Source organism: Pseudoalteromonas sp. (assembly GCF_018402495.1).
GTDB lineage: Bacteria > Pseudomonadota > Gammaproteobacteria > Enterobacterales > Alteromonadaceae > Pseudoalteromonas.
On the sequence record NZ_JAGYIU010000005.1, the window covers coordinates 1 to 57,671 of the forward strand.

Consider the following 57,671-nt stretch of genomic DNA (forward strand, 5'->3'; position numbering starts at 1 on the left):
TTACTTGCTCAATAAAGAACGAAGTAGCTTGGCTGTTAGAACTCAATCTATACGAGTGCCCACACAGATGATTGCTTTATATTGTTAAAGAACGTTGCGACGTTGTCGCTAGGGATGCGTATAATACATCCTTTATTTTTCGAGTCAACACTTAATTTTAAACTTTCTTGCGATGATTTATACTTAAGTTTTACTTAGCTCTCTGAGTAGCTTATGCCTCGCTATGCGTTGGCGTTCCCCGTCTCAGTGGGGTCGCATTATAGGGAGATCCGAAAACAGATCAACCTTTTTTTTAGATCTTTTTACCACTTGCTCAAGTTTCAAACAAACAAGACTAAAATAGTAAAGAAACGCCTTACTATCGGTTGTTTTTTACACTCTTATTAACTATTTGCTATAAATTTCATTGCTATGTTCAATTAAGACGTTAAGATAGCAAGTTCACAATGTTAAATTAATGTTTATTTCCTGTTTATTGGTAGATCAAAAATGAAATTACCCGATCAAAAATCTTTTATCTTCGCAGTTATTCTTGCTGTTGTTGGTTTTGTTATCGTTAAGTTTGCACTTGCAAGCCTAGCATTAGACCCTGCACTTCTATTCGGTGCAGGTTTATTAATTGGTGGACTTGTTATTGCTGCAATGTCATCAGTAAGTACAGAAGAAGCCGAAGTAAAAACAAAAACACTTTATGTTGGCAATCTTCCTTATCGTGCAAATGAAGGTGTAGTTCGTACTTTATTTGAAGAGCAAGGCAAAGTATTTAACGTTCGTTTGTTAAAAGATAAGAATACTGGCAAGCGTCGCGGTTTTGGCTTTGTTGAAATGGCACAAGCAGATGCTGATAATGCAATTGCTAAGCTAAACGATAGTGAGTTCCAACAACGTACTTTGAAAGTACGTGAAGCAAAACAAAAACAAGAAGATGATTCTAACTCTTATCGCTCAGAGTCGGATCAAACAGTGTAACTTGCTTAACCGCTAGTTTATCACTACATACATCAGCCGTTGCATAATAGTGCAGCGGCTTTTTTATGCCTGCTTGATTATCACTTAATTTGAGTAAAGAACTAACTCGCTTAGCAATGGCCGCACCAGAGTCTAATAACTGTACTTGCGTATTAAAGTAATCACTGATTGGTTTAGCTAAAATAGGAAAGTGGGTACAGCCTAATACCAGTACATCGATATCTTTATTAATATTTAATCGGTTTAACTCAGTGTGCAACTTATCGAGATCTAAGTGCTGGGTAAAAAAGAGAGTCTCTGCCAAAGTGACCAGCTCAACACTACTATATAAGCTTGTGGTTATAGACGAGGCATGTTCTTTTATAAGTGCATCAGTATAGGGGCTTGATACCGTTGCGGGAGTTGCCAATAAACCTATATACTTTGATTGCGTTAATTGCGCTGCGGGTTTAATTGCAGGTACAACCCCAACAATAGGAATATCGGTAATTTGACGTACCGCACTTAACGCTGATGTTGAGGCGGTATTGCAGGCTATAACAATTAAGTCGACATTAAGTGACTCATCTTTAATAAATTGGATCAATCCACATAGGCGATTAATGATGGTTTGTTGCGACTGTGCACCATATGGCAATAATGCGTTATCCATAAAGTAGCTGTATTGAGCATGAGGAATACTTTGCTGAATATGCTCAAGCACTGTGGTTCCACCTATACCTGAATCAAATACCATGATGTGCGCTGACAAACTACCATTCCTACTCTTTACTAAGAACGGCAGTTTGCCATGTGGCTTTTATAAAAGAAAGTAGTTTTACTCAGTGCCTAGCTTTGCAGTAGCGGCGTTTAATTTATCTAAGTTTTCAAACATGGTGTTAGTATAATCAACCAGTTTATCTATTTCTTGTTGATCTTGATTTAGCCATTGAATGATACCTGATAGCTGACTTTCTAATCCTAGGGTTTGCGCTTTAGAGTAAGCCGATTTTAGATCATCATTAAAAGGGGCAACAGTTTCGGCAATGGCTTTTTCTGATGTTGGCTTAATTTGTTCATACTCTTTAATGGCAGCAACGGTTTTGCTTTGACGCAGATCCATTGAAAAGGCCACCAGCTGTTCATTTCCTAAGCTGAGTTCTTGGGCTTGCTCAAATGCTTTGTCTAAATCGCCACTAAAAAAGGTTTTACTGACATCTTGTAACTCTGCCATTAAATCATTTATGGCTTGCTGCTCGTCTTCATTAAGCTCCCCGTTTACTGACATCGAGAAAGAGAGCTCACGGGATTCAGAAAATTGCGCACTAAATAGTTGTGAATCATCTGTTTGTTGATAACGACTAGATGATTGCGATTGATAGGCATCTGCAAAGCTAATACTCACCTCATCACCCTCTGCGGTAGTAAAAGTATAATCAGCACTATTGCTTAAACTTACATATTGCGCCTGGCTTACAGTAACGCTTGCAGGTTGTGGGTTAAATAAGTTCTGCTCAAATTTATCGAGACCACTAAAGATACCCTCTTTAGATTTATCAATACCCTCTTCAAGTTCTTGATTAAATACGCCCATGCCTTTTAGTTCATCCACAGCCCCATCAACACCTGTTTGCACGCCTTTGCGTGCCTGGTTAAGTATATCTTGTAGCTTGTCATCATCGGCACCATTGGCTTTGGCTTTTTTTACCGAGCTTGTTACAAAGTCTAAAACATTTTTTACGACTTCATTAAAATCAAACAGTGGTTTGTCTTTTTTGGTTTCAGCGACCGGCAAACCTAATTCTTTTGCCATTTTGTCACCTAACACGGCAGCGGCCAGTTCTTTTCCTCGTTGCTGATAACTATTTGGTGGCGAGTCTATTTTAGGCTGTGGCATTGCCTGTTTAGCATTGTATTTATTAGCATTGCTGTTTGGAACAAAACTAAAGTTACCTATTTTCATGAGAAGACTCCTATTTAGACTTACTCTTATATCGGCCGAGTAAGCCTATACTGTAGTAAAATGCTCAAAAAAAGCTCACTATATTTGATCAAAACTAGACAAATACGCTTCGCTCCCTACAATAGCGCCGATAAACAGATCTCAACGATAAGGTTATACCGTTAATGGCAGTTATAAATATAGATACCACGCAATACGATGCACAATTAAATGAAAAAGAGCAGCGTATTACAGAGCAATTTCAACGTTTCGGTGTAAAACAGTTAGAAGTATTTAGCTCTGAGCCCATTAACTACCGTCAACGTGCAGAATTTAGAGTATGGCACGATGGCGACGATCTGTTTCATATTATGTTTGATCAACAAACGAAAGATAAAATACGTGTCGATACCTTTGACCCTGCAGCACCCTTAGTCGGTGAAGTTATGCGGGTGATGATTGATAATTTAAAAGGCTGCGAAGTACTACGTCGTAAATTATTTCAAATAGATTATTTATCAACCCTCAGTGGTGAAATTTTAGTGAGCTTGCTGTATCACAAGCCACTTGATGAACACTGGTTAGCTGAGATCAACGCCTTAAAAGAAAAGCTAAGCAGCCAATATAAAATTGACTTTATTGGCCGCGCTCGTAAGCAAAAAGAAAAATTGGGCGATGATTTTGTCACTGAGCGTTTAATGGTTAACGGCCAAGAGTTAATCTATCAACAAGTAGAAAATAGCTTTACTCAGCCTAACGCGAAGGTCAATATTAAAATGTTAGAGTGGGCACAAGAGTTATGTAAACCCCTTAACAATGATCTATTAGAACTGTATTGTGGTAACGGAAACTTTTCGATTGCACTTGCTGGTTCATTTAATAAAGTGCTGGCAACGGAAATATCAAAATCATCTGTGCATTCAGCGCAATATAATATTGCTCAAAACAAAGTAACTAACTTAGATATTATTCGTATGTCGAGTGAAGAGTTTACGCAGGCAATGAGAGGCGAGCGTACTTTCTCTCGCTTAGATGGGATTAATCTGAATAGTTACAACTGCCAAACCATTTTAGTTGACCCGCCTCGAGCAGGCATGGACACGCTTACGTGTGACTTAGTGGCTAATTATGAAAATATTATTTATATCTCATGTAACCCAGACACATTAGAGCGTGACCTTGAACACTTAACGCAAACCCACGAGGTTAAGCGCTTTGCAATATTTGATCAGTTCCCTTATACACATCACATTGAATCGGGTGTGTTTTTACAACGTAAATAAAAAAAGCATTAAACAGCGCACGTTGTAAGAATAAAAAAAGCTCCATAAGGAGCTTTTTATTTAACCAAACTACTTATTTATTTGCTAAGTAATTAATGAGTGCGCTTACATCTTCTGGCGATGAAATGCCTGACTCACCACCTAAGTTAAGCTTGTATTTACCATTAACGATAAACGTAGGAACGCCACGAAGTGCCCCTTTGCCTTTAAAGTAATCTTGGTCACGTTTCATTTTAGAGCTAAGTGTACGTACCGAGAAGCTTTCAAATAATTTATCAAACTTGTCGCCATCTACGCCTTGCGCTAAAAATACATCTTTTACATCTGCAAGCTCATTAAAACGAGCGCGCTTTGCATGGATATGATCAAACATCGCTGAAATAATTTTATCTTTTTGAGGTAGTACTTCAGCTGTAGCTAATGCTTGGCTGATCATGGTTTGATGTTCTGGGTCACGTACACCCACAAAATCTACATGGCTTTTCTTAAACTTTACGTTTTTATCTAGCTTAGGTTTGATTTCGGCCAGCAGTGGTTCCATGTTATTACATGCAGGACAGTAAAAAGAGAAAAACTCTTTTACCTCTGGTTTTCTGGTTGCACGATCAGAGACGACATCGTAATGCACGCCCTCTTCGTAAGTGGCAGCAAAACTGGTTGCAGCTAAAGGGAGTAATACAGCAAGTAACCCTGCTTTAACTAATTTGATCATTATTGTGGTGCTCCAAAAATTATAGTTTTAGTAAAAAGCTAATTAACTCATCAAGTTCTTGTTGGCTCTTGATTGTATTAATATTGATTTTGTATTTGTCATTTACGATAAATGTAGGCACGCCCGTTAATGCACCAAGTTCAGAATATTTATTTTGTTTATCTTGCATCTCACGTTCAGCTGATATGATAGGCAAACTGGCGATGTCGTTATCAAATGTCGTGTTATCAATTGCATTAAGCTCTAATAACTTTTTAACGTCTTTAATTTCAGTTAATGGCGCACGTTGAACATGAATGCTTTTAAAAATTTGCGCTGTTACAGCCTCGCCTTGACCGTGTTTTTTTGCGATTAGATAGGCAAGACTTAAGTTACTTTGTGCCTGCGCTGAAACACCACTTAAAAAATTAACATGATTTTTTACAAACTCAGCCCCTTCGGGTAGGTTTTCTTCAATCCCTTTTGCTACCGGCTCAAATTTAAAACAGTGCGGGCAATAAAAAGAGAAGAACTCGGTTACATTCGGCGTTTTACTTTTTTCAACGTCAATAACAGTGTATTGATTACCCGCTTCAAAATTGGCAGCTAATGCTGCAAAAGGTAAACATAGGATCAATAAACTTAGTTTTAATTTTTTAAGCATGAATATCTCGTTATACTTCTTTTTTAAATAAAATATTATGGCAACAATTTTAACGGGGCTTCTTGCAACGCTGCAAGCTGCTCTTTAAGCGCTAAAATTTGTTGCTCCCAGTATTTGTCATCTGCAAACCATGAAAAGTTCCGCACAAAAGCCGGATCACTCCAACGTTTTGCAACCCACCCCATGTAATGAATCATACGCATAGCGCGAAGCGGTTCGATCAGCTTGAGCTGTGAATGATCAAAATCGCTAAACTCTTCATATGCATTCACTAAAGTGTCTAACTGTAACAGCTGTGTTTGTCGATCGCCACTGAGCATCATCCATAAATCTTGAATTGCAGGGCCTTGACGACTATCGTCTAAATCAACAAACATTAATGCATCTCCTGCCCATAGGATATTACCAGCATGGCAGTCACCATGTAAGCGAATGTCTTCTACATTTTTATATTGCTGTTTAGTTTGAGCAATAACTAAATCTAAAATAGTGTAAAATGAAGTCTCTAACCCCATAGGGACTAAGTTACTTTTTTGTAAATGAACTTTAGCTGTATCTAAATATTCGTCACAGGTAACGGTCGGTCTTTGAGTAAAGTGCTTTGTTTTAGCTACTTGATGCATGCGACCAATTAAACGCCCGAGTACATCGAGCTGATCTAAATTATCCACCTCAAATAAACGCCCACCAACACTTGGAAACAAAGTAAATAAATACCCTTGATGCTCAAACAAGCTTTGACCATTGTGCATTATTGGCGCAACCACGGGTACTTCAGCGGCTGCGAGTTCAAATGCAAAATTATGTTCTTCTTGAATTTGCGCTTTACTCCAGCGCTCAGGGCGATAAAACTTAACGACGTAACGTTTTCCTCCCTCAGCTACAAATTGATAGACTCTATTTTCGTAGCTGTTTAACGCTAATAGTCCTGACTCAGCATAAATGTTTACGCTTTCTATGGCATCCAAAATAAGATCTGGGGTTAAGTCAATAAAGCTGAATTTACTCATATGCTTCTTATATAAAACAAAAGCGGGAATATCCCGCTTTTTTGTTAATAACAGTGCTAATTTACCTTTAAAAAAAACGACTTATCGTGCTTTAAAAAAGTTGCTTGGCCGCGATATTTTATTATCGGGCTCGTTTGTTGGCGACAATACAAAGTTAAACTCGGTCATTGGCGCTTTTAAATCATAAGGGTCCATTACCAATGATAACGGTACATTATGCGATTCACCTGCGTTTACTGTAAAAGTGGTATCACCTATGTATTTATAGTTATCTAATCCCGTTACATCAATAGCGAATGTTTGCTCATGTTGCGCTTTATTAATTACTTTTAAAGTGTAAGTATTTTCAACTAAGCCATCAAAGTCGACACGATACAACTGATTGCGATCACGAATAATATCAAAATCCATACTTTTACGCATGGCGATATTAGCAACCAGCGCACCGGTAAGTAAGATTAAAATAACACTGTAACCAATCAGCTTTGGGCGCAGCGGATGGGTTTTATTCTCCGGTGTTTCTAAATTACGCTCGGTGGTATAAGAAATTAACCCTCGCGGATAATTCATTTTATCCATTACGCCGTCACAGGCATCAATACAAGCGCCACAATTTATACACTCATATTGTAGACCATTACGAATATCGATCCCGGTTGGGCAAACCTGCACACACAAGTTACAGTCAATACAGTCACCTAAACCCAACTCTTTAGGGTCTTGTTTACGAGAACGTGGCCCTCGGTTTTCACCACGAGTTTCATCATAGCTTACAGTAAAAGTGTCTTTATCAAACATTGCTGACTGAAAACGTGAATACGGGCATATATGTAAACACATAATTTCTCGCATCCACCCAGCGTTACCATAAGTACAAATAGTAAATACAATGATACTAACTAAGGCATAACCGCCCACATTAAAGGTAACAAATTCAGGCAGTAGTTCGCGAATAGGCGTGAAGTAACCAACAAACGTTAACGCAGTATATAAAGAAAATAATACCCAACTAGTGTGCTTAGCCGTTTTACGCCAAAACTTATCAAAATCCATCGGCCGTTGATCTAACTTTTTACGTTGGTTAGCGCTGCCCTCAAATTTTTCTTCAAACCAAATAAAAATGAAGGTCCATACTGTTTGCGGACATGTATAGCCACACCACACTCGACCATAAAAAGTAGTCACTAAAAATAAGGCAAATGCTGCTAGCATAAATATAAATGCAAGAATGGTGAAATCTTGTGGCCACAGGGTTAAGCCAAAAATATTAAATTTTTGCTCCATTAGCTCAAATAAAACAGCTTGTTGACCGTTAAAGTTGATCCATGGCAATAACATAAACGCCAGCATGCCTAAAAAGCCAATACGTTGTCTTAGTAATTGATGGAGCCCTGAAACTGCACGCACATAAATACGGTTGCGTGGGTTAAATCTATCTTCTTGACGGCTCAGATCCGGTTTTTCGATCTTAACCTCTGTGGGTATATTTTTTACTTTAATTTGCTTATCCATTGAAGTTCCTCAACGCCGCTAGGAAATAAAAATTCAGCAATCTTTTTTTACTTATCGCTCAAGTGTAGCAACTTAAATACTAAACATAATACGCTTTAGGTCGCACTTGTGTACTTTCAGATATTTCAGAAATATCTAACTACTATCCCTTATTATACGCATATTGGTTAAAATTACTGACTAGATTGCTAATAATTTATTCAACTTGCTACTTGCTTTTAAAGTGTATTTTATTACACTTGCCGGCTACTAAAGTATTGTTTGGATCAAGGTTTGTATATTTATGAAGAAGTTTTTTATACTGGTGATTGTGATCCTAGCATTTTTTACCGTCGATCACCCTTTGGTAAAAGAGCCTCGTAAGCGTTTGCTAGGCGAAGGCGTTGGTTTTTTAAGCAGTAAAACTAAAGTCGATCGCTTCCCTGTAGCAACAAAAACAAGAAACAACATCAATAAACAATTAGCGCTTTCCAAATCAGAGCAAGACTATGTTGCTAAAACATTTACAACTGATGAGTCAGTTAAGGTATTTGAACTGCGTTATTGTCGCCAAGGAGATCTAAACCTTTATTTTTACGAAGAACAATTAACAACCGTTTGCCATATTATCAAAGAGTCATTAGCGCAAGTGAGAGTGAAATAATGGATTTTTCTGGATTAAATAAAAAAGCAAGTAACTCATTTCACAAACATCGCACTATGCTTAAGCAGTTGGCACATGGAAAAACACTTAAATGTGAGCATTGCCAGGGTGTATTAACCTTAAATTTAGCCACCAGCGAACCTGGTAAGGGAGTAATACAGTGCAAACAAGGTTGCACTGACATTGAATTAGAAATTGGCGGTTAAGGCTGTACTTACCTATTCATCCCACCCTTCATCGGTATACAAACCACTATTAAGCGCGACAACTTCTATAAGTTCAGCAAAACCTAACGCAAAGTCGCCCATTAATTCATACTGCTGCTCACAAAAATGTAATTCATCGATATTATTTTGCTGTGCAATCTGTGCAATAGTTGGTGCATCTAATGCAAAAAAGCTAAGAGTCGCCTGTGCGCTTTCAAGCGCTTGCTTGTATTGAATATCTAGTTGCTCACTTGCTAGTAACTTATGAGCATACGTTTGGCTTGCGGTTAAAAAACCCGCAGACCATTGCTGACAAAACTCACGGTCAAACTCAGCGGGTAACTTATAACCAAGTTCAAATACTTGTTCACTCACTTGATGATGTAATGCCATAAACAAAAACAACATGTCTTCATCAAGGTCATTCGCGGTATTAGGTAGAATTTGCTCTAACCATTGATGTACTTCTAATGGCTCAGGTGAACAAATAGTGCCAAATAAATAACCTTGGCTTTGAATAAGGCTCATAGCGCCAGGCTGGGTATTTAAAAACTCGCTGAGCAGCTTAGCATGCTGCTCAGTAAACTGAGGTATTTGCATTAAAACTCTTTATATAAAATATTAAAATTTAAGTGGGTAACGACCTTGGCTATCTGGTCTGCCTAAAAACTTCACCGCGTCATGGACTTCTTTCGGTAAAGTGAGATCAGGTTTAACGTATCCCGCAACCTTGAAATCAAAATTAGCCTTTAGTGTAGCATCTGCCTCTAGGCCCAATCTATTATTTGGCTCGATGAGTATGGCTACATCGCCCGACTTACAACTTAACGTACCGCTTAAATCGCCTATATTAAACCAGCCAGTTAACCCTTGCACATCAATATCAGGGCTGGCTATTTCACCTTGTAATGATTGGCAATATGGAACGCCTGAAACATACTCATCAAGCTCTAAGATTACACGTCCTTTGGCGGTAACCGGCAGTGGTAAATCAATGCGCTGCATCGCACGCTCAACCGTTGAGCGTACGACGGTATCGGTTATTTTAAGCTCATTATTAGTGAGTGAATAGCTAATATCTGCATACCCAGAAATGTCATTTCGCTCGCGAGGATTACCAAAACGTAAGTTAGTATTTACTTGAGCTTTAAATATTGACCAGCCTGATATATCCCAACGTACATTGTTTAACTGTTCGCCTTGAAAGCGAAGCTGCATTATTTGACCTTGCCATAGCGTACCAAAAGTTTGGCCTACCTCTAACTGCGCAGGTAAGTATGGTTTAGCAAAATTTAAAGCAACCGCAGCGGGTAATTTAATAACGCTAAAAATAAGAAAGCTAATTACAAAAACGATGGATAAAATTATTATTTTTTTCATTAACTACTTCTCTAAAACTAAACGGCTTACACGTACATAACCGGGTTTATCATCTTGGCTTAAATCTAAATTTTCTACGCTTAAACCATGCTGATTAACGAGCTCGTCAATCCATTGGATTAATTGATTAAACTCCACTGAGTCGAGTGTTAAACGAAGTGAATTATCATTTGGCTGCATTTTACTAATATTAATGCTGTAACGACCGCGCGTATTATTCACTATTTGGCTGAGGTTTTGATTGCTCACCGTTTGCGTTTTACCTGCGGCTTTAAGTTTAACGATACTGTCGTCTACCCATGCTAGCAATTCTTGTTGTTTTATTTGTGATTGTTGCGCATTTTCTATTGCCGTATTTAAAGGTCTAAATATACCCATAACCAAAACAAAAATAATAAATACACCACCCGCAACCATTATTAACTGCTGCTCTTGTTCTTTTAATGAACCCCAATATTTCATGAACTGCTGTTTCATTGTGCACCTCGCAGTCTAATTTCGCCGACGATAAAATCACCATCATTATTTAACGATCCTTGCTCAACAGTGACTCCTTGCTGCTCAAGAATAGCTTTAACTTTGCCAAATGTTTGAAAGTCTTTACCGCGAGCACGAATACGTAATTCATTGCGACGTTTGTCAAAACGCAATGTTTGCGGCGTAAATTCATTTACCTGTGAAAATACGCTGACCAACTTACTCGTTAAATTTAAAAAGTCAGCGTCACTAACCCCTTGAACTTTATCCAATGCGCCTTGTATTTGATTTTTAATTAAATGAGGGCGCACCCGCGTGTCTGGAAAGGCTTTTTGAAATCGTTCTACTACTTGCGACTTTGCAACCTCAAGCTGAGAATTAAGCTGATGTAATTCAAGCGCTTTAACAGCCACACTCGCTACCAAGGCAATAACACTAACAATGGCAGCACTTTTCCAGTAACCCCACCATAAGGCCGTTTTCTTTTTAAGCGTATAAGGTCCTTGGCGCAAATTAAACTTAAGTTGATCTAACTGCTTAGCAAATAATGCTAACGGCAGCTCATAATCACTGGTTTGTGGATGCAAGTTAATCGTTTCAGGAAACTGCTCGCCAGGGCTGTAATTTTTTATATCTGGATTACCTAAAGCCGATAAATACTCTTTTAACCAACTGGGTTCAACTGCACCTATGTGCCAATCACCTTTTTTAAATAACCATTGCTTATTAAGCTCAATAGCAGCTACATAAGGTTCTTCTACATGAGGTAATAACAAGCCATCAGGCACTATTTTATAAGCGGTGAGCTGGTGTTGTTCAAATACCTCTAGCCAGTGCTCAAACCAATTACGGTTCATTAGTGCAACTTTTATTACATGCTGCTCCTCAACTATGGTTGGTTCCCCAAACGCAATATAAATATCGTCTATATCACAGGCAATATCCTCTTCGAGCATATAAGGCAGCGCTTGCTCTAGCTTACGATTCCATTTAGTTGGCAGTGCAATCGTTTTTAATTGCACTTGGTCACAAGGTAAAAGTACCACGAGCTCTCGGGTTAATGCTTTTTCAGTTAGCTCACTCAACTGACTGGCATTTTGTAGCTCGCCACTGGCTATTATTTCTTGTTCTTGTGGTGAGTATATCAACCAGTTAAGTAAGTCTTGTTCGGTTTGACCCGTGCGGATCAACAGTATCTCTGTCACTGTACGCCTCCAAATTTTCGCGCCAGTATCGTTACCTCGCCATTGCTGGCATGCAGTAATGTGGTCATCGAAAAACGCAAATCAACAAATTTTGCCTGCGTTTGTAATTTAAAATATTCACTTTTTATACTAAAGAGCTTTTCTACCGCTTTGATATTTTTACCGCCTTGTTGTAATACCGCTTCAAAAAACTCTTCAATATTATCAAAACCATTTTCAGGACGCGCAGCAATTACCGCTTGAGCACCTGAAACACTCAGTTCGTCTATAAAGCCACTAAGCAATAATGCCTGCTCCTCAGTGACCGTATTAACATTAATTGAAAGCAACGTACTGCCTGGTATTACACAAACAAAAGGCAGTACCTTTTCCATAACCAATGGGTTAAAGCCTTTGACTAAACGCAGTTCAGATACCGATGCAAATAAGCTGTTGGCTGTCATATACGGAAACTGACGAGATAAATACTCCCCCTCTTCGGCACCAGAGCGATAAGTAATACTGTTTTCATCAAGCCAATCAAAAACACTATCGGCCATGGCCTCTTCTGATTCATCACTGGGTAAATCATCTATATTTTCTAGTATTGTAAACAACGCTTTGTGCGCCGGGTTGGTTTTATTACCACTATTTGGATCCGGCTCAACCCCGAGTGCATTTAAATTTAAACACGCCTGTAAATCTATTAATTGGCCACTTAAAGTACCGTTATCCACAGGGTATTTGACATCACCTTGCTTTGCCCAAGGCTGCGCCAAGGTGGTTTTTTCAGGATCGTCTTTTTTGCTTTGAATTAAACCTTTTATAGCTAACTGTTCAGCGCCATAAGCATACCACTTGGCTTGTTGTTGACTTTGTAAGCTGGTACTTTTTTGCACTTGCACCATTAAATTAGCACTCATTTCTACAGCTAAAATAGCAGCAAGCGCGACAATAAATAATACAATAACTAAAGCGGCACCGCGCGAAGCTTGCTTATCCATCAAGGCGCCCCTCGTTCATCTGGTTGCGATGGGTTAGTACTGCCTTGCGCTGACTTAGGTAACTCTTTACCTAGTCCTGGCACTAAAAAAACACGCCTGATAGGCTCCGCATCCATTTGCTTTATAGTTACCGCCACGGCTTTAGGTAATGCCTTAATTTGCCAGTCTTCTTGCCACTTACCGCTACCATCTAAAAACTCAAATTTAAGCTCTTCGACTGCGGCTAAAATAACTTGGCTACGAGGCTCCATATTATCGAGCTGATCGACATAAATACGATAAACACGTTCTAGATTGTCATCAATGACGCGATAACCAACAGCTTGTAACTCTGAACGAGGAAGTAAGTTAATGGGATTCATCCAACCATCACGTACAAAAGCAATACCATCAAGCTGGCTTTCTAAAATGTAGCGCCCTGCAAGCAAGTATCCCTCTTGAAAATCTCCAGCTTCATTGCGTACTTGGCGTTTAGTCATTTGGCTAAAGTCTTGGTCCATTAGTCTAAAGGCTGTTTGCAGCCCATTCAGCTCGGCAATTTTTTCATCTGATGCTTCTTTAGCCCGCGTTGTAGTATCAAGTATTTGGTGAGTGGCCATAATGACAAACGCTAACACACCCAGTGCCACCATCACTTCTAATAATGTAAAACCGCGCTGCTTCACTTAAGGCTTACCTTTATTTAAGTAAGTACTTAACTCATAAATTGAATTTTCGTACTTATCATCGCTAAACACATTAATAGTGACCTTTACAAAGCTCTTATCAGCAGTGGGCACAACATCTTGGCGCCAAAACCATTCAATACCCGCCATCATTTCACTGCCGCGGGCACCATTTTTACCTTGCCATTTATCACCTTGCGTTCGTTGCTCTACTAATACATTTTCGGCTACCCATGAACCATACGTTTGCTCTTCAATACTCGATAGATGATAAATATGCTCACTGGTTGCTTGCATTGCAGCAATGCCCGCCATAGCACAAATACTTAGCGCAACTAAAACCTCTAGTAACGTAAAACCTTGGTATTTTTTCATTATTGGGGCTCTCGACGAAAATCAACTGGCGCTGCAAATTTACCTTCAATAAAATACACCGGCTCCGCTTGATCTTTTAATTCAAGCATAAGCTGAAACGCACTCACATCAGCAGAGGATAAAATAAGCACTTGGGGTACTTTTAATTTTTTAAGCTCTAGCAAACTGTCTTCATCATTACCACTCATTAACTCACGCCAATTTGACTGTTCTAATAAATTATCTTGTGCCCAAGGTAAGTCTTCAAGATTAAGTGTTAATTTAAATTGCTGGTCAAACTCAATTGGTTTAAATAACTCTTCCCGCTTAAAGCTGGTCCACTTTTCGCCATCGAACACTAAAAATTCAAGCGTATTTTGATCAACTAATAAACCTAACTCTACCTGATTAAGTACGGCAAATTCCGATGCGGCATTAATGGTGGTATGCAGCCTATTTGCTTGCTTGTCTAACGCTTCTTCAGCGCCGCCATCTAAGCTGTATACCACCATTTTGGTGGCAAAGGCGATGATCACCAATACCACTAAAATTTCTATTAAACTAAAACCATACTGCTTTGCACTCAGATGCTTAGGGCTTACCTGCATGGCAAGCCCCAATGTATTATGTTTAAGTGCATGGTAAAGTTATTGAGCATTACTTTTTATCTTCATCCCAGTTACCAATATCATCCTCAGTAGCAGGCTCACCATCTGGACCCATAGAAAAGATATCAAATTTACCTATTTCGCCTGGGCTAATAAGTTGATAAGGGTTACCCCACGGATCTTCTGGTAACTTGCTAATAAAGCCACCATCAGGAAAGCGCTTTGGGATAGGCTCAATGCTGGTTTTTGTTACTAAAGCTTCTAAACCTTGCTCTGTGCTCGGGTAACTTTTATTTTTAAGCTTATACAAACTCATAGCATCTTCTAACTGCTGAATGTCTAAATGCGCTTTATCAATAGCCGCTTCTTCTTGCTGACCCATAATGTTAGGTGCCACAATCGACATGATCATACCTATGATAACCAGTACCACCATCACTTCTAATAAAGAAAAACCTGATTGTTTATTCACGTTATTACCTCGTTATTCTAAAAACACTAAATAAAAATAATTTTAATAAAATTATTAATATAAAAAATAATTAAAGACCAACAGCCTTATTCATTGCCATAATTGGCTGCAAAATTGCCATTACTATAAACAACACAATCACTGCCATAGACGCAATCATTGCCGGTTCTAATAGTTTTAATGACACATTAACCATACTTTCAAACTCGCGATCTTGATTGTTAGCGGCTCGTTCTAACATTTGCTCAAGTTCGCCGGACTTTTCACCACTGGCTATCATATGCAGCATCATTGGTGGAAACAACTTAGTTTGCTGCAGCGAAGCGCGCAGACTCGCCCCTTCACTGACTCTTTCTGCGGCATCAGCCACAGCTTGTTTAATTTTTTCGTTAACTAACACCCCACCCGAAATACGCATCCCTTCTAGTAACGGCACTGAACTTGATGATAAAATACTTAAAGTACGCGCAAAACGCGCCGTGTTAATACCTCTGGCAACCTTACCTATGCCAGGCATATGTAATACTTTTGCATCCCACCAAAAGCGTACTTTAGGCTTTTTAAGTGCATATTTAATTCCAATAGCAATCGCTGTGATCGCTAATAAACTAACAAACCAATAATTTTGTACAAAATGACTACCCGCCATGACCCATTCGGTAGTCCAAGGTAATACTTGTTTAGTTTTTTCAAACGTTTTTAGTATTTTAGGCACCACAGTACCTAATAATACTGAAACAATACCAATGGCAAACACTACCAAAATAATGGGATACACCATAGCCTGCGTAATTTGGCTACGCATGTGTTGGCGTTGCTCGGTGTAATCAGCCAATCGGTTAAGTACTTGATCTAAGTGACCTGACTTTTCACCTGCGGCCACCATAGCGCGGTATAAATCGTCAAATACATGCGGAAATTCACTCATACCATCAGCAAGCGTATAACCTTCCACTACTTTCGATCGCACAGACATTAACATACGTTTTAGCCGTGGCTTTTCACACTGCTCAGCAACCGCCATCACCGCCCCCTCTACAGGTAAGGCAGACTGAATTAGGGTTGCAAGCTGACGGGTGATCAAAGCGAGATCGGCAGTTGATATTGTCGGCTTAAATAAAGAACCTAATAATGGCGCTTTTTGACCTCTGACTTGTTTATCATCTTGCGCAGCGGGCACCACCTCGAGGGGTGTTAGCTTTTGATCGCGTAAAAGCTGGCGAACTTGCTTAGCTGTATCGGCTTCTAAAATACCTTTTTTTTCTTTTCCCCGGCCATCTAATGCGCGGTATTCAAACGCCGCCATAGCTAGCCTTCCTCACGGGTTACACGTAATACTTCTTCAAGCGTTGTTTTACCTGCAAGAACACGACTGCAACCATCTTGACGAATGCTTGGGCTGTGCTTACGAATGTATTTCTCTACGCTTTGCTCACCTTTACCGCTGTGGATCATTTCACGAATGGTTTCGTCGACAACTAATAACTCGTGAATACCAGTACGACCTCGGTAGCCATTAAAGTTACACTCTTCACATCCTACCGCACGGTAAATCGTCGGTGCATTATCAAACGGTACGCCAAGTAGCTCACATTCACGTTCATCTGCAACGTGACCTTCTTTACAGCTATTACATAAAGTACGTACTAAGCGCTGAGATAAAACCCCCAGTAATGAAGACGATAATAAAAACGGCTCAACGCCCATATCTTCCATGCGGGTGATTGCCCCTGAAGCGGTATTGGTATGTAAAGTAGACATAACTAAGTGGCCAGTAAGTGATGCTTGCACACCAATTTGGGCTGTTTCTAAATCTCGTATTTCACCGACCATAACTACATCCGGATCTTGACGTAAAATGGCGCGCAGGCCTCGGGCAAAAGTCATATCAACCTTGGTATTAACCTGTGTTTGGCCAATACCAGGAATTTCGTACTCGATTGGATCTTCAACCGTTAAAATATTGCGATCTCGCGAGTTAATTTGGCTCATACCTGCATATAGCGTGGTACTTTTACCAGAGCCTGTAGGGCCTGTTACTAAGATTATACCGTGAGGCTTACTGATTAAATCGGCAAACAGCTCTCGGTTTTTCGCGGTCATACCTAAGTCTTCAAGGTTTAAACGCGCATTGTTTTTATCAAGCAAACGTAGTACAACTCGCTCACCAAAGCTTGATGGCATGGTCGATACACGCACATCTACTGCGCGTCCCGCAATACGTAAACTGATCCGTCCATCTTGCGGTATGCGTTTTTCTGCAATATCGAGCTTTGCCATTACCTTGATACGGGAAACTAAAAGCGATGCTAATTTACGGTTTGGTTTTAAAACTTCTTTAAGCACGCCATCCACCCGAAAACGAATAACCAGCTCTTGTTCAAACGTTTCAATGTGAATATCAGAGGCGCCTTCTTTAATCGCCTCACTGAGCATGGCATTAATGAGTTTGATAATAGGCGCGTCGTCATCACCGGCGAGCAAATCTTCTGTTTGAGGAAGCTCGTCAGCTAGCGAGAATAAATCAACCTCGTTACCAATGTCTTCCATCATTTGCTGAGTCTCTGAGCTATCACGCTGATACGATGCTTCAAGTAATAGCTCAAATTTATCGTCATCTAGCTGCTCAAGTGTGAAGCCATGCCCCGCAATACGACGTATTTCTAATAACACTTCAACATCAAGTTCACCCCGATAATACACAATCTGATTATCTTTGTGTTTACTCAGTAATGCACCCACTCGTCTTGCATATGAAAATGGCAAACGTTTAGCAGGCAGCTCAATTAAGTCCTGTTGTTCAAGCTGTTCACTCTTGTTATGTGTAGCTGGATGAACAACATCTTGATTAATATCTTCTATCGCATTAGTCATTGTTACGCTCTTGTGCATTTTGTTTGCGTAAATGCTCTTCGTACGTAGGTGGTAACACTAATTCGTCATTCCACTCGGGTAGAATAGGCGCATCAGTCATGGGCATTAAATTAATGCCATCCTCACGCTTTTTAAATTGCTCACCGCGAATAAAGTTATACTTACTAAAGCTGAGCTTATTCATACTCACGCCATCGCGAATAATAGTCGGTCGAATAAACACGATTAGATTACGTTTACGCTTTGTTGTATTAGTTGACTTAAATAAGTGGCCTAAAATAGGAATGTCGCCTAGTAATGGCACTTTTGACACGCTCTCTTGCACATCTTCATCAATCAAGCCGCCCAATACTACCATGCCGCCATCATCGGCCATCACGGTGGTTTTAATTGCGCGCTTATTCACTGAAATATCAACGGCTGTTGCGCCACTAACACTTGAAACTTCTTGCTCTATGGTTAATTGCACAGCTGAACCATCGTTAATTTGCGGAGTTACTTTAAGTTTAATACCCACCTCTTGACGCTCAACCGTTTGAAATGGGTTTTCGTTATTACTACCCGTTTGCGAACCGGTAATAATAGGCACTTCTTGACCTACCAAAATAGACGCTTCTTCGTTATCCATAGTGGTGATAGATGGAGTCGCTAAAATGTTCGAATTAGTATCGGTTGAAACTGCTTGTACAATTGCACCCCAGTCGTTTTTTATCACCCCCATGGCTAAACCATTAATACCACCGAGTAGTGAGGCAAGCGGACCGTAGTCACCTTCAGTTGTTTCATCATATTCGGTTACGTTCCCTGACTCAGTGCCAATAATATTTTTAGTCACCGTTTTATCACGGGATAGCTCAGCAGCCACGGCTAAAGAGCCAACAGGCACAGTGGTACCATTATTAAATTGCAGCATGCCGCCTTGCTCTGAAATCCATTGCAAGCCAAAGTTAACGCCGTCACCTTCCATAACTTCAATTATAATGGCTTCCACTAATACTTGTGCGCGGCGAATATCTAAGCGCTCAATAACTGATTCAAGTGAACGCATGGTATCGGGCTGAGCGGTAATAACTAATGAGTTTGAATCTGGGTGTGCTTCAATACTTGTTTCATTTCGATTACTACTACGTGATTTAGTAGCCCCGCCTTGTGTGTCCTCGGCTAGTGATTTACTCACACCCTGCAGTACTTTTACTAAATCTTCGGCCTTTGCGTAGTTTAGATAAAATACCTTAGTATTACCTTGGCTTTCAAGTTCGCCGTCTAAACGTTTAATGAGTTCAATAGCGCGGGTGCGTGCTTGACCTTCACCACTGACAATCACGCTATTAGTTCGGCCATCAGCCACTACCTTTGGAATTAAAAACTCAGGAACACTGCCTTTACCGCTGTCTTTATAAATATTATCAACAACTGACACTACATCATCCGCAGTGGCATATTTAAGCTTTACAATATCAACACGCTTATCACCCGCTTGATCAACTGAGCGAATAATTTCTACTAAGCGGTTAACCGAAGCTGCGTGCCCTGTTAGCATCATCACGTTAGCGGCATTAAAGTTAGCAACATGGCCACCGTCTTTTTGGTCGCTAAACTGACGAACCAAAGGGCCTAACTCTTGAACACTGACATTTTTAACGCGTACGACCCGAGTGATCATCATATCACCGGAGGCCTCATTATCAGCTGTAATTAACGGAACATTAGATTTTTTAGCATCTGAACTTTTTTCTATTTTTATAATGTTATTATCCATTTCAACGGCCGAATAACCATAAACTTCTAATACATTTAAAAAGAATTGATAATAGAGTGCCTCATCCATTAATTCATAGCTGCGCACATTAACTTTGCCACGCACGTTAGGATCAATAATGATGGTTTTATTAAGGTTTTTTCCCACAATATTAATGAATTCATTAATATCTGTGCCCTTAAAGTTAGCCGCGTATTCAACGGCAGCAACCGACATAGAAAGACTTGCTGCTAAAAAAAGTGCCGCATACTTAGCTAACCCTTTTTTAATTTTTTTGAGGTGTAGCACCTGAACCATTATGTTAAAACTCCAAAGCTAAGTTATTGCAGACTAAAAAGTACATCGATTTGCTCGCCATCACGTTCAATAGTAATAGTTGCATCAGTACTATTTCGCAGCTCATTCATAGCTGCCATTGCCTGTTTTAAATCTGTTAATTGATAGCCGTTAATTGCCACGGCCAAATCGTTATTTTGTAATCCCATTTGTTTAAACAGCTCAGGCTCTTTGCCCGGACTCAAACGGTAACCAATAAGTTCCCCATCATTCATAGCTTGGGCCACTCTTATATAATCAAATAGTTTGCCCGGCTCTTCTAAAAGCTCTTCACGGGTTTCTATTAATGCTTCTTTTACTTCAAGGTTGGCGGTTGCATCTATTTGATCTTCACTTTTTGTTGAAGGTGCTAAAGGGCCCATCTCAGGCTCATCACGGGCAGCAAGCACAGGCATAGACACCGTTTTGGTAAAATCGAGTCCATCGAGCATTAAAGTTTCAAAACGGCCACTTACATCTAAAATGACACGATCAGGGAGTATTTGCGATACCTTTGCGCGCGTACCTTGAATAACATCTTCAACCAAATAACTTACTTGCCGCCCTTGCGATTCAATAATCGCCATTCCCGCTTTATCATCGTTACTAACAGCAACAATACCGGTTAAATTTATGCTTAAGCGTGTTTCTGGGGCATTATTAATTACTTTAGTTTGCGATACAGTATTGGTATTTTTTGTTACATTTACTTTACCAAATAAAAAATGCTTAATAATCGAATCTACAGACTGGTTATTACCACTTGTGGCTTGGCCAGAGTAGTGAATGGGGGCAAGAGGAGATGTTACAGGCTGTGGCCACACAAGCCAAACCAGCTTTGATAATAAAAATGCAATATAAACAATAACTACAACCATAACCAACGCACTTAATTTAGCATGCGGCAAACGGTTTAATAATAGCTTAAATTGTTGAACGTGCTGTTCCATAGTGATGTTCTTATTTTAATTTATAGCGAAATAACCTAGCCATAGTACCTTTTCATTTTTCATTCAACAAGCACGCTAATATTAAACTTTGTAAACAAATTGAATTATTTCTCTCTTTTGTCATGAAATCTTGCAATAACTTCATAGCTTAACCATTTCATGGTAATTTAGTTAAGAAGCGAATTTACTAGAGATGTTTCATGCCAAAGAAAACTCAACTCAACGACAACTCAAAAAATACGAACGAACTTAAAGTTAGATTAGATAAATGGTTATGGGCTGCTCGATTTTATAAAACGCGAGCAATAGCCCGTGAAATGGTACAAGGCGGCAAAGTACATTATAATGGTCAACGTAGTAAGGCCAGCAAAATTGTAGAAGTTGGCGCAGTTATAAAGCTAGCCCAGGGCGTTGATGAAAAAACTATCACAGTATTAAATGTACTTGAAAAGCGCCAAAGCGCCCCCATTGCACAGACCTTGTATCAAGAATCTGATGCTAGTATTGCTAAGCGTGAAGAAAACACTATCGCACGCAAAAATAACAGTTTCTTTGCCCCTCATCCGGATAAAAAACCAGATAAAAAGCAAAGACGCGAACTTTTAAAAATGAAATCAAGTTAGGTATAGCCGCTCATGCAACAAGATTTACTTCACCGCTATTTATTTGACAACCTCGATGTTCGAGGCGAACTCGTACAAATAGACAACGCTTACAACGAAATGATTGCTAAACACAATTACCCAGAACCTGTTAAAGCCTTACTAGGTGAGCTGCTTGTTGCAACCTGTTTATTAACAGCAACATTAAAATTTGAAGGCGAAATTGCGGTTCAGCTGCAAGGTGATGGGCCGGTAAAATATGCAGTGATAAATGGTGACGATCAACAAAATATGCGCGGTATTGCTCGATTACAAAGTGAAGTGACAGGCTCAACAGTTAGAGAGCTTATAGGCCAAGGCTATATGGTTATTACGATTACTCCCACTCAAGGTGAGCGTTACCAAGGCATAGTGCCTTTAGAGCATGATACATTGAGTAAATGCATAGAAGGTTACTTTGAGCAATCTGAGCAATTAAAAACACGTCTTTGGTTTGCAACCGATACCACCGAGGGTAGCGCTAAAGCATGCGGGCTATTTTTACAAGTTTTACCTGTAGATAAGCAGAAGTCGATTGAAGACTTTGCTCACTTAGAAGCCCTTAGCAATACCATTAAAGATGAAGAACTATTAGAGCTCGATGCCAATACCATATTAACGCGTCTTTATCATGAAGATAATCCGCGAGTATTTGATCCTCAACCAATTCAATTTAAATGTGGCTGTAACCACGAAAAAACGATGACGGCTTTAGTTAATGTTGGTCAACAAGCGCTTTTGGACGATGTTGAAAAAAATGGTGAGATTAAAATTAGCTGCCATTATTGTTTAAAAGATTATGTGTTTAACGAGCAAGATATAAAAAGTATATTTAACTAATCTACTTTTATAAAACACAGCATAAAAAAGCCATAATTTTTTATGGCTTTTTTGTGCCTAAAAAATGACACCGGTATCACAAGCTGAGCATTTTTCATGACACCGGTATCATTGAAATTATTCATGTTTTTTCCTTAATTTATATGTTTTTACGGCGTTTATAAGCTCGAATATCCTTAATCCATCTGTTACTATATTTGCAGCTTAAAGGTTACTAAGACCCAGAGCTATCCCGTTCAATCTCACACAATTTAGGTATAAACATGACTTCAAGCGCTACCCGTTTTGTCGATCTAACTGCAGCTGAACTTGTCGAACACGCTATCAGACGTGGCGAAGGGACTTTAGCCGCCAATGGTGCTTTTGTAGCTAACACTGGTCGTCGTACCGGTCGTTCTCCAAAAGATCGTTTTATTGTTCAAGAATCAAGTACTGAAAATGAAATCCAATGGGGTAATGTAAATCGCCCATTCGATGCAGATAAGTTTGACGCGTTATGGGCACGTGTAGAAGCACATGTGCAAAGCAATGACCACTTTATCTCTCACCTAGAAGTTGGCGCTGACCCAGAGCACTATCTTCCAGTAGTTGTAACAACAGAAACTGCTTGGCACCATATCTTCGCTAAAAACATGTTCATCGAACCACAATCATACAACAAGTCAGACTTCCCTCAGTGGCAAGTAATGAACGTACCTTCGTTTGTATGCGATCCAGAGCGCGATGGTACAAATAGCGATGGCACGGTTATCATCAACTTTGTACAACGTAAAGTGTTACTTGCAGGTATGCGTTACGCAGGTGAAATGAAAAAATCGATGTTCTCTGTACAAAACTTCCTACTACCGGCAAAAGGTGTATTACCAATGCACTGTTCTGCTAACGTAGGTGAAGCAGGCGATACCGCATTATTCTTTGGTTTATCTGGTACAGGTAAAACAACGTTATCAGCCGATCCAACTCGCTTCTTAATCGGTGATGACGAGCATGGTTGGGCACCTGGTAGTGTATTTAATATCGAAGGTGGTTGTTACGCTAAATGTATCGATCTTTCACAAAAGAACGAACCCGTTATTTGGGATGCTATCCGTTTTGGAACAATCTTAGAAAATGTCGTACTTGATGAAAATCGCGTTCCTGATTTTAATGATACCAGCTTAACTCAAAATAGCCGTGCAGCTTATCCACTGGAGCATGTTGAAAAACGTAAAGTTGAAAATCGTGCAGGCGAGCCTAAGGCGGTTGTATTCTTAACATGTGATGTAAGTGGTGTACTTCCTCCAGTATCTGTACTAACCGAAGAAGCCGCAGCATTCCACTTTCTAAGTGGCTACACAGCAAAAGTAGGCTCTACAGAGATTGGCTCTACCAGTGACATCGAATCTACATTCTCAACCTGTTTTGGCGCACCTTTCTTCCCACGTCCTGCAGGTGTCTACGCAGAACTTCTAATGAAGCGTGTACGCGAGTTCGGCGCTAAAGTTTACCTAGTTAATACAGGCTGGACAGGGGGTCCTTACGGTATTGGTAAGCGTTTCGATATTCCAACAACACGTGCTGTTGTTGACGCAATCGTATCTGGAAAATTAGCTGGTGTTGAAACTCAACACATTGACGTGCTAAATCTAGACGTACCAGTTGCAGTACCAGGCGTAGATAGTAAGCTACTTAACCCAATCAATACATGGGAAGACAAAGCTAAGTATGCTGAATATGCAGCTAAACTAGCCGCTGATTTCACAGAAAACTTCGCAAAATACGACGTATCTGAAGAAATTAAAAATGCAGGCCCTAAGGTTTAATAATCACCTTTAGCCTCATAATTGAAACGCCAACCTTGAGTTGGCGTTTTGCTCCTACTTGTTTTATTCCACAAATATCATTTCTTTAATATATTCTGCAAAATCATCTAATAGCTAAAAATTCAGGCCATGGTGACTTTTCAGCCTAGCTTAAATGAATTTTTCTATATACATACAGCGAGCATATAAAGCCTTAAAAGAGCCGTAGCTAATTCGTTTAAACATTATATATTTAGGCTAGCAATGTAAACGTATAGCTAACGACACCTAGCTTTGCTTAATATTCCAAGGTAGCAGTGGCTCAAGGTTACCTGGCTGCTCAGCAAGGCGCTGTAAGCAAGTAGAGATATAGTCATGCACTACAAGGTCATTTGCCTTTGCAGTTTCAACAAGACTATAGAGTATGGCGCTGTGTAGTGGTCAACTAATTTTGGCCACAATTTTAGAATCTTGGTATCTAACCTCAGATTCATTTGGCGCTAAACCAGCATTATAATGATGCGGCCTAACATTATTGTAATATCCATTTATGTAATCGCTTACACTATATTTAGCTTCTTTAAAGTTTTCATATCCAACCTTTGGCATCCATTCCGTTTTAAAGCTTCTAAAAAATCGCTCCATAGGCGCATTATCCCAACAATTTCCGCGTCGACTCATACTTTGTGTAATTTTATAGCGCCATAAACGTTGGCTGTACTTCAAGCTCGTATAATGGCTCCCTTGATCTGAGTGAAACATCAACCCACTTGGCTTACCTCTACTTTCATACGCGAGTTCAAGCGCCTTTAGTGTTAAATTAGTATCTGGCGACAACGACATTGCCCAACCAACCACTTTACGCGCAAATAAATCAATAACGACCGCTAAATAAGCCCAGCGATTGCCTGTCCAAATATACGTTACATCACCGCACCACACAGTATTCGGTTCAATAACATCAAACTGCCTATCAAGCAGGTTTGGAATTTCAAGGTGTTCATTACCACCGCGCTTATATGAATGTTGAGGAACTTGGCAACTTTCAAGCTTTAACTTAACCATTAGCTTAGCGGCGCGATAACGGCTCAATTCAAAATCATTGTTTGTCGCTATTGTAGCAATTGTCCTTGCACCTGCTGAGCCTCCACTCATTCTATGTATTGCTTTAACTTCAGCCTCTAACCTTACTTGCTCAGGTGTCGGCGTTGTATCGCGTATAGCCCAATATTTATAGCTGCTGCGATGCACATCGAATACGCTACACAGCACGCTAATTGGATAATGCTCTCGTTGATTTAACTTCTCGATTAACGAGAATTGTTCAGGGAGTCGGACATCAAGAGAGCGGTAGCCTTTTTAATATGTCCTTTTCTAATTCAATGCGTTGGATTTGCTTTTTAAGTTCACGAATTTCAATTTGTTCGGGCGTCATTGGTGAAGCCGATGGTGACTGACCATTACGCTCTTGCTTTAATTGAGTAACCCACTTACTTACGGTTGATTTACCAACACCCATAGCCTTGGCTGCATCTTCTTGCGTATAACCTTGGTCGACTACAAGCTGAGCTGTTTCTAATTTGATTGCCGCAGAATACGTTGCGCGTTTTAATTTCGTCATTTTTTCACCCAAATTTGTATGCTTATTAGCATAACATTTCTTTCTTAATGGGTGGCCAAAATCACTGTACCACTACACTGGCATGTGCACCATTGCAGGTATTTGAGAACAACCAGTTTTTTCGCCCTATTACGAACGGTTTTATTGCTCGCTCTGCGCGGTTGTTATCAATTCTGAGCCTACCATCCTCTAGGTAACGCCTGAATTTCTCAAACTGATTTATCGCATAGGTAATTGCTTCACCTAACGCCATTTTTGGTGGGATTTTATCTTTATGCTTGAGTAACCATTGATATAATTCATCAACGATTGGTTTGGCTTTTTGCTGCCTAATCTTGAATTTTTCATCGGCCGTTTTATCTTTGATGGCTTGCTCAATACCGTAGAGCTTGCGAATAAGGTTAAGTGCTACATCCGCTTTAACTGCTTTTTTATTATTGCCTTTAGCCTTGATGAATTTACGGCGTATATGCGCTAGACATGCGACGAGTGTTGCTTTCGTTTGCTCGTATGCTTTGTAGCCGTCAACGTGCATGTAGCCTTCGTAACCATCAAGGAAATCAACTGTACATTGGCCTGCGCGACTGTTATGGTAATCAAACAGGACAATATTGGTGCCTTTACCTGGTTTATCATCGCCGCAACAATACAGCCACATATAGCTGGTTGCTTTATCTGCATTAATGACGTTTAACGGGGTTTCATCGCCGTGAATAACCGGTTGAGATAACAACACGTCTTTTAAGCGTTGATACAGAGGGAACAACAGGTCTGCGCAGCGCAACATCCAGCTCGAAATGGTTTGTCTGCTCAACTCAATACCAATATCGCCTAACATAGTTTCTTGGCGATAAAGTGGTAAGCCAAACTGGTATTTACACATGATTATTTGGCTCAGCAAGCTGGGCGTTGCGATGCTTTTTGGAATGGCTGTTGCAGGCATGAGGGCGGTTTTTACCACACTTTCAATGCCTTCACGCTCACAGTGACGGCACGTATATTTAGGGCGAATGGTTTTGATTACTTTGATATGCGCTGGCACAAACTCGAGTGCTTCACTGCTGCTTTCACCCATTTTGTGAAGGGGACTTTGACAGCAATCACACATTTTGTCATCCTCTTCGAGGTCAACAACCACCTCAATTCGCGGCAACTGCGCTGGCAGAGGGCGGCGTTTTGGCTTGGCTTTTTCTTTCTTTACTGAAGGCGATGTCACCAATAGCGCTTTATCATGTTCATCGAGAATGTCTTCGGCTTCATTGAATACTTCGCCTGCACCCGGCATCTTTTCAGATTTCTTGGCGTACTCTTTGGCTAGTTTCGCGTTATAAGCTTGTAGCAATTCGTGAATTTGCGCGTCTTTTTCAGCTAACTTTTCATCCATATGCTGTTGCAACTCAAGCACCATGCGCTTGAGTTGTACAGGGTCGTCAGGAAGTGAGTGTGCATCAATTTTCATGTTCGCAATTTAACAGAATTTGACGGTGTTTTCTTGCTTGGCGCAAAGATAAAACAGACGGTGTGGCAACGATCATGTACTGCCAATATGATCGATTAGATCATCGATTGATACCGCAACTCTTCATGACCAAGCACATCATATCCCGACAACAACCAATCCAGTTGCTCTGGACTGAGCTCAAATTCTTGCAGACTGGCTTTGTTTGGCCATTTGAACTTTTGCTTTTCTAATCGCTTGTACCACAAAGCAAACCCCGTTTTATCCCAGTAAACCAGCTTGAGTTTATTCTTCGCTTTGTTGCAAAATAAAAATAAAGCGCCAGTATAGGCATCACGTTCAAGCTCACCCTCAACGATTGCGACCAGACCATCAATGGATTTTCGAAAATCCACAATATCGCGGTGTAAGTAAATACACTTTGGTTCAACAAACATTTTCATCAGGCAAGCTCGCGTAGTAATTGGCCTAGATAAGATGCAGGCGTTGTGGGAGGCAAACTGACGTTTACTTTTCCGACTTCGAGGGTAATCGACAGTTGGTGTTCGGTGACGTCAACGTATTTAGCTACTTTAGCGCGAACAAAGCTGACTGATGATTCATTAAGCTTACTTCGTGCGGCATAGAAGCTTGTTTTTGATAAAGCATGTTGCTGGCAATAGTCAATGATAGTTAAATCGCTGGCTTGTTGTTCTTCAATAATACTGCGCCATTGTTCAAGGCTACGTGTTTTTTTCATGACTATCTCCTCATTGAAATTCGGAAATAGCTTAATAATTTTAATTAGTTACTGACAGATGCACTTTGCTAGACGCTTACGTAAAGAGTCACATAGCAAAGTACTCTTAATGTTTTTTTAATGGGATTCACTGGGCACTGAGGTGGTCGTCGCGTTCTTTTACCCGTGGGTTTCGTGATACTCAACCCACGCTACGAAGTACAGGTTGACGCTGTGCAGCTGATAGCTGACGGCTTAAAGCTGAGAGCTCTAATTTTATTTAAACCAAAAAAAAACCCGTTACATCGCTGTAACGGGCTTCTCTTATTTGGAGCCTGGTAATGTCCTACTTTCACATAGCAAATGCTACACTATCATCGGCGCTGTTTCGTTTCACTACTGAGTTCGGCATGGGGTCAGGTGGGTCCAAAACGCTATTGTCACCAAGCAAATATGGTGTAAGGTCGATTTAATCGAACTTACTAAAATTTGGAATTTCTGATAATAAAGAGTAATCAAGTAATCTACTTTAGTCTATTAACTTCTTCGCTTAAACTATCACATAAAACGCGTTTGGCGTTGTATGGTTAAGCCTCACGGGTAATTAGTACAAGTTAGCTTAATGGCTCACACCACTTCCACATCTTGCCTATCAACGTTGTAGTCTTCAACGGCCCTTCAGAGACTTTAAAAGTCTAGTGAGAACTCATCTCGAGGCCTGCTTCGCGCTTAGATGCTTTCAGCGCTTATCAGTTCCGAACGTAGCTACCGGGCAATGCCATTGGCATGACAACCCGAACACCAGCGGTTCGTTCACTCCGGTCCTCTCGTACTAGGAGCAACCCCTCTCAATTCTCAAACGCCCACGGCAGATAGGGACCGAACTGTCTCACGACGTTCTAAACCCAGCTCGCGTACCACTTTAAATGGCGAACAGCCATACCCTTGGGACCGACTTCAGCCCCAGGATGTGATGAGCCGACATCGAGGTGCCAAACACCGCCGTCGATATGAACTCTTGGGCGGTATCAGCCTGTTATCCCCGGAGTACCTTTTATCCGTTGAGCGATGGCCCTTCCATTCAGAACCACCGGATCACTATGACCTACTTTCGTACCTGCTCGACGTGTCTGTCTCGCAGTTAAGCTGGCTTCTACCATTACACTAACCGTACGATGTCCGACCGTACTTAGCCAACCTTCGTGCTCCTCCGTTACTCTTTGGGAGGAGACCGCCCCAGTCAAACTACCCACCAGGCACTGTCCGTAACCCCGATTCAGGGGCCAACGTTAGAACATCAAAACTACAAGGGTGGTATTTCAAGGACGACTCCACAAAAACTAGCGTCTCTGCTTCTAAGTCTCCCACCTATCCTACACATGTAGGTTCAATGTTCAGTGCCAAGCTGTAGTAAAGGTTCACGGGGTCTTTCCGTCTAGCCGCGGGTACACAGCATCTTCACTGCGATTTCAATTTCACTGAGTCTCGGGTGGAGACAGCGTGGCCATGGTTACACCATTCGTGCAGGTCGGAACTTACCCGACAAGGAATTTCGCTACCTTAGGACCGTTATAGTTACGGCCGCCGTTTACCGGGGCTTCGATCAAGAGCTTCTCCGAAGATAACCCCATCAATTAACCTTCCGGCACCGGGCAGGTGTCACACCGTATACGTCATCTTGCGATTTTGCACAGTGCTGTGTTTTTAATAAACAGTCCCAGCCACCTGGTCACTGCGGCTCCAATCAGCTTAGGGAGCAAGTCCCATCACCAATCGGAGCGTACCTTCTCCCGAAGTTACGGTACGATTTTGCCTAGTTCCTTCACCCGAGTTCTCTCAAGCGCCTTAGTATTCTCTACCTGACCACCTGTGTCGGTTTGGGGTACGATTCGGTATAATCTGAAGCTTAGAGGCTTTTCCTGGAAGTATGGCATCAGCAACTTCATCACCTTGGTGACTCGTCTCGTGTCTCAGCCTAACAGCAACCCGGATTTACCTAAGTCACTAGCCTACACACTTTCACATGGACTACCAACGCCATGCTTGCTTAGCCTGCTCCGTCCCCCCATCGCAATTATACCAAGTACGGAAATATTAATCCGTTTCCCATCGACTACGCCTTTCGGCCTCGCCTTAGGGGTCGACTTACCCTACCCTGATTAACATGGGATAGGAACCCTTGGTCTTCCGGCGTGCGGGTTTTTCACCCGCATTATCGTTACTCATGTCAGCATTCGCACTTCTGATACGTCCAGCATACCTCCCGGTACACCTTCAACCGCTTACAGAACGCTCCCCTACCACTCAAAATAAATTTTGAATCCGCAGCTTCGGTGCATAGTTTAGCCCCGTTACATCTTCCGCGCAGACCGACTCGACCAGTGAGCTATTACGCTTTCTTTAAAGGATGGCTGCTTCTAAGCCAACCTCCTGGCTGTCTGGGCCTTTCCACATCGTTTCCCACTTAACTATGACTTTGGGACCTTAGCTGGCGGTCTGGGTTGTTTCCCTCTTCACGACGGACGTTAGCACCCGCCGTGTGTCTCCCGGATAGTACTTTACGGTATTCGGAGTTTGCAAAGGGTTGGTAAGTCGGGATGACCCCCTAGCCTTAACAGTGCTCTACCCCCGTAAGTATTCGTCCGAGGCTCTACCTAAATAGATTTCGGGGAGAACCAGCTATCTCCCGGTTTGATTAGCCTTTCACTCCTAACCACAGGTCATCCCCTAACTTTTCAACGTTAGTGGGTTCGGTCCTCCAGTTGATGTTACTCAACCTTCAACCTGCCCATGGCTAGATCACCGGGTTTCGGGTCTATACCTTGCAACTATTCGCCCAGTTAAGACTCGGTTTCCCTACGGCTACCCTAATCGGTTAACCTCGCTACAAAATATAAGTCGCTGACCCATTATACAAAAGGTACGCAGTCACCCAACAAGTGGGCTCCTACTGCTTGTACGTACACGGTTTCAGGTTCTATTTCACTCCCCTCACAGGGGTTCTTTTCGCCTTTCCCTCACGGTACTGGTTCACTATCGGTCAGTTGGGAGTATTTAGCCTTAGATGATGGTCCACCTATATTCAGTCAAAGTTTCACGTGCTCCGACCTACTCGATTTCACTTAAAATGCGTTTTCATGTACGGGACTATCACCCTGTATCGTGGCGCTTTCCAGCGCCTTCCATTAACACATAATAAGCTTAAGGGCTGTTCCGATTTCGCTCGCCGCTACTATCGGAATCTCGGTTGATTTCTTTTCCTACGGGTACTTAGATGTTTCAGTTCTCCGCGTTCGCCTCGTTAACCTATGTATTCAGTTAACGATACCTGCAAGCAGGTGGGTTTCCCCATTCGGAAATCCTAGTCTCAAGCGCTTTTTACTAGCTTGACTAGGCTTATCGCAAGTTAATACGTCCTTCATCGCCTCCAACTGCCAAGGCATCCACCGTGTACGCTTAGTCACTTAACCATACAACCCAAACGGGTCTTTGTTTCGTGACAGTTTAACTTCGCCAGAAGTTAATATTGAATACTAAAGTAGATACCAATCAACAAACGAAACGTTCATTAAATGGCACTGAATGATACTGCTATCATTCTTTTTTACTTTTGAAAACTCTGTACAAATAACATTGTTATTCATACGAATTTTATTATCAGCTTTTCCAAATTTTTAAAGAGCATATTAATTAATAAACCTTTCGGCTTACTAACTAACAATCATCTGTGTGGACACTACGAACAAATAAGTTCTAAATCGTATAAGGAGGTGATCCAGCCCCAGGTTCCCCTAGGGCTACCTTGTTACGACTTCACCCCAGTCATGAATCACTCCGTGGTAAACGTCCTCCCGAGGGTTAGACTATCTACTTCTGGAGCAACCCACTCCCATGGTGTGACGGGCGGTGTGTACAAGGCCCGGGAACGTATTCACCGCGTCATTCTGATACGCGATTACTAGCGATTCCGACTTCATGGAGTCGAGTTGCAGACTCCAATCCGGACTACGACGCACTTTAAGTGATTCGCTTACTCTCGCGAGTTCGCAGCACTCTGTATGCGCCATTGTAGCACGTGTGTAGCCCTACACGTAAGGGCCATGATGACTTGACGTCGTCCCCACCTTCCTCCGGTTTATCACCGGCAGTCTCCTTAGAGTTCTCAGCATTACCTGCTAGCAACTAAGGATAGGGGTTGCGCTCGTTGCGGGACTTAACCCAACATCTCACAACACGAGCTGACGACAGCCATGCAGCACCTGTATCAGAGTTCCCGAAGGCACCAAACTATCTCTAGTAAGTTCTCTGTATGTCAAGTGTAGGTAAGGTTCTTCGCGTTGCATCGAATTAAACCACATGCTCCACCGCTTGTGCGGGCCCCCGTCAATTCATTTGAGTTTTAACCTTGCGGCCGTACTCCCCAGGCGGTCTACTTAATGCGTTAGCTTTGAAAAACAGTTCCGAGGAACCGAGCTTCTAGTAGACATCGTTTACGGCGTGGACTACCAGGGTATCTAATCCTGTTTGCTCCCCACGCTTTCGTACATGAGCGTCAGTGTTGACCCAGGTGGCTGCCTTCGCCATCGGTATTCCTTCAGATCTCTACGCATTTCACCGCTACACCTGAAATTCTACCACCCTCTATCACACTCTAGTTTGCCAGTTCGAAATGCAGTTCCCAGGTTGAGCCCGGGGCTTTCACATCTCGCTTAACAAACCGCCTGCGTACGCTTTACGCCCAGTAATTCCGATTAACGCTCGCACCCTCCGTATTACCGCGGCTGCTGGCACGGAGTTAGCCGGTGCTTCTTCTGTCAGTAACGTCACAGCTAGCCGGTATTAACGACTAACCTTTCCTCCTGACTGAAAGTGCTTTACAACCCGAAGGCCTTCTTCACACACGCGGCATGGCTGCATCAGGCTTGCGCCCATTGTGCAATATTCCCCACTGCTGCCTCCCGTAGGAGTCTGGGCCGTGTCTCAGTCCCAGTGTGGCTGATCATCCTCTCAAACCAGCTAGGGATCGTCGCCTTGGTGAGCCATTACCTCACCAACTAGCTAATCCCACTTGGGCCAATCTAAAGGCGAGAGCCGAAGCCCCCTTTGGTCCGTAGACATTATGCGGTATTAGCAGTCGTTTCCAACTGTTGTCCCCCACCTCAAGGCATGTTCCCAAGCATTACTCACCCGTCCGCCGCTCGTCAGCAAAGGTGCAAGCACCTCTCTGTTACCGCTCGACTTGCATGTGTTAGGCCTGCCGCCAGCGTTCAATCTGAGCCATGATCAAACTCTTCAATTAAAAAGTTTTATGTCTTTCGACAGCTCAATGAATTCTGAATTTATTTAATATCTTTCGATATTGAATTGACTGTGCTGCAATTACTACCGAAGTAGTTATTGCTGTTGGTCACTCAGTTTCTCTTTCGAGAAATCACATTGAGACTCTAAATTTTTTGCCTCGCTACTTGCTCAATAAAGAACGAAGTAGCTTGGCTGTTAGAACTCAATCTGTACGAGTGCCCACACAGATGATTGCTTTATATTGTTAAAGAGCTATACCGGTTATCCGGTTGCGATTAAAGTGTTAAACTTTATCTCGCTAGGGCTGCGCATATTACGCTTTCCTATTTTTTTGTCAACACTTAATTTTGTTAAACTTGAAAGTTTTCGAAACTAAGTTTTACTCGACTCTCTGATTAGCTCGTGCCTCGCTATGCGTTGCGCTCTGCCGTCTCAGTGGGGTCGCATTATAGGGAGATCCGAAAACAGATCAACCCTTTTTTGAAGAAAACTTGAAATAAATGACTGTTCGATTATTTTTAGAGCTAAACACATTAAAAATACAACAATTACTTCCATTTTATTAACATGTATGAATAACTTTTATGTTTAAATGATGGACCAAGATTCTACGATCTTCATATATAAACTAACTCCCCACAAGATCAAAAGGATCATTAATGAAAGCGTAACCGCTGCCGAACCCATATCTTTTGCTCTACCTGACAAAACATGTAGCTCTGTACTAACACGATCCGTAAGAGCTTCAATTGCAGAATTTAGTAACTCAACAATTAATACCACCAACAAAGAGCACATAAGAACTGCCCAATGAAGTAATGAAGATGCCAACCAAAAAGAAAAAGGGAAAAGGATGATGCAGAGCAGTAGCTCCTGCCTAAACGCAGCTTCCTCTTTAAACGCAGCTTTAAAGCCAAGATAAGAACAGTATGCAGCTTTAAAAACACGTTTTAATCCTAAACCATTAGGTTTTAATACATCTTTCATTAATAAACTCTATAAAAAGGTCAAAAGAAAGCCATACAATTTAAGGCTTTATATTAAGCTACACCGTATTGATCTCGGTATGCTTTTACTGCCGCTAAATGCTCATCCATGGTTCCTTGATTTTCAAGGTAACTGATTAGATCAGCCAATTTAACAATAGAAGTAACTTGAGTATTAAAGTCACGCTCTACTTCTTGTATAGCTGAAAGCTCGGCTTTACCTCTCTCTTGGCGATCAAGTGCAATTAAAACACCACTTAAATCTGCGCCATTATCAGCAATAATTTCCATAGATTCTCGAATTGCAGTACCTGCAGTGATCACATCATCAACTAACATGATCTTACCTTTAAGATCAGAACCTACTAAGCTGCCACCTTCACCGTGTGCTTTTTTCTCTTTACGGTTAAAGCAGTAAGGCACATCTTTGTTGTAATGATCAGCCAACGCAACAGCGGTTGTTGTTGCAATTGGAATACCTTTATAAGCTGGGCCAAATAATACATCGTATTCAATTGCTGCATCTTCAAGCGCTGCAGCATAAAAGCGACCTAAACGTGCCAAGTCACGACCTGTATTAAACAAACCTGCATTAAAGAAGTAAGGGCTAGTGCGGCCAGACTTTAAAGTAAACTCGCCAAACTTTAATACCTGCTTTTCTAAAGCAAATTCAATAAACTCTTTTTGATATTCTTTCATCGTCGATTACCTATTTATGCTAACGCTTGTTTTTGTACGTCTATAATTTCACGAATTGAATGCTTTGCCAGTATAAGTAGATCATCAAGCTCGTCAAACGAGAAAGGTTCACCCTCAGCGGTCCCTTGTACCTCAATAATTTTTCCTGTTTCAGTTAAAATTACATTCATGTCGGTTTCAGCATCAGAGTCTTCAAGGTATTCTAAATCACTAATCGCTTGGCCTTTATATATACCCACTGAAATAGCCGCGATCATATGTTTAAGTGGGTTTGAATTAATCATCCCTTTTGCACGCATGTACGTTAGTGCATCGACAAGCGCAACGCACGCACCACTGATAGACGCTGTACGTGTGCCGCCATCGGCTTGAATTACATCACAATCAATAGTAATTGTGTTTTCACCTAACGCCTTTAAATCAATTGCAGCACGCAAAGAACGAGCAATTAAACGTTGAATTTCCATAGTACGACCGCCCTGCTTACCACGCGTTGCTTCACGATTATTACGTGTGTGTGTTGCACGCGGTAACATACCATATTCTGCGTTAACCCAACCTTTACCTTGGCCTTTCATAAAGCGTGGCACGCCAGCTTCAACTGTCGCAGTACAAAGTACTTTGGTATTACCAAACTCTACCAATACTGAACCTTCAGCATGTAAAGTATAGTTACGAGTAAATGTAACCGGTCTAATTTGATTAGGTGTTCTTTCGCTTGGACGCATTGACGATCCCCTTAATTCTGAATTTGCCACATTATATGTGGATGTGGATACAGATGCCATGTTGATTTATATTAAATCGCGTTTAAAAAACAGCCAGTAGATTAAAATTTCTTTAGAGCTTAAGCAGTGTTACGGTATAATAATCGTAATATTGTATTTAAAAATGTAGGAAACATCCATGATCCACAGTATGACAGCTTATGCGCGTCGCGAAATTAAAGGCGAATGGGGCACTGGCACTTGGGAAGTTCGTTCAGTGAACCAACGTTACCTTGAAACATTTATTCGTGCACCTGAGCAATTTCGTGGCATGGAACCCGTTATACGCGAGCGTCTGCGTAAGCATTTACAGCGTGGTAAGGTAGAAGTTTTCTTAAAGTTCGTCGCAAACCCGGCACATGTAGGTGAACTATCAATTAACCAATCTCTGGCTGAGCAGTTAATTAATAGTGCTAAGTGGGTTCAACAACAAAGCAATGGTGACATTAACCCTGTTGATATTTTACGTTGGCCTGGCGTTATGGAAGCACAAGAAATTGATATGGATAGTGTAAATACGGCGCTCATTACTGGTCTTGACCAAGTAATAGAAGACTTCAAATCTGCACGTGGTGATGAAGGTGCAAACCTTGAAGAAATGATAACTACACGATTAACCGCCATTTTAGCGCAAGTTGATATTGTTGAAGCCCACATGCCAGAAATTACTAAATGGCAACGTGAAAAGTTAGTACAAAAACTTGAAGATTTAACAACAAATATTGATGAGTCACGCCTTGAACAAGAACTGATTTACCTTGCGCAAAAGCAAGACGTTGCCGAAGAACTCGACCGCTTAAAGTCGCACGTTAAAGAAACACGTAAAATCCTCAGTAAAGGCGGCGCATGTGGTCGCCGTTTAGATTTTATGATGCAAGAGTTTAACCGTGAAGCAAATACGCTAGCATCTAAGTCTATAAATAGTGACATCACCAACGCAGCTGTAGAGCTCAAAGTGCTGATTGAGCAGATGAGAGAGCAGATCCAAAACATCGAATAAGGTTTTTTGAGTCTCTTTAAGCTTACTTAATCTTACCAAGCCCCTGTAAATTGGGGCTTTTTTGTTTTCAGTGGATTTCAAAACCTTTCCACTGTTTTCAACCAACTGGTGAGTTTAGTGGTGAGTAAGATTGATCTAGTATGCCCTTAAATGGTGAGTAACTTTCCATGATAAGGAGAACTATATGGGCAAGCTCAACGCACGAAAAGTCGCCGCTTTAGCCAAAGATGAACCACGCAAAACCGCAGATGGTAATGGCCTCTACTTCGTTGTACCCGCATCTGGAGAACCTTTTTGGATCTTGCGATTTTCAATCAACGGCAGTCGTCCAGAAATGACACTTGGGTCCTATCCAGAACTATCCCTTGCAGATGCACGCGATGCCGCCTTTCAACAACGAAAGCTGATCCAACAAGGTATCAATCCACTGGCAGAACGCCAACGCCGCCAATGGTCAGGTATAGAAACCGTCGAACAACTGTTCGATGATTGGTATAAAAACGATCTTCAAGTAAGACTGCAACACTCCAACATCCCCAAGCGTATCTACACCAAAGAAATCCACCCAGTGATGGGCAAAATAAGAATCGATCAAGTCACTGCTCTGGATGTAAGAGAAGTAATCAAGCGCGTCGTAGATAGTGGCCGAAAAAGCATCGCAAATGACACCTTGATGTACATGAAACAGCTTTTTCGACATGCCAACAAACTCGATCTCACACAGTTCAACCCGGCAGCAGCTTTTCGTGTCAACGACGCAGGAGGTGTTGAAAAAAGTCGAGAGCGTGTTTTGACCGAAGACGAGATAGCAACTGTGTTTCGAGTGTTCAGAGAGAACAATGTAAGCTTTACACGAGAAAACTATCTAGCTTGCTGCTTATATCTAGTGCTAGGCGTCAGAAATAGCGAGCTATGCCAAGCGCCTTGGGCTGAGTTTGATTTAGATAATGGGATCTGGGAGCTCCCCAAAGAGAGAACCAAAAATGGCATACCATTAACTATCCCACTTCCTCGCCAAGCTGTGGAATGGCTGCAAGAACTCAAAATCAGAGCGCTTGAGTCCGATTATGTATTTCCAAGTAGAAGGAGGAGCAAAAATCCATACATGGGCTCAGATACAATAACCACCGCTATTAAATATTTGTTTGGTCGTGACAAAGAGAGGCCAACCAAAAATAAAATGGATGGGGTTGACTATTTTGTTGTCCATGACCTCCGTCGTACCTTCAGAACACTGGCTTCTGCTGAGCGCATTGATGGTCAAGTGGCTGAAAGGTGTTTAAATCACAAACTCAAAGGTGTTGAAGGCATCTACAACCGTCACGATTTTCTGGAGGAGCGACGAGAAGCGCACCAGAAAGTTGCAGATCGTATATGCCACTTACTGTGATTGACAAGGGTACGCATTCTTAAATGCATCATACAAATTTACCCTTAAACCAGGCCCTGTGAGCAATGTACTGGGCCCTGGAGTAAAATCTGACTGTTCTCGATACAACAGCTCAAGAGATCGATCGACATTAGATCTTACTGATTCAAACTGAATGTTTCTTGGTAAGCAAAGATGACCATTATCTTGAGGCATACTGACCCAACGCACGACATCATTTGCTCTTTTAAGATCAGGGCGAAGTAACGCCGCATCTTCAACCCACTGAGTCCAAAAAGAAGCTGATTGCAAAAAACCTTTTAGGAAAAAGTTGCACGCTTGGTTAGGCTGACCACACATCTGCTTCCAGTCACCATATGTGAGCTCATAACTAGGCACAGCATATGCTTGGGCAGATAAACCTACCGATAAACATACACTGAGGACTTTCAACGGTACACCACTTCTCGTTTCTCTTTTAAGTGCAAACTTACTAGGCATTTTTGCTCTCCATGACTATTCCATCAACCACAAAGCTTAGATATCCTAAGTATACAGAATCATAAAAAACTTAGAAGATCTAAGTATCTAGAGATTATCGATGAATGTGATTTGCCAACACCAAGCCCCCTACCAACACGCCTTAAAGAGGCAAGAACGCGAGCAGGCATCAGCCAAAAAACGCTCGGTATTCGTATTGGTATGGACCCAAGCGTGGCGAGTGGACGCATGAACCATTATGAGAAAGGCCGCCATACGCCTGATATCAACACGTTAAGAAAAATGGCAGAAGAACTAAACGTACCCATTGCGTTCTTTTTCTGTGATTCATCAAAGACAGCTGAACTTCTATGCCTTATAGAAAATCTCTCAGAAGAAGAAAAAAGTACACTAATTCAAAAGTTAGCTAGCAACCAGCCACACACCTCAAGTAAATCCTAAATTCATAGGGAAATTGGGAAACGTGGGAAATCTAGAAAACTACCCCTCCTTGTTACTCCCACCCCGCTTTGCCTGATATGCGGCATACCAGTAGACACATCCAACAGCAGCTATTGTCAACATCAGCCCCGCGAGCCAATACCAAAGCAAATCCATACAACCTCCTTAAATCGTTCAATCAAAGGGATCGCAGCTAATACCACCACAGTCAAAACCAGTATCAATGCTAGTCATGCTGTCATCCCCAAACACATTGCCGCCGATATCAATACAAGAATTTTCCATCATGGGAAGGCCACTTGCTGGGTTGATATCACCGCACCAAAATGAAGAGCTCGAATCAGAAATGAAATCTGTGGTATCAGGTATCAATTTCGCACCCGTCATGCCAACCAATCCAGCTTGGTATATTCCTGAACTTGCTAAACCAGATGCCGAGCTAGCTCCCATCGATATCGGCCCATGCCTTTGGAGCTTCCTCGCCCTGCCAGTGATGGCTCTACGCCTGCCATAACGTCGATTTAGCTTGTTAACGCAATAAGAAGCGGTAAACAGGATAATCAAAAATGAAATTGGGCTGGGCAAAGTAAACAACAGCACTAAAAAAAGAACTAATTTCACCATGGCTTTTAGCGGCCAGAACCAATCACGGTGAACTGTTGTCTTCGCGTCTTTTTCTGTGAAAGCATGGGGTTCAATACCAGCGCTGCCAGGATGCCTTGCAGACACTTCAGCAGAAACGGTATGCATCTTCAGAATCATGCTACCTCCTCAGCCATAGATCGACTCAACTGGGAAAAAATAGTGACGACCAGCCAGTGAGTCTCCTGTGGCACTAGCAAGAAATATAGATCTCCCGTCGGGTGGTGCCAAACTTGGCTACCATCGTCTCCGTGCTTCAGCAGTTTCTGAAATCGTGTACGAGCTGAGAGTCTCGCTTGGCGAAGTTCGGGGTTACAAAGCTGACGTTGCAAGCTCAACCAGGGAGACTTCGTATACCCGTGACGAAAGCGCTCTTGGTAACGCTGTATTGCATGGCGACTGATTGCAACAGGCCCCAATACTGGAGAATCAAACACGGGTTGAGGTAATCGATATGGCTGGATCACTGGTATCTGGTCAGTAGAAGCAGCAACACCGACAATTTCTTCAGGATTGAGTTGCACACCATTCAGCCACGTCTTCAAATACTGACTAGCTCGCTGCAACTCAACGCAAGAGTTCAGACTAAGAGAATGAAGAGTCTTGTGCGGTAAACCTAGTTCAACACCTTTACCGCTACCTGGGCGATGCCCGAAGACCTGACAGTCCCAGAGCAAGTAACGCGCTACAGTAAGCTCTGCAACTGCTATACGATGCTCAATCTGACTTACACGTACATCAATCACACCATTTTTTGATAAACCAGAGAACCACGCTACGCTCACGTTAAATTTACTGGTAGTAATTGTTTGAATTTTCAATTTCATCATATGAAAGCCCTCCTATTTACTACCAAAATATCACGTATTTTAAAAATGCAACCTCCAAGCTGAAAGCAACAAAAAAGCCTTCCCAACAAGTCTGGCAAGGCTTCATAAAATATCAACCAAGATTATGATTTAATTAACTTTGTTTCGAATAAACATTTCAATCTTATCTACAGGTTCTACAAGCTGTAATAGCTTCTTCTCAAATTCTGAAATAAAGTCTGCACGCACTTTCATTTCCTCTATTTGTAGGCATATGTGGTAATACATTTTCCGCTCCCAATCAGCGACGTTACTCATTCTTTTGTGTTTCAGAATGCTCCCTGTTAACATTTCTAGCTTTGCTGGTTTGTCCCTGTTAAAAACTATAACTTTAAACCATTGAAAGTTAGGTAGGTTATCCTCGATATACACGGTAAAGACAAACCGAAAAGGTTCCTGTCCGGTGTGCTCTTTCTTTAATTTCTCCCTGTACTTGTTGAATGACTCTTCCAGAGCGAAAGCTGAGCATTTTAAATCACGTCGCTGTGCGATTAACTCATCTTTCATCTTTGAAATGTACGCAGATAACAATCCAGAATCATAGATATTGATCGTTAGATTAGTTAAATCAACTTGGATATCTCTATCAAAAATACCAACTAGTGGTTCTTCCAAACTCATTTGGGCTCCTCCATCAACTCAAAGTGAGCTCGCAGCTTGATAAAACGACGCTGACACATTTCAACTTTTTTTCTGATGTTATCCATCTCATGCCGGATTTCCCGAAGTAGCTGAAAAGCATCTTCACAATAATCAATCTGAACCTTTTCCCACCCTTGGGCTTTGGAGAAAGAGCTCGAACGATAACGGCTGCCAGATCCTTTCTGAATATGTACTGACCTAACTTTTTGGTGTTTAATTTTTCGGCGTTTCATATCTTCTTCATCGAGGAAAACATTGATGTACCATGAAGCTTCAAATTTATTGTCTTTGACTCTCACACGACACCCAAATCTACCTGGCACTTCTGAAGTTTCAGGTGAGCGATGATGTCGATTGAAACGCCAAAAATTATTAGCGAAGCAACTAGCCATGAATTCGAGCCGAAATGGCTCCTGATGTGTAATTTTAGTTATTTCTTCGAGGAGTAATTCCGATTGGGCCAGAGCTTTTTCAAAGTACTCTGATTCATTAAACTCCTCACGATAGTGGGCTAACTGGTGCCAATTAGACGCCAGCCTATCTAACTTTGAGTAGTCTTGCATAATAAGCCTCCTTCTTTACGACTGCTACGAGTTACAGTCTATCGAGACTTACTAATTTGGTTGCACTGCGAAAATGCCCAATCAGGACAGTTTGAGCGTTTTTTGCTTTCATTGCCCCAGTAATAATGCAGCGCGTCGATAGCATATCCTCACCGGGACCTAGCCAATCACTTTCCAATTAACTATCTAATGTGGGGCCTAGGTGATTACTTTCACCAAAAATAGTAGTAGCACTCTGGGGCTGCTAGATTTTGTTTCTATATCTATGTGGGACCTTGGAAATCAAAGCTGAAGTGGACGGAACATTAACTGGTATTATCAAAAACTTATGTGGGGCTTTGCCTGCATGTTTTCGATAGCGCTTCTGACTTTCACATGTGAAAGTCCCTGAGGGGGCTTTCAGCCCAAAAAATCAGAAAGCTAACGTTTGATGCTCTTTGGATTACGCAGACTTTGTATCATACAAACAAGGTATCCAAATGCGACCATACGGGCGCATTTGGATACCTTAGCAAAAAATACTTAGCTAGGTGGGATCACATACTCCTGTACACCAGCAGTCGTCAGCAACGCATAAAAATCTGCGACCTTGATTCTTTGTCCTCTTTGCTGACAATAGGAAAATATTGCTCTTTGTTTCGCACGAGACAGTGCAACAAAAAATGTCGATAACCCTTCGGAATCGCCAGGTCGATAGGACCACCAAGCATTATCATCGATCCCCATGAAAATAGTTGTATCGAATTCCAGCCCCTTGCTTTTATGAATTGTCATTAGCGGAATCTGATTTGTACCTTCAAATTCTTCCAGGAAATTTCCCCAGCAACTCTGGGTATCAACACAGTTTGTAAAAAACTCTTCAAGTGCTGCCAGATTTATTTCAAGTAGATCACCAGTAGCGTAACGAGCAAATGTTTTCCGAAGATCATTCAAATCAATAAAGGCAATAATTCTTTCAAAAACGAGGCGAGCATTGTCTGGTGTAAACGATTGTCGCATCAACTCCTTGAGTTCAGAAATAAATAATGCTAACCGGCGTTCAACCTGTCTCAGTGCTTTTTCATCTTCTTGGGTTGTGTTACGAAGCTGCTGTACATCTGCTGATAACTGATTCCAAACTTGCGCATTTCGATGCCCAAGTCCTAGCCTTAGAAGATTAGAGAACAAAATAGTCAACTCCTCAGCAAGTAAATCCTGAAGAGTAGTTTTACCTATTTTCACACTTTCATTTCGCAAGCTAAGCCCGTACTGAGTTAAATACGAAGATAGCTGCTCTTCGTAATCCTCAGGTCTTTGGCGCACCAGAACGGAATAGTCCCTTGGGTTCAATGACCTGCTTCGCATGTCATTCGCAATCCACTGCGCCAAGTAACTGGCCTCATGATCTACGTTACGGCTAAAACAAACCCAAGCTGCATCACCAAATACCTGATTGTGATTACTTGTTTGAACCTCTCTCACCTCATGGTCAATAGCTTGTGCAATAACATGTTGTATCCTGACCAATTCAGGTGAAGAGCGGTGATTAAGTAACAGCGGATATCGTTGTGCCGAAAAATCAGCCTCAAACTGATGGAACGCATCACCTCGGGCCCCAGCCCAACCCATGATCCTCTGCTTATAATCCCCCACAACCATTACAGTTGTTTCACTATAACCGAAGGCTGACAGCAGGAAATCATACTGACCATAAGTCGTATCTTGGAATTCATCCACAAATACATATGGATACGTTGCTCTCAAAGCTCGTCGCACATGGTCATTGGTACGAATTATATATTCAGCCAGCCGGTTTATTGTCATAAACGTCAGCTGTGATGACTCTCCATCTCCGCAACGTACTTGTTCGGCTAACCAATTATCATAAAGAGTCCGTTCACCGATGTCGTTCGAAGCTAGACCAAGTCTCCTTGAGCCAACAAATGTAGACTCAAAAGTTACTGGATTTATTCTGGCTACAGCATTCAACAATCCAGAGACATGACTATTTTTTTGCCGCTCTCGACCTAAAAAACGGGTTATCTGCTGGCGAGTTGCAAAAGTGACATCATATGGTTTTGTTGGTCTCCACTGTGGTGGCAACGCCATACGAAAACGGTCAACTATATTTTTAGAAAAAGCGTCGAAGGTCATCGAAACAAATCGACTACCTAGTTCTTCTGGACACCGTTCTTCCACCCTATCTGCGAGATTTTTTGCAGCATCGGTCTTAAATGAAATGGCTAGAATTTTTTGGTTTGGTGGGCATAGGCCAGTCTCAAGCAAATATGCAGCTTTTTGCGCTAAAAACTCTGTCTTTCCTGCACCTGGGCCGGCGATAACGCTTGTAGACTCTCGTCGCCATAGTGCTTGCCAAGCATTTGGCTCAAGCTCGTCGATCCCTTTGGGCTGCCAATGATCGGGTTGAATAAACTTCACCTAGCCCCCTAGCTTTGAAGAGCTGCGTGAATAGACTGAACTAACGCTCGCAGTTCTTCTGGCGCGTTCTGGGCCAACTGTTCTGGCGGAATAGATCCAAGCACTCGGATGTGCGTGCTAGGCTTACCTCTTCCTAAGAACAGGTATCTGTACCAGCGCAGATTAAGTAGGTCATCAGCATAAAATTCAGGGTTTCCCTCGTCGCCCATGACGGCATCACCAGGCTCCCCACGACTAGATGGGCCGGTAGAGCTTTCGTCGGGTGCAATCCGATATTGTTCGGGAAATGCTTTTAGCATCGAATAATCAATGTCTAATGGGCTGGAGAAGTATACGTTAAAACGGGGGTGACGAAGATAGCTAACCCAACGACTCATAAATTCATAATCATCACGCCTGAAGGTATCAAACTCAGCCAGATTTACAGATACCCCGTCAGCATGCACTCCATGAGTAAAAATACTTTCAGCCGGTATTCCATATTCTATTAACTTGGCGACTGCGTTCTTAATCCTTCCCCAGCCACCGCCGTGCCGCCCCCAATCAAGATCGAGTAATGTGATAAAGGGGATCTGTAAATCTGTTAGCAAACGCCACATGTGGTTTACATGTCGGCCCCCTAATGGAACCATGGCGACAAAAGACTTATCGATTGGTATTCCCATCGCTTCTGATATAGCTGGAAGAATTACCTCTTCGGAAGCCCCCTCCCCGAGAACCACGACCTTAGCGAAATACAACTCTGGATAGGCTCTCACCGCTTGCTGGATGTACTTTGCAGCTTCATTCTCTTCATCGGGTAAAGTCAGTTGACGAACAACAGTGGTGTTTGATTCTGTTGCTAGCCTGAAGTGCCTTACTTGCGTTGGTTGGATCCTGGCGAGAATGCTCGGCGAATGACTAGATAGTACTGCTTGAGCTCTTAAGCCATGCACTAGACTGCTGATCTGGCTTATGATTCGAGATAGATAGTATGGGGCTAGGTTATTCTCCGGCTCCTCAAGTGCCAATATAGTCAATGAGGGCAAGGGCAAGTCTGCACCAAGAAAATCGTCACTCTCTGGTTGGGCTAAGATCTCGGTTTCAACATCGAGAGTGGCTGAAGTCATGGCGATGTGAAACAACGAACTTTGGCCATCACTTAGCTCATCAATGCTTCGATCGCGACCACTTTCATCTGGGTGCAGCAGTACCTCTACCTTACGAACAAACTCTTCAAAACGTAGGTCAACCGGACGAAACTTCGGTGTACTATCAGTTCCAGCAGAGTGCAGTTCCTGCCAACGCTCTGTGAGCTTTCCGGTAACGGTTCTAATCGCCTTTTCACCCTCAAAAGATTCGTTCAGCTCTGTGGCCTTTTGAGTAAAAGATGACCGAACTTGTTCTGACCAATTAATAGCCTTCCAAAGTCGGCTTTTCAGAAAGGCTGATACCTGAGAAACTGCGCATCGTGTCGCAGGGACGTAAATCAATTGGATTCGAGAGCGATCCGCTGGACGCACGTTACAAAAATCTGCCTCTTCAGGCTCACCCCATGTAGTGACCGCTCGGAACTGACTCGTAATGTATCCATCTATTGAACCATCATCTTCCCATTCCGCGTCCAAGCGCAAACGGCACTTCAGTTTGCCGCCCTCATCTGTAACGCTCATATGATGAAAGAAATCTGGTACCACAGAGTGATCTCCGTCTTCATCTTCCAGTTCGGGGAAGGCGACAATGGCTTCAAGCGTCAGAGTCCGCTTACTGGGTATTTCTTCTTCCAAAGAGGGGATATGGAAGTCTTGACGACGTATCGTCCGCTGCTCATTGGATATGCCGAACATTCGCTGCAAGGCCTGCATCAAGGCTGTTTTTCCAGAGCCATTAGCCCCAACCAAAGTCGTAAAATCAGACTCCATAGAGATAAACTGTCCTTCAGGACCAAAGCTTCTAAAATTTTTTATGCTAACAGACTCAATGTACATCTCGATTTCCTTCCAGTGACACTTATATACAACTTGGGGCATATGAGAAAGATTTCAACTACTTATCAGTATTGTATCCCTAGGATGTATTAGTCAGGAAGTTAATAAAATGTCTAATGTGGACAAAGCGATAAGCATACAAAAAAGACAAAAATACCACGTTTCTTGTTTTTTGATCTCGATCGAGGTTAAAATACAGGAAATGGGATTAAGGGGAACTATATGAACTCAGCGCTAAGCAATATGGTCAATAATGAAAAGAGCACGATAGTCGAAGATGATCATCGAGAACACTTAGTATCTCATCGTCCACATATCAAGGAAGCATTACAACGTGGCTTGAGTGCCCGAAAGAGAATGACCGAAAACAACCCAGCCACTAGTGGTGGTCAATATTTTTATGGTGATACGATTCGTGCTCTGCGAGAACTACTAAAACCATACGGATACGTAAGAGAATCAATTCGTAATGTAGAGCTTACAATCAACAAAGATGAAGGGATTGCTATCTACCTCTGTAGTGCTTGCGATCAAACTGGAAATCTTGCTGGTTTCCCGCAGTCCATTACAGACAAGGGTGACTTTACTCTAGATCTCTTAGCGCTTAAGTTCGAAGAATCTCTCAACTATGACTTGTTCCCAGAAACACTTCCTGAGTCGAATCAAAGAAACAAACTAAATTGTGATGTTTGGTTCCTTCTCCATCATTTTGACAAAAACAACAATAAGATTACCGCTGAACTTGCAAGACCTGTATCCTACAATAAACGAGGTTACGTGACAGGATTTGATCTTGAAAATCGTATAATTATTGACATGAACAACGAAGAGCTCGTTGATTCACAAGTCGATTTTAATGATGAAATTGACTTTGATATCGAAGAAATAAGTAACGACAATGTTTAACTCATTAAGACTAAAAATTGCCAGAGAAAGAAGAGGATATACAAAAAAGGCGTTAGCCGAACTAACAGGGATCACCACGAGAACGCTTTCGACGTATGAAAATAAAGGGCTTCTAGACACAATTGACTCAACCTTAGTGAGTCGTATTGCAGATATCCTCAATTATCCTACTGAATTTTTCTACGCGGATAATCCCGAGCAAATAGTAAAAGAAGGCGTAAGCTTCCGAGCTATGACGAAGCTTAGTGCATCCAAAAGAGACGCGGCTCTAAGTGCAGGAACGTTAGCCGTTGAGTTTAATGCTTGGTTAGAAAGTCGATTCAATCTGAAACAACATGATATTTTAGATTGCAGTAATGAAGATTTCGCAGATCCTGAAAGTGCCGCACAACTGCTACGAGAACATTGGGGCCTAGGTGAGTTATCCATTTCAAATATGATTCACCTTTTGGAATCTAAAGGGGTACGTGTCTTTTCATTGACGGAGAATTGTGTCGAAGTAGATGCATTCTCATTTTGGCTAGACGAGAAACCTTTTGTTTTTCTCAATACAATGAAAACTCCAGAACGCAGTCGCTTCGATGCCGCTCATGAACTTGGGCATCTTGTATTACACAAACATGCATCCAACAACGGGCGCCAAGCAGAAGAACAAGCTGATCGATTTGCGTCAGCATTTCTGATGCCGAAAGGAAGCATTCTTGCGAAAGTGCCATCATACCCTTCGCTCAACCAACTATTGAAATTGAAGAAATATTGGAAAGTATCGTTGGCAGCTCTAATACGAAGAACTTTTGACTTAGGGTTGTCTTCAGAGTGGCATTATCGTCAATTAAATATTGAACTATCAAACTATTACGGCAGAAAATCAGAGCCAGAAGGTTTGGAGAGCAGAGAGACATCTTTAGTACTTCAAAAGGTTTTCAATAAATTAAGAGAAAAAAACTTATCTCGAACCGAAATACTCAATGAACTGAAATTACCCCAAGATGAACTTTCAGCTTTAACATTTAACAACCCATTTTTTATGTTAAAAACTGTTGTATCAAACAAGGGGGGGGAGGCAATTCACCTTTCAACTAAAGCCACTCAACCAATCCTAAGAGTTATTAATTAACAAAGCGTTGTTATGGAGGGATCATATAAATTGATCCCTCATATTGCTTACCTCTCGAGATTCCTCACTCCAAGTTTCACATGTGAAAACGTATCACTTTATGATACTAAAATAGCCATTCGACCAAAGTTATCCTTATTTTGTTTTAAATTGCCTGCCAAATCGCTCACCAAAGGCAGTTCCAGATGCCTAAAAACGTTCCCTGCAACGATAGTCTATTCATGTCGACGAAATGAACTGAAAACACTTGAAAAACACAGTGCCGCGGCCAATCCAATGAGGATTTGCAATGAACTTAACAATAGAGAAACGAGATGAGGGGTTGATGTCTTTACCTGAAGGCGCACCACCAGAGCTAATAGCGGGGCCTATCTCTGTTAAAGCTCACACGTATGATCCAGACTTTAAAAAAGGATTTGGTATCTTAATTCAATGGCGTTCAAGGGTAGGTGAGCATCATGAACGAGTCTTTAAAATGAAAGATATCCTCGCAGATGGAGGACGCTCTATGATTCAAATACTTGCTGATACTGGCTTATACATACATTACAGGCAGGGTTACTGGAAACACATCATTGACTATATTTTGTCATCATCACCAACAGACACTGTAGTTACGGTTGATCAAACTGGTTGGTATTACGATCAATTTGTTACTCCAAGCTGGGTTGCCGGCTTTAGTGAACAAGAAGTGATTTTCCAAAATGATTCCGCAGAGAAGTTGAGTTCTAAAGGCACATTTATGGATTGGCAAAAGTCCGTTGCCCGCTTATGCCAAAACAATGCTTTAATGACTTTTTCACTGTGCTCAGCTTTCGCTGCTCCTTTGCTATCCAAATTAGATTGGGACTCATTTCTAGTACATTTTCTAGGCAGTTCTAAAAATGGTAAAACTACCTTATTGCGACTTGCGGCTTCTGTTTGCTCTGACTTTAATTACTGTGATTCTTGGAGTAGTACCAGCAACGGCCTCGAGGCCAGAGCTAAGTCACGCAACAACATGATTGTTCTGTTGGATGAATTCCAACAGGCAGATCCTGAATCGGTACTGACCGGTGTTTATCAACTAGGCAATGGCACATCAAAGCTAAGAGCGACCAAAAGTGCCAACCTGCAAGAGCAGTATCACTGGAACATTGTGGGGCTCTCGACAGGAGAAATTAGCCTTGCTCAAGTTCTAGCCCAAGCAAACCGAAAGGTTCAAGCTGGACAGCTTATGCGATTTTTTGAAATTCCTCTGTTTCAAAAACATGGAGCCTTCGAGCACATACATGGACTTTCCTCCGCTAAAGAATTTGCTGAACACATAGCCCAAGTAACATCACAGCAGCATGGTACAGCGCTTCAACCCTTTCTAAACCAGGTCGCGTCCATTGGTGACATCAGGGAAAAACTAACCTCAAGAATTAAATCAATATCATCGATGTGGTTTGATTGCTACGAACTAGCAAAAAACAATCAGATCAGTTTTGCTGCTGACCGCTTCGCCTTTGTCGCTTCCGTTGGCGAGCTTGCCATTGAATTAGGTGCGCTTCCGTGGAGTAAAGGCAGCGCCATTATGGAGATCGGGAAAATCTTTGAGGCATGGGTAGCCAACCAGGATGAAGATTGTGACTTTGAAGAACGACATATAAAGAACCAGCTGCGGCAAATAATTCCCAAGTGGCAGTATTCAATGAGTTTACCCGGTGAAATAGCCAAAAATGGATGGTGGCGATACGAGAGAGGCGAGCTTTGCTGGCATATCCATCGAGATGCGTTCAAGCGAGCTTTTAAGCTAGATTTTGACCATCAGGTCATTCAGACAGCGCTATTTCTGAAAAGGCAAGGCTGGCTGCAAACCAATGAGCCTGCTCGCGGCACATTCAAAAGCAATGTTTCTGGCCGTGCAGCTCGAAACTTTAAAATCTTCCCGACTAGGATTACAGAACAACTAGATCTCGATGTTGACTTCAGCCGTTTCCAACAAGGAGGTGAGGCATGATTTCCCAGTTCCCCATTTCCCAACGCGATAGAAACGAAGCTCAAGCTCTGTTGGCTGATATCAAAGCGGCAACCGAAGAGCTCCGCACTCTAATAACATCGCAAAAACAGTTCTTAAGCGCAGAGGAAGCTGCACAGTATGCAAACTTGTCTGTTAAGTACATTTATAAGCTCACGCATACCAAGCAAATCCCGCACTACAAACCGAACCGCAAACTGTACTTCAAGCGCGATGATCTCGATGCTTGGTTGATGTCTCACCGGGTAGAGGAGAAAAAGTAAATGCCTTATACTGAACCGACTTTGACACAAAGAGCAGAGATCTTGAACGCCTATGGTGAGTCAGAGCGCTTGGTAAGAGAAGCTGAGCGCAAGCAGATCACCTCAGTCAGCAATACCACATGGTGGCGACTAAGCCGAAAAGGCCAAGCTCCGGTAGCTAAGCAAATAGGTTCGACCAAATCTTGGTTGCTGTCCGATCTGCTGCTGTGGATGCAACATCAGTAAGTTAACCAAAATTTTTTTGGTGAGTATATCGGTGAGTAACAAATATTGGTTACTCACCATAATTGATTGAAAGCATTGATTTAAAGGGCATTATCAATGCTATTCTACGAGCAGATCCAGAATATTGAATAGCGCATAATGCTTTTTTGACTCACTTGAGCATAATTAGCTAAATAAAGTACAATATAATAGTTAAAGGCTTGAGCTGTTTATAGTTCGAGCCTGTTTATTTTTAGATAGAGATAAAAATGGCACACACTCGCGGAAACTTATTTATATTATCGGCCCCTTCTGGGGCGGGTAAATCTAGCTTAATAAATGCATTGCTAAAAAAGCATACTGATATGAAAGTATCGGTATCGCACACCACTCGTGCACCGCGCTCTGGTGAAAACAATACGGAACATTATCATTTTGTATCGGTTGATGAGTTTAAAACGCTGATTGCTAAAGGTGACTTTTTTGAGTGGGCGCAAGTATTTGATAATTATTACGGCACGTCTAAGCAAGCTATTGAATCACAGTTAGCCGCTGGCATTGATGTGTTTTTAGATATTGATTGGCAAGGCGCTCGCCAAGTTCGAGGAATAATGAAAGACGTAAAAACTATCTTTATTTTACCGCCGTCAAAGCAAGAGTTAGAGCAACGTTTAAATAACCGTGGCCAAGACTCAGCTGAAATTATTGCCGGGCGTATGGCACAAGCTCAATCAGAAACATCTCATTTCAACGAATATGACTATGTTGTGGTGAATGATAATTTTGATACTGCTTTAAGTGAGATAGAAAGTATTGTTATAGCACAGCGATTAACGCTAAAAGCACAAACAACGCGTCATCAAAATTTAATTAATGAGCTGCTTGAATAATCTAAATGAAGATTAATTGTGTGATCATACCTTAAAACAGATAAAAATTAACCACTAGCTATTGGCGAAACTTGCTGCGTGCAGTAAACTACGCCTTTGCTTTTAAATTATTTTGGAGTGCTAAGATGGCTCGCGTAACAGTTGAAGATGCAGTAGATGCAATTGGTAATCGTTTTGACTTAATTTTAGTTGCGGCCCGTCGTGCCCGCCAAATTGCTGTTGGTGGTAAAGATCCGCTAGTAGATCCTGAGAACGATAAGCCAACGGTTGTTGCTTTACGTGAAATTGAACTTGGTTTAGTTGATAATTCTTCAATGGATGTTATTGATCGTGAAGAACAACAACATCAAGAAGCGGCAGAACTAGCTGCTGTTGCTGCTATTGTTGGTGGCAATCAATAATCAACCGCCCGGTCTGATTTAGCTAACGGCATAGTATTTCACCTATAGCCGTTGGCAATCCTCTTTTTTCATCGTATATTCGTAACTTACCCTAACTTATTTGCTTCACGAGAACATTGGAGTGTGAATGTATCTTTTTGAAGGTCTTAAAAAGAAAATCTCAAAATACTTGCCAGCAAACGATGTTGAGCTAGTTCAAAAAGCCTACGTGGTAGCCCGAGAAGCCCATGAAGGTCAAACTCGCTCAAGTGGCGAACCATACATTACTCACCCCGTTGAAGTAACTCAAATACTCGCAAGCATGCATCTTGATCATGAAACGCTCATGGCAGCACTGATGCATGATGTGATTGAAGATACCGATTTTAGCCAACAAGATTTAGCTGAAATATTTGGTGAAACGGTGGCTGAGCTGGTTGAGGGGGTGAGCAAGCTCGATAAATTGAGCTTTAAAGATAAAAAAGAGTTTCAAGCTGAAAACTATCGAAAAATGATTATGGCAATGACCCAAGATATTCGGGTTATTTTAATCAAACTCGCCGATAGAACGCATAACATGCGAACATTAGGCGCACTTCGTCCTGATAAACGCCGCCGTATAGCGCGAGAAACACTCGAAATTTATGCGCCAATTGCTAATCGTTTAGGTATTCACGATATAAAAAATGAGCTAGAAGATTTAGGGTTTCAGGCTCTGTATCCAATGCGTCATCGTGCATTAAAATCTGAGGTAGCTAAAGCGCGCGGTAATCGCAAAGAAGTTATTTCAAATATTCAAACTGAAATTGAAGCTCGCCTTGAAGAATCAGGTATAAAAGCGACCGTATCAGGCCGTGAAAAGCACTTATATAGCATATATAAAAAAATGCTTAACAAAGAGCTACTGTTTAACGAAGTCATGGATATTTACGCCTTTCGTATTGCGGTAGATTCTATGGATACCTGTTATCGCGTACTTGGCGTTACTCATAACCTATATAAACCAATTGAAACCCGCTTTAAAGACTATATTGCCGTACCTAAAACCAATGGTTATCAATCACTTCATACTTCTCTAGTTGGCCCTCATGGTATCCCTGTTGAAATTCAAATTCGAACTTTAGATATGGATCATATGGCAGATAAAGGCGTAGCAGCTCATTGGATGTATAAAAAAGCGGGCGACAATGCAGGTCATACTGCGCAACAACGTGCTCGTCAGTGGATGCAAAGCTTATTAGAATTACAACAAAGCGCTGGTTCATCATTTGAGTTTGTAGAAAATGTCAAAACAGAGCTGTTTCCTGAAGAGATTTACGTTTTCACCCCTGATGGCCGTATTGTCGAGCTACCTATGGGCGCTACCGCTGTCGATTTTGCTTATGCGGTTCATACTGATGTAGGTAATACTTGTGTTGGTGCACGTGTTAATCGTAAGCCTTACCCTTTGAGCAAAGCCATTGATACTGGTCAAACAATAGAAATTATTACTAGTTCGGGGGCGCATCCTAACGCAACATGGCTTAACTTTATTGTTACAGGTAAAGCACGATTAGGCGTGCGCAATTATCTTAAAAGCCAACAACATGAAGAAGCATTATTACTGGGTCGCCGCTTACTTGACTCAGCCCTAGGTGAGAACAAGTTTGATAATCTGCCAACTGAAAATATTACACGAGTGCTTGAAGAACATGAGCTCTCTTCAACCTTAGAGCTACTGGTAGAAATTGGTTCAGGTAATTTAATGAGTATGCTGATTGCCAAACGCTTATTGCAAAATGATAATGATGACTTACACGATATTGCTAAACGTGCAAAAGCGACCATTATTGGTACCGAAGGCATGTTAGTTAATTATTCAAAATGTTGCCGCCCAGTACCTGGTGATGCCATTACAGCTCATGTAAGCCAAGGCAAAGGTTTAACGGTTCATCGTCAAGAATGTAAGAACATTCGCGGTTGGGAAAATGATCGTTCGAAATACCTAGTCGTAAAATGGGATGATAATCCAGAAAAAGAATACATTGCAGCTCTAAGAGTAGAAATAATTAACCACCAAGGTGCGCTGGCTAAATTAACCAATGTGGTCGCGACTACACAGGCCAATATTGTCGAAATAGCCACCGATGAAAAAGAAAGTAATTTATACGTGATAGACTTAGGGATCACAGTTAAAAACCGTATCCATGTCGCCAATATCATGCGTCGTATACGTGTGATGCCGGATGTACAAAAAGTCTATCGTAAAAAATAAAATAGGAACATCATGAATAAAGCATTTATATCAACTGATAAAGCACCTGCAGCGATTGGTACATACAGCCAAGCAGTAAAAGTGGGGACAGCCGTTTATTTATCTGGACAAATTCCACTTGTACCACAAACAATGGAGGTTATATCTGAAGACTTTAGCGAACAAACGCATCAGGTATTTAAAAATATTTGTGCGGTATGTGAAGAAGCAGGTGGTACGATTCAAGACTTAGTAAAAGTAAATATTTATCTTACTGATCTGTCAAATTTTGCCATTGTAAACGACGTAATGAGCCAGTACTTCAAACAACCTTATCCTGCTCGTGCTGCAATTGGCGTTCGCGCACTGCCTAAAGGTGTGCAAGTGGAAATAGATGGCATTATGGAGCTTCCTTCAACAAACTAATATTTATAAGCTATGAGTCCCGCTCATAGCTTTTATTCCAATCTATAGCTATATTTTGAGGAATTGTTGACTAAGAACTAAAATTCTAGCACTCTGTAATGATTCTATTTAATTAAACCTTACTTTAGTAGTAGAAAAGGATAATTTGTGTTTAAGCTTGCTCACAATGGCAATGTATTACTCGATACGAGTGAATTTGCACCCGCCAGTGCTGCTTTTATCATTGAAGCCATTGAACAGTCGCCTTATAGCGAGTGTGAAATCAATCATGATGCCATAAATAACTATTTCAAAAGTGCAACACCTGAACGTATTCTGATTGTTGCAACACGCCGTGATGCAACTTTAAGTGTTGAGCTCAGTGATGACAAAATGCTTGCAACTGGCACGCTTACTTTAGCTAAAGGTGGAAAGCCGTTAAGTTTTGATGAAGCAAAAAAAGAGTTAGTTAAAGCTCATGTTGCTCGAGGCTATAAAAAAGCATTTTTAGAGCAACTTTTACAAAAACAATTTGAACTTCCACCTGGCTCTGTAGTGAGTGGCCCACTCGCAAAGGGGCGCCTACCTACTGACGGTAAACCAACTCGATTTAAAGCTATGGTTGAAACCTTAAAAGATTGCCTTAAAGCGCCAAAGTTAAAAGAAGATGGCAGCGTTGATATGCGTGATTTTGGTAAGCTAGCAAGCGTAAAACCTGGCGAGTTACTGATACAGCAGCAACCAGCAACGCCTGGTCAAGAAGGATTTAATGTAGTCGGCGATGTATTACCTGCAAAACCCGGTGAAGTTCATGCCTTAATAGCCGGAGAAGGTACTGAAATATCAAAAACTAATCCAATGGAGCTACTCTCTACTATTGCTGGTGTACCGGTTGAAATAAATAACGGTATGCGTGTAGATGATATATTTACTATTACTGATGTCTCGGTAAAAACTGGCCATGTAGATTTTGAAGGCAGTGTAATAGTCAGTAAAAATATTGAGCCGGGGATGCGAGTTAACGCAACTGGCGATATTACAGTTCTAGGTACTGTTGAATCTGGCGAATTAACCGCAGGTGGCGATATAACCGTAAAACAAGGGGTTATTGGGCATCAAAAGCCTGAGGATAAATCACTATCTTGCAAGATAATTTGTGCTGGTGACATGCATGCCTCACATTCTCAATATTGCTATATTGAAGCTAATAATATACTGCTTGATCGTCAGGCCAGCCACAGCTTAATGAAAGCAAAAAATAAAATACAAATTGGCCAATCAGATTTACCGCAAGGCAAACTATTTGGGGGTAAAGTTTTAGATGCTACCAAATTAATTGCTGGAGAGATTGGCAATGAATCGGGTGCAAAAATGATCATTAATTTGGCCGCCTCAGCGGCTCAAATAACCAAAGATATTGATAAGTACTTTAGTAAGCTAACCGCCACTAATGAACAGTTTGATAGCTTACAAATGGCGTTAGAAAAAACAGATTTAATGACCGATGCAGATAAAAAAAACGAACTTCGCAACAAAATTGGAACTGCACAACTGCATCATAGTCAGCAAGCAGAGCAACTAGAAAAGCAAGTAACTCGTTTAGAACAAACACTAAATACCTTGCTTAATGAAGCCGCTTTAACTGTTAATAACGTATTGCACTCTGGTGTGGAAATCCATATTTTCAACAAACTGCTCAGAACGACTCGTAATTTTCCACCGAGCCATGTTAAGTTAGAAAATAATAAAATAGAAATAGAATTTAAAACCTAATTGTAAGGGTGCTGTCAGTAACAGCACCCCTTTTAAAGTAAACCATCTATATCTTCATAAGTTTGCGCTGGCCACACACCTACCTGTACCTGCCCTATATGTTGTTTTTGTAGTAACAGCATAGCCAAACGAGATTGACCAATACCACCACCAATTGTTTGTGGAAATTTACGTTCTAGCAATGCTTTATGCCAGTCAAACGCTAAACGATCTTCGTCCGCGGTAATTTCTAACTGAGCCTGCAGAACTTCGGGGCTAACACGGATCCCCATTGATGAGATTTCAAAAGCGTCTTTAAGAACAGGGTTCCAAACTAAAATATCACCATTTAATCCCATGTACTGTTCGCATGTTGGGGTTGACCAATCATCGTAATCTGGCGCTCTCACATCGTGAATTTTGCCATCGCCTAAAACCCCACCAATACCAATTAAAAATACTGCGCCATATTCTTGGGCAATCGCCTTTTCACGCTGCTTAGCATTAAAATCAGGGTACATTCTGCGCAATGCTTCACTGTGTATAAAAGTAATATCAGCAGGCAAGAATGGCGTTAATCCAAAGCTATCAGCCACATATTTCTCAGTGGCTTTAATCCCTTGATAAATAGTTTTAACTGTTTGCTTAAGAGTAGATAAGGAGCGCTGCGTGTTTTCACAAATAACTTGTTCCCAGTCCCACTGATCAACATAAACAGAATGAATTGGACTGAGTGAATCCTCATCAGGTCGTAACGCTTTCATTTGCGTGTAAATCCCTTCACCTTGTAAAAAGCCATATTCACCCAAAGTTTTACGCTTCCACTTAGCTAACGAATGCACCACTTCATATCGGCTATCTGCAATCGCTTTAATATTTACAGCTACTGCGTTCTCGTGCCCACTTAAATTATCCTGAGTACCGTCACCTACCTTAGCTAAAATAGGCGCTTGTACTTCAATTAAGCCCAATTTTTGCTCTAATTGCTGTGAAAAGAACTGTTTAACTTTACTTATTTGTTGCTGCTGCTGCACATAGTGTGAACTCATAATAATTGGCCTCATTCCCAGTTATTGTATTTGAACTGAGCGCTGCAATCACGCCCCAATGAAGTTATCGTAACAATTAAACGATTTAATTCAATAACCAACAACAAAAATAGCTTTAATATATTAAAACCACTAAAAAAATGGTATAAAAACATTAAATACAATAATTAGAAGTAGCTAAAATTATGGAAAATTATCAAATCGATAATCTCGACAAACAGATCCTGCATGCATTAATGGATAATGCGCGCACACCTTATGCTGAATTAGCAAAACGCTTTAGTGTCAGCGCGGGGACAATTCA

Annotated in this window: 57 protein-coding genes and 3 rRNA genes (1 of these 60 running past the window's edge); 21 read left to right on the top strand and 39 right to left on the bottom strand. The window is 41.5% G+C overall.

Features of this window, described 5'->3' with window-relative positions; translation table 11 throughout:
• Positions 1-489: 489 nt before the first annotated feature.
• Positions 490-969 (top strand): RNA-binding protein, encoded by a 480-nt coding sequence (locus KG708_RS15055; RefSeq protein ID WP_013464268.1) that lies wholly within the window; start codon positions 490-492, stop codon positions 967-969.
• Here the strand turns inward: KG708_RS15055 and murI are convergent.
• Together murI and KG708_RS15065 are read right to left on the bottom strand one after the other, a co-directional pair.
• A complete protein-coding gene (murI, locus tag KG708_RS15060; protein ID WP_213611129.1) occupies positions 932-1,720 on the bottom strand; it encodes a glutamate racemase in 789 nt (262 codons plus the stop codon). The two genes, KG708_RS15055 and murI, sit on opposite strands and share 38 nt — an antisense overlap.
• Positions 1,721-1,786: 66 nt before the next feature.
• Positions 1,787-2,911: a DUF5610 domain-containing protein gene (locus KG708_RS15065; RefSeq protein WP_213611131.1), complete on the bottom strand. Its 1,125-nt coding sequence runs from the start codon at positions 2,909-2,911 to the stop codon at positions 1,787-1,789.
• A gap of 164 nt (positions 2,912-3,075) precedes the next feature.
• On the opposite strand from KG708_RS15065, the gene trmA reads away from it, so the two are divergent.
• Complete coding sequence (trmA, locus tag KG708_RS15070) at positions 3,076-4,173, top strand: tRNA (uridine(54)-C5)-methyltransferase TrmA (protein WP_213611133.1); 1,098 nt, start codon at positions 3,076-3,078, stop codon at positions 4,171-4,173.
• 73 nt (positions 4,174-4,246) lie between these two features.
• On the opposite strand, the gene KG708_RS15075 is transcribed toward trmA, so the two are convergent.
• The 4 genes from KG708_RS15075 to ccoG all read right to left on the bottom strand — a co-directional run bounded on the left by KG708_RS15075 (position 4,247) and on the right by ccoG (position 8,050).
• Positions 4,247-4,885: a thiol:disulfide interchange protein DsbA/DsbL gene (locus tag KG708_RS15075; protein WP_008113400.1), complete on the bottom strand. Its 639-nt coding sequence runs from the start codon at positions 4,883-4,885 to the stop codon at positions 4,247-4,249.
• A 19-nt stretch (positions 4,886-4,904) separates the two neighbouring features.
• A complete protein-coding gene (locus KG708_RS15080) occupies positions 4,905-5,528 on the bottom strand; it encodes a thiol:disulfide interchange protein DsbA/DsbL (RefSeq protein ID WP_213611135.1) in 624 nt (207 codons plus the stop codon).
• A gap of 35 nt (positions 5,529-5,563) precedes the next feature.
• On the bottom strand, positions 5,564-6,538 hold the full coding sequence (locus KG708_RS15085) for a serine/threonine protein kinase (RefSeq protein WP_213611137.1): 975 nt from the start codon (positions 6,536-6,538) through the stop codon (positions 5,564-5,566).
• An 81-nt stretch (positions 6,539-6,619) separates the two neighbouring features.
• On the bottom strand, positions 6,620-8,050 hold the full coding sequence (gene ccoG, locus KG708_RS15090; RefSeq protein WP_213611139.1) for a cytochrome c oxidase accessory protein CcoG: 1,431 nt from the start codon (positions 8,048-8,050) through the stop codon (positions 6,620-6,622).
• Between the two features lie 283 nt (positions 8,051-8,333).
• Between ccoG and KG708_RS15095 the strand changes: the two genes are divergently transcribed.
• On the top strand, positions 8,334-8,693 hold the full coding sequence (locus KG708_RS15095) for a hypothetical protein (RefSeq protein ID WP_213611141.1): 360 nt from the start codon (positions 8,334-8,336) through the stop codon (positions 8,691-8,693).
• Positions 8,693-8,899 carry a hypothetical protein gene (locus KG708_RS15100; RefSeq protein WP_213611143.1) on the top strand — a complete coding sequence of 69 codons (207 nt, stop codon included), beginning with the start codon at positions 8,693-8,695 and terminating at the stop codon, positions 8,897-8,899. The genes KG708_RS15095 and KG708_RS15100 overlap by 1 nt, the downstream gene beginning before the upstream one ends.
• A gap of 12 nt (positions 8,900-8,911) precedes the next feature.
• Here the strand turns inward: KG708_RS15100 and KG708_RS15105 are convergent, their stop codons facing one another.
• The 13 genes from KG708_RS15105 to gspC all read right to left on the bottom strand — a co-directional run bounded on the left by KG708_RS15105 (position 8,912) and on the right by gspC (position 20,941).
• Positions 8,912-9,499 carry a UPF0149 family protein gene (locus KG708_RS15105; protein WP_213611145.1) on the bottom strand — a complete coding sequence of 196 codons (588 nt, stop codon included), beginning with the start codon at positions 9,497-9,499 and terminating at the stop codon, positions 8,912-8,914.
• A 21-nt stretch (positions 9,500-9,520) separates the two neighbouring features.
• On the bottom strand, positions 9,521-10,279 hold the full coding sequence (locus KG708_RS15110) for a type II secretion system protein N (protein WP_213611148.1): 759 nt from the start codon (positions 10,277-10,279) through the stop codon (positions 9,521-9,523).
• A gap of 3 nt (positions 10,280-10,282) precedes the next feature.
• Complete coding sequence (locus KG708_RS15115) at positions 10,283-10,756, bottom strand: type II secretion system protein M (protein ID WP_213611150.1); 474 nt, start codon at positions 10,754-10,756, stop codon at positions 10,283-10,285.
• Complete coding sequence (gene gspL, locus KG708_RS15120; RefSeq protein ID WP_213611152.1) at positions 10,753-11,961, bottom strand: type II secretion system protein GspL; 1,209 nt, start codon at positions 11,959-11,961, stop codon at positions 10,753-10,755. The genes KG708_RS15115 and gspL overlap by 4 nt, the downstream gene beginning before the upstream one ends.
• A complete protein-coding gene (gspK, locus tag KG708_RS15125; protein ID WP_213611154.1) occupies positions 11,958-12,944 on the bottom strand; it encodes a type II secretion system minor pseudopilin GspK in 987 nt (328 codons plus the stop codon). The genes gspL and gspK overlap by 4 nt, the downstream gene beginning before the upstream one ends.
• Positions 12,944-13,609 carry a type II secretion system minor pseudopilin GspJ gene (gene gspJ, locus KG708_RS15130; RefSeq protein WP_213611155.1) on the bottom strand — a complete coding sequence of 222 codons (666 nt, stop codon included), beginning with the start codon at positions 13,607-13,609 and terminating at the stop codon, positions 12,944-12,946. Before gspJ ends, gspK begins: the two co-directional genes overlap by 1 nt.
• A complete protein-coding gene (gene gspI, locus KG708_RS15135) occupies positions 13,610-13,984 on the bottom strand; it encodes a type II secretion system minor pseudopilin GspI (RefSeq protein ID WP_213611156.1) in 375 nt (124 codons plus the stop codon). It lies immediately after the preceding gene.
• Positions 13,984-14,571, bottom strand: a complete 588-nt coding sequence (gene gspH / locus KG708_RS15140; RefSeq protein ID WP_213611157.1) for a type II secretion system minor pseudopilin GspH — start codon at positions 14,569-14,571, stop codon at positions 13,984-13,986. Before gspH ends, gspI begins: the two co-directional genes overlap by 1 nt.
• Positions 14,572-14,620: 49 nt before the next feature.
• Positions 14,621-15,043 carry a type II secretion system major pseudopilin GspG gene (gspG, locus tag KG708_RS15145; RefSeq protein WP_213611162.1) on the bottom strand — a complete coding sequence of 141 codons (423 nt, stop codon included), beginning with the start codon at positions 15,041-15,043 and terminating at the stop codon, positions 14,621-14,623.
• A gap of 70 nt (positions 15,044-15,113) precedes the next feature.
• Positions 15,114-16,349: a type II secretion system inner membrane protein GspF gene (gspF, locus tag KG708_RS15150; RefSeq protein ID WP_213611164.1), complete on the bottom strand. Its 1,236-nt coding sequence runs from the start codon at positions 16,347-16,349 to the stop codon at positions 15,114-15,116.
• Between the two features lie 2 nt (positions 16,350-16,351).
• On the bottom strand, positions 16,352-17,917 hold the full coding sequence (gspE, locus tag KG708_RS15155) for a type II secretion system ATPase GspE (protein WP_301003457.1): 1,566 nt from the start codon (positions 17,915-17,917) through the stop codon (positions 16,352-16,354).
• Positions 17,910-19,973 (bottom strand): type II secretion system secretin GspD, encoded by a 2,064-nt coding sequence (gene gspD / locus KG708_RS15160; protein WP_213611166.1) that lies wholly within the window; start codon positions 19,971-19,973, stop codon positions 17,910-17,912. The genes gspE and gspD overlap by 8 nt, the downstream gene beginning before the upstream one ends.
• A gap of 23 nt (positions 19,974-19,996) precedes the next feature.
• On the bottom strand, positions 19,997-20,941 hold the full coding sequence (gene gspC, locus KG708_RS15165; RefSeq protein WP_213611168.1) for a type II secretion system protein GspC: 945 nt from the start codon (positions 20,939-20,941) through the stop codon (positions 19,997-19,999).
• 200 nt (positions 20,942-21,141) lie between these two features.
• Here gspC and hslR point away from each other — a divergent pair, with 200 nt between their 5' ends.
• The gene (gene hslR, locus KG708_RS15170) at positions 21,142-21,564 is read left to right on the top strand and encodes a ribosome-associated heat shock protein Hsp15 (protein WP_213611171.1); all 423 of its coding nucleotides are present in this window, start codon (positions 21,142-21,144) and stop codon (positions 21,562-21,564) included.
• 12 nt (positions 21,565-21,576) lie between these two features.
• Positions 21,577-22,422: an Hsp33 family molecular chaperone HslO gene (gene hslO, locus KG708_RS15175; protein WP_213611172.1), complete on the top strand. Its 846-nt coding sequence runs from the start codon at positions 21,577-21,579 to the stop codon at positions 22,420-22,422.
• Here hslO and KG708_RS17710 read toward each other — a convergent pair.
• A complete protein-coding gene (locus tag KG708_RS17710) occupies positions 22,419-22,547 on the bottom strand; it encodes a hypothetical protein (RefSeq protein WP_301003458.1) in 129 nt (42 codons plus the stop codon). The genes hslO and KG708_RS17710 overlap by 4 nt on opposite strands.
• A gap of 138 nt (positions 22,548-22,685) precedes the next feature.
• On the opposite strand from KG708_RS17710, the gene KG708_RS15180 reads away from it, so the two are divergent.
• Complete coding sequence (locus KG708_RS15180) at positions 22,686-24,224, top strand: phosphoenolpyruvate carboxykinase (RefSeq protein WP_213611174.1); 1,539 nt, start codon at positions 22,686-22,688, stop codon at positions 24,222-24,224.
• 267 nt (positions 24,225-24,491) lie between these two features.
• On the opposite strand, the gene KG708_RS17860 is transcribed toward KG708_RS15180, so the two are convergent.
• From KG708_RS17860 to rph, 11 genes are all read right to left on the bottom strand, one after another.
• The gene (locus KG708_RS17860) at positions 24,492-24,629 is read right to left on the bottom strand and encodes a transposase domain-containing protein (RefSeq protein WP_366513628.1); all 138 of its coding nucleotides are present in this window, start codon (positions 24,627-24,629) and stop codon (positions 24,492-24,494) included.
• Between the two features lie 15 nt (positions 24,630-24,644).
• Positions 24,645-25,824 (bottom strand): IS3 family transposase gene (locus KG708_RS15190; protein ID WP_213611178.1). Its coding sequence is split into 2 segments (ribosomal slippage): positions 24,645-25,563 and positions 25,562-25,824, totalling 1,182 coding nucleotides; the frame shifts between segments, so codons are not numbered across the junction.
• A gap of 61 nt (positions 25,825-25,885) precedes the next feature.
• Positions 25,886-27,283, bottom strand: a complete 1,398-nt coding sequence (locus tag KG708_RS15195; protein ID WP_301003459.1) for an IS66 family transposase — start codon at positions 27,281-27,283, stop codon at positions 25,886-25,888.
• A gap of 95 nt (positions 27,284-27,378) precedes the next feature.
• Positions 27,379-27,720, bottom strand: a complete 342-nt coding sequence (tnpB, locus tag KG708_RS15200) for an IS66 family insertion sequence element accessory protein TnpB (RefSeq protein ID WP_213611180.1) — start codon at positions 27,718-27,720, stop codon at positions 27,379-27,381.
• Between the two features lie 5 nt (positions 27,721-27,725).
• On the bottom strand, positions 27,726-28,022 hold the full coding sequence (locus KG708_RS15205; protein ID WP_213611182.1) for an IS66 family insertion sequence element accessory protein TnpB: 297 nt from the start codon (positions 28,020-28,022) through the stop codon (positions 27,726-27,728).
• 312 nt (positions 28,023-28,334) lie between these two features.
• Positions 28,335-28,449: ribosomal RNA gene (rrf, locus tag KG708_RS15210) — 5S ribosomal RNA — on the bottom strand.
• A gap of 135 nt (positions 28,450-28,584) precedes the next feature.
• Positions 28,585-31,471, bottom strand: a 23S ribosomal RNA gene (locus KG708_RS15215).
• A gap of 293 nt (positions 31,472-31,764) precedes the next feature.
• Positions 31,765-33,300: ribosomal RNA gene (locus KG708_RS15220) — 16S ribosomal RNA — on the bottom strand.
• Together the 16S, 23S and 5S rRNA genes form the textbook arrangement of a ribosomal RNA operon.
• A 590-nt stretch (positions 33,301-33,890) precedes the next feature.
• A complete protein-coding gene (locus KG708_RS15225; RefSeq protein ID WP_213611184.1) occupies positions 33,891-34,289 on the bottom strand; it encodes a diacylglycerol kinase in 399 nt (132 codons plus the stop codon).
• 53 nt (positions 34,290-34,342) lie between these two features.
• Complete coding sequence (gene pyrE / locus KG708_RS15230; protein WP_213611186.1) at positions 34,343-34,987, bottom strand: orotate phosphoribosyltransferase; 645 nt, start codon at positions 34,985-34,987, stop codon at positions 34,343-34,345.
• Between the two features lie 14 nt (positions 34,988-35,001).
• Entirely contained in the window at positions 35,002-35,715 is a 714-nt protein-coding gene (gene rph / locus KG708_RS15235) for a ribonuclease PH (RefSeq protein WP_213611188.1), read from the bottom strand.
• Positions 35,716-35,893: 178 nt separating this feature from the next.
• On the opposite strand from rph, the gene KG708_RS15240 reads away from it, so the two are divergent.
• Positions 35,894-36,754 (top strand): YicC/YloC family endoribonuclease, encoded by an 861-nt coding sequence (locus KG708_RS15240; RefSeq protein WP_213611190.1) that lies wholly within the window; start codon positions 35,894-35,896, stop codon positions 36,752-36,754.
• Positions 36,755-36,938: 184 nt separating this feature from the next.
• Positions 36,939-38,144 carry a site-specific integrase gene (locus KG708_RS15245; protein WP_213611192.1) on the top strand — a complete coding sequence of 402 codons (1,206 nt, stop codon included), beginning with the start codon at positions 36,939-36,941 and terminating at the stop codon, positions 38,142-38,144.
• Here KG708_RS15245 and KG708_RS15250 read toward each other — a convergent pair.
• Positions 38,136-38,624, bottom strand: a complete 489-nt coding sequence (locus KG708_RS15250) for a hypothetical protein (protein WP_213611194.1) — start codon at positions 38,622-38,624, stop codon at positions 38,136-38,138. The genes KG708_RS15245 and KG708_RS15250 overlap by 9 nt on opposite strands.
• A gap of 111 nt (positions 38,625-38,735) precedes the next feature.
• Here KG708_RS15250 and KG708_RS15255 point away from each other — a divergent pair, with 111 nt between their 5' ends.
• A complete protein-coding gene (locus KG708_RS15255) occupies positions 38,736-39,065 on the top strand; it encodes a helix-turn-helix transcriptional regulator (protein ID WP_213611196.1) in 330 nt (109 codons plus the stop codon).
• 174 nt (positions 39,066-39,239) lie between these two features.
• Here the strand turns inward: KG708_RS15255 and KG708_RS15260 are convergent, their stop codons facing one another.
• The 6 genes from KG708_RS15260 to KG708_RS15285 form a co-directional block, all read right to left on the bottom strand.
• Positions 39,240-39,827, bottom strand: coding sequence for a hypothetical protein (locus KG708_RS15260; protein ID WP_213611198.1), 588 nt, complete (start codon positions 39,825-39,827; stop codon positions 39,240-39,242).
• The gene (locus KG708_RS15265; protein WP_213611200.1) at positions 39,824-40,537 is read right to left on the bottom strand and encodes a hypothetical protein; all 714 of its coding nucleotides are present in this window, start codon (positions 40,535-40,537) and stop codon (positions 39,824-39,826) included. The genes KG708_RS15260 and KG708_RS15265 overlap by 4 nt, the downstream gene beginning before the upstream one ends.
• A 129-nt stretch (positions 40,538-40,666) precedes the next feature.
• A complete protein-coding gene (locus tag KG708_RS15270; RefSeq protein ID WP_213611202.1) occupies positions 40,667-41,197 on the bottom strand; it encodes a hypothetical protein in 531 nt (176 codons plus the stop codon).
• Complete coding sequence (mobI, locus tag KG708_RS15275; RefSeq protein WP_213611204.1) at positions 41,194-41,781, bottom strand: conjugative transfer protein MobI(A/C); 588 nt, start codon at positions 41,779-41,781, stop codon at positions 41,194-41,196. Before mobI ends, KG708_RS15270 begins: the two co-directional genes overlap by 4 nt.
• A gap of 522 nt (positions 41,782-42,303) precedes the next feature.
• Entirely contained in the window at positions 42,304-44,199 is a 1,896-nt protein-coding gene (locus KG708_RS17865; protein WP_213611206.1) for a UvrD-helicase domain-containing protein, read from the bottom strand.
• A gap of 8 nt (positions 44,200-44,207) precedes the next feature.
• Entirely contained in the window at positions 44,208-46,166 is a 1,959-nt protein-coding gene (locus KG708_RS15285) for an AAA family ATPase (RefSeq protein ID WP_213611208.1), read from the bottom strand.
• A gap of 222 nt (positions 46,167-46,388) precedes the next feature.
• Between KG708_RS15285 and KG708_RS15290 the strand changes: the two genes are divergently transcribed.
• The 10 genes from KG708_RS15290 (at position 46,389) to KG708_RS15335 (ending at position 56,339) form a co-directional block, all read left to right on the top strand.
• A complete protein-coding gene (locus KG708_RS15290; protein WP_213611210.1) occupies positions 46,389-47,072 on the top strand; it encodes a hypothetical protein in 684 nt (227 codons plus the stop codon).
• The gene (locus KG708_RS15295) at positions 47,065-48,189 is read left to right on the top strand and encodes an XRE family transcriptional regulator (RefSeq protein WP_213611212.1); all 1,125 of its coding nucleotides are present in this window, start codon (positions 47,065-47,067) and stop codon (positions 48,187-48,189) included. Before KG708_RS15290 ends, KG708_RS15295 begins: the two co-directional genes overlap by 8 nt.
• A 289-nt stretch (positions 48,190-48,478) precedes the next feature.
• Complete coding sequence (locus tag KG708_RS15300) at positions 48,479-50,173, top strand: DUF927 domain-containing protein (RefSeq protein ID WP_140061458.1); 1,695 nt, start codon at positions 48,479-48,481, stop codon at positions 50,171-50,173.
• Positions 50,170-50,454, top strand: a complete 285-nt coding sequence (locus tag KG708_RS15305) for a helix-turn-helix domain-containing protein (RefSeq protein WP_134990521.1) — start codon at positions 50,170-50,172, stop codon at positions 50,452-50,454. Before KG708_RS15300 ends, KG708_RS15305 begins: the two co-directional genes overlap by 4 nt.
• Positions 50,455-50,679 carry a hypothetical protein gene (locus tag KG708_RS15310; RefSeq protein ID WP_213611214.1) on the top strand — a complete coding sequence of 75 codons (225 nt, stop codon included), beginning with the start codon at positions 50,455-50,457 and terminating at the stop codon, positions 50,677-50,679.
• A gap of 248 nt (positions 50,680-50,927) precedes the next feature.
• Positions 50,928-51,548, top strand: a complete 621-nt coding sequence (gmk, locus tag KG708_RS15315) for a guanylate kinase (protein ID WP_213611216.1) — start codon at positions 50,928-50,930, stop codon at positions 51,546-51,548.
• A 125-nt stretch (positions 51,549-51,673) separates the two neighbouring features.
• Positions 51,674-51,949, top strand: a complete 276-nt coding sequence (gene rpoZ / locus KG708_RS15320; RefSeq protein WP_008108220.1) for a DNA-directed RNA polymerase subunit omega — start codon at positions 51,674-51,676, stop codon at positions 51,947-51,949.
• 127 nt (positions 51,950-52,076) lie between these two features.
• On the top strand, positions 52,077-54,182 hold the full coding sequence (gene spoT / locus KG708_RS15325; RefSeq protein ID WP_213611218.1) for a bifunctional GTP diphosphokinase/guanosine-3',5'-bis pyrophosphate 3'-pyrophosphohydrolase: 2,106 nt from the start codon (positions 52,077-52,079) through the stop codon (positions 54,180-54,182).
• Between the two features lie 12 nt (positions 54,183-54,194).
• Positions 54,195-54,587, top strand: a complete 393-nt coding sequence (locus KG708_RS15330) for a RidA family protein (RefSeq protein ID WP_213611220.1) — start codon at positions 54,195-54,197, stop codon at positions 54,585-54,587.
• A gap of 147 nt (positions 54,588-54,734) precedes the next feature.
• Positions 54,735-56,339 (top strand): FapA family protein, encoded by a 1,605-nt coding sequence (locus tag KG708_RS15335; RefSeq protein WP_213611222.1) that lies wholly within the window; start codon positions 54,735-54,737, stop codon positions 56,337-56,339.
• 32 nt (positions 56,340-56,371) lie between these two features.
• Here KG708_RS15335 and asnA read toward each other — a convergent pair whose 3' ends face one another.
• Positions 56,372-57,367: an aspartate--ammonia ligase gene (gene asnA, locus KG708_RS15340; RefSeq protein WP_213611224.1), complete on the bottom strand. Its 996-nt coding sequence runs from the start codon at positions 57,365-57,367 to the stop codon at positions 56,372-56,374.
• A 185-nt stretch (positions 57,368-57,552) separates the two neighbouring features.
• Here asnA and asnC point away from each other — a divergent pair, with 185 nt between their 5' ends.
• Positions 57,553-57,671, top strand: partial view of a transcriptional regulator AsnC gene (gene asnC / locus KG708_RS15345; protein ID WP_213611226.1) — the start only. Its footprint extends 340 nt past the window's final position; the window shows 119 of its 459 coding nt (coding positions 1-119); its start codon is at positions 57,553-57,555; the stop codon falls past the right edge of the window.

Excerpts from the sequence above, each read along its gene's own strand:
- KG708_RS15055 (WP_013464268.1), top strand. The coding sequence starts at position 490 with ATGAAATTACCCGATCAAAAATCTTTTATCTTCGCAGTTATTCTTGCT.
- KG708_RS15065 (WP_213611131.1), bottom strand. The coding sequence starts at position 2,911 with ATGAAAATAGGTAACTTTAGTTTTGTTCCAAACAGCAATGCTAATAAA.
- trmA (WP_213611133.1), top strand. The coding sequence starts at position 3,076 with ATGGCAGTTATAAATATAGATACCACGCAATACGATGCACAATTAAAT.
- KG708_RS15075 (WP_008113400.1), bottom strand. The coding sequence starts at position 4,885 with ATGATCAAATTAGTTAAAGCAGGGTTACTTGCTGTATTACTCCCTTTA.
- KG708_RS15080 (WP_213611135.1), bottom strand. The coding sequence starts at position 5,528 with ATGCTTAAAAAATTAAAACTAAGTTTATTGATCCTATGTTTACCTTTT.
- KG708_RS15085 (WP_213611137.1), bottom strand. The coding sequence starts at position 6,538 with ATGAGTAAATTCAGCTTTATTGACTTAACCCCAGATCTTATTTTGGAT.
- ccoG (WP_213611139.1), bottom strand. The coding sequence starts at position 8,050 with ATGGATAAGCAAATTAAAGTAAAAAATATACCCACAGAGGTTAAGATC.
- KG708_RS15095 (WP_213611141.1), top strand. The coding sequence starts at position 8,334 with ATGAAGAAGTTTTTTATACTGGTGATTGTGATCCTAGCATTTTTTACC.
- KG708_RS15100 (WP_213611143.1), top strand. The coding sequence starts at position 8,693 with ATGGATTTTTCTGGATTAAATAAAAAAGCAAGTAACTCATTTCACAAA.
- KG708_RS15105 (WP_213611145.1), bottom strand. The coding sequence starts at position 9,499 with ATGCAAATACCTCAGTTTACTGAGCAGCATGCTAAGCTGCTCAGCGAG.
- KG708_RS15110 (WP_213611148.1), bottom strand. The coding sequence starts at position 10,279 with ATGAAAAAAATAATAATTTTATCCATCGTTTTTGTAATTAGCTTTCTT.
- KG708_RS15115 (WP_213611150.1), bottom strand. The coding sequence starts at position 10,756 with ATGAAACAGCAGTTCATGAAATATTGGGGTTCATTAAAAGAACAAGAG.
- gspK (WP_213611154.1), bottom strand. The coding sequence starts at position 12,944 with ATGGATAAGCAAGCTTCGCGCGGTGCCGCTTTAGTTATTGTATTATTT.
- gspI (WP_213611156.1), bottom strand. The coding sequence starts at position 13,984 with ATGAAAAAATACCAAGGTTTTACGTTACTAGAGGTTTTAGTTGCGCTA.
- gspH (WP_213611157.1), bottom strand. The coding sequence starts at position 14,571 with ATGCAGGTAAGCCCTAAGCATCTGAGTGCAAAGCAGTATGGTTTTAGT.
- gspF (WP_213611164.1), bottom strand. The coding sequence starts at position 16,349 with ATGGCGGCGTTTGAATACCGCGCATTAGATGGCCGGGGAAAAGAAAAA.
- gspE (WP_301003457.1), bottom strand. The coding sequence starts at position 17,917 with ATGACTAATGCGATAGAAGATATTAATCAAGATGTTGTTCATCCAGCT.
- gspD (WP_213611166.1), bottom strand. The coding sequence starts at position 19,973 with ATGGTTCAGGTGCTACACCTCAAAAAAATTAAAAAAGGGTTAGCTAAG.
- gspC (WP_213611168.1), bottom strand. The coding sequence starts at position 20,941 with ATGGAACAGCACGTTCAACAATTTAAGCTATTATTAAACCGTTTGCCG.
- hslR (WP_213611171.1), top strand. The coding sequence starts at position 21,142 with ATGCCAAAGAAAACTCAACTCAACGACAACTCAAAAAATACGAACGAA.
- hslO (WP_213611172.1), top strand. The coding sequence starts at position 21,577 with ATGCAACAAGATTTACTTCACCGCTATTTATTTGACAACCTCGATGTT.
- KG708_RS17710 (WP_301003458.1), bottom strand. The coding sequence starts at position 22,547 with ATGAATAATTTCAATGATACCGGTGTCATGAAAAATGCTCAGCTTGTG.
- KG708_RS15180 (WP_213611174.1), top strand. The coding sequence starts at position 22,686 with ATGACTTCAAGCGCTACCCGTTTTGTCGATCTAACTGCAGCTGAACTT.
- KG708_RS15195 (WP_301003459.1), bottom strand. The coding sequence starts at position 27,283 with ATGAAAATTGATGCACACTCACTTCCTGACGACCCTGTACAACTCAAG.
- tnpB (WP_213611180.1), bottom strand. The coding sequence starts at position 27,720 with ATGTTTGTTGAACCAAAGTGTATTTACTTACACCGCGATATTGTGGAT.
- KG708_RS15205 (WP_213611182.1), bottom strand. The coding sequence starts at position 28,022 with ATGAAAAAAACACGTAGCCTTGAACAATGGCGCAGTATTATTGAAGAA.
- KG708_RS15225 (WP_213611184.1), bottom strand. The coding sequence starts at position 34,289 with ATGAAAGATGTATTAAAACCTAATGGTTTAGGATTAAAACGTGTTTTT.
- pyrE (WP_213611186.1), bottom strand. The coding sequence starts at position 34,987 with ATGAAAGAATATCAAAAAGAGTTTATTGAATTTGCTTTAGAAAAGCAG.
- rph (WP_213611188.1), bottom strand. The coding sequence starts at position 35,715 with ATGCGTCCAAGCGAAAGAACACCTAATCAAATTAGACCGGTTACATTT.
- KG708_RS15240 (WP_213611190.1), top strand. The coding sequence starts at position 35,894 with ATGATCCACAGTATGACAGCTTATGCGCGTCGCGAAATTAAAGGCGAA.
- KG708_RS15245 (WP_213611192.1), top strand. The coding sequence starts at position 36,939 with ATGGGCAAGCTCAACGCACGAAAAGTCGCCGCTTTAGCCAAAGATGAA.
- KG708_RS15250 (WP_213611194.1), bottom strand. The coding sequence starts at position 38,624 with ATGCCTAGTAAGTTTGCACTTAAAAGAGAAACGAGAAGTGGTGTACCG.
- KG708_RS15260 (WP_213611198.1), bottom strand. The coding sequence starts at position 39,827 with ATGATTCTGAAGATGCATACCGTTTCTGCTGAAGTGTCTGCAAGGCAT.
- KG708_RS15265 (WP_213611200.1), bottom strand. The coding sequence starts at position 40,537 with ATGATGAAATTGAAAATTCAAACAATTACTACCAGTAAATTTAACGTG.
- KG708_RS15270 (WP_213611202.1), bottom strand. The coding sequence starts at position 41,197 with ATGAGTTTGGAAGAACCACTAGTTGGTATTTTTGATAGAGATATCCAA.
- mobI (WP_213611204.1), bottom strand. The coding sequence starts at position 41,781 with ATGCAAGACTACTCAAAGTTAGATAGGCTGGCGTCTAATTGGCACCAG.
- KG708_RS15285 (WP_213611208.1), bottom strand. The coding sequence starts at position 46,166 with ATGTACATTGAGTCTGTTAGCATAAAAAATTTTAGAAGCTTTGGTCCT.
- KG708_RS15290 (WP_213611210.1), top strand. The coding sequence starts at position 46,389 with ATGAACTCAGCGCTAAGCAATATGGTCAATAATGAAAAGAGCACGATA.
- KG708_RS15295 (WP_213611212.1), top strand. The coding sequence starts at position 47,065 with ATGTTTAACTCATTAAGACTAAAAATTGCCAGAGAAAGAAGAGGATAT.
- KG708_RS15300 (WP_140061458.1), top strand. The coding sequence starts at position 48,479 with ATGAACTTAACAATAGAGAAACGAGATGAGGGGTTGATGTCTTTACCT.
- KG708_RS15305 (WP_134990521.1), top strand. The coding sequence starts at position 50,170 with ATGATTTCCCAGTTCCCCATTTCCCAACGCGATAGAAACGAAGCTCAA.
- KG708_RS15310 (WP_213611214.1), top strand. The coding sequence starts at position 50,455 with ATGCCTTATACTGAACCGACTTTGACACAAAGAGCAGAGATCTTGAAC.
- gmk (WP_213611216.1), top strand. The coding sequence starts at position 50,928 with ATGGCACACACTCGCGGAAACTTATTTATATTATCGGCCCCTTCTGGG.
- rpoZ (WP_008108220.1), top strand. The coding sequence starts at position 51,674 with ATGGCTCGCGTAACAGTTGAAGATGCAGTAGATGCAATTGGTAATCGT.
- spoT (WP_213611218.1), top strand. The coding sequence starts at position 52,077 with ATGTATCTTTTTGAAGGTCTTAAAAAGAAAATCTCAAAATACTTGCCA.
- KG708_RS15330 (WP_213611220.1), top strand. The coding sequence starts at position 54,195 with ATGAATAAAGCATTTATATCAACTGATAAAGCACCTGCAGCGATTGGT.
- asnA (WP_213611224.1), bottom strand. The coding sequence starts at position 57,367 with ATGAGTTCACACTATGTGCAGCAGCAGCAACAAATAAGTAAAGTTAAA.